This window comes from Blautia sp. MSK.18.38 (genome assembly GCF_024460535.1).
GTDB lineage: Bacteria > Bacillota > Clostridia > Lachnospirales > Lachnospiraceae > Blautia_A > Blautia_A fusiformis.
Genome location: NZ_JANFYP010000004.1, coordinates 115,344 through 173,014, shown reverse-complemented (window position 1 = coordinate 173,014; position 57,671 = coordinate 115,344). Strand labels below are relative to the sequence as shown.

Below are 57,671 nucleotides of genomic sequence, written 5' to 3'. Positions count from 1 at the left end.
TTACAGCTTCCATATCACCGGCTCTTACGGCATTGTAAAAAGAATATTCCACAGAGGGAGAGCGATGAAGAGCTTCCAGTTCTGTATCTTCCAGTTCATTAGTAATCCAGTCTTGGGAAATGGACATATTGATATCCTCCTTATATGTTGATGTTTAAGGAATGTATTGGTTTCTTATATTATGACATGAATCTGACATTTTGTTAAGATTAATAATATAATCGCAGATAAAAAAATGGTATACTTTTATCATCAAAGGTAAAGCATCGGGGATGCTACAGAAAAAGGAGGATTTATACTATGAAAAAAAGAGCGGTATCTATGATCCTTGCAGCAGCAATGGTTTGTGGAATGATGGCAGCAAATGTAAGCTGTGTATCTGCAAAAGGATCGGATGAGGGAAAAGTGATCAATATTTATTCCTGGAATGATGAGTTCCGTCAGAGACTGGAAGCTGTTTATCCGGAAGTAGAGTCCACTTCCAAAGATGGTACAGTTACAAAACTGAAAGATGGTACAGAGATCCACTGGATCGTAAATCCGAACCAGGATGGCGTATATCAGCAGAAACTGGATGAGGCACTTCTCAACCAGGCTGATGCAAGTGCAGATGATAAGGTAGACATATTCCTTTCTGAGACAGATTATGTATTCAAATATACAGACAAAGATGCAGATGTTGCAATGCCTCTTACTGATCTTGGCATTGATCCGGACAAGGATCTTGCAGATCAGTATGATTTCACGAAAACAACAGCTTCTGATGCGGATGGAGTACAGAGAGGCGCCACATGGCAGTGCTGCCCGGGTGTCCTTGTATATCGTCGTGACATTGCGAAAGATGTTTTCGGTACTGATGACCCGAAAGAAGTTGGCGAGAAGATGAAAGACTGGAATACAGCTAAAGAAACAGCAGCTCAGCTGAAAGAAAAAGGATATTATACATTTGCTTCTTATGCAGACACTTTTCGTTTATATGGAAACAGCATTGAGAATCCGTGGGTAGAGTCCGGTGATTCTGTGATCAAAGTAGATTCAAAGATCATGGACTGGGTAAAAGATTCCAAAGAGTGGCTGGATGCAGGTTATCTTAACAAAACTGTAAAAGGTCAGTGGAACGATGACTGGAACAAGGCAATGAGTTCTGAGTCCAAGGTATTCGCATTCCTCTTCCCGGCATGGGGTATCGACTTTACTCTGAAACCAAACTGGGATGGAGCAGAAGGTGACTGGGCTGTTACAAATCCTCCGCAGGAATACAACTGGGGTGGCTCTTACATTCAGGCTGCAACAGGAACAGATAATCCGGAACATGTCAAAGATATTATCCTGGCAATGACGGGAAATCAGGATAATCTTCTTAAGATTTCCAAAGAATACTCTGATTTTACAAATACAAAATCCGGTATGAAAGATGCAGCTACAAATGCAGATTTCGCATCTGATTTCCTTGGTGGACAGAACCCGTTTGAGTATTTTGCACCGGTTGCAGAGAATATCAAGATCGCACCGCTTTCCGCATATGACCAGGGTTGTGTAGAGCTGATCCAGAACGCTTTCAGTGATTACTTCCAGGGTAAAGTAGACTTTGACAAAGCAAAAGCCAACTTTGAGACAGCTATTCAGGAGCGTTATCCGGAGATCACAGAGATCCAGTGGCCGGAATAAATACCACATGAGGATAATTGTTGATGCTGCAGGATCTTTGGATCCTGCAGCTTGCTGGAAAGGAAGAGCATTATGAAGAAAAAGAGCGTTAATTACGGAAAATGGGGATACATATTTATTCTTCCGTTTTTTGTGATCTATTTTATCTTTTCGCTGATTCCGCTGTTTGATACAGTGAGATACAGCTTTTTTGAATATTTCCGTTCTGGAATCAAGCAGATTGGTCCTAATTTTATAGGACTTGCCAATTATGTCAGTCTTCTGCATTCTGACATGCTGAAATACGGACTGAATACACTGATCCTTTGGGTGATCGGATTTGTTCCGCAGATCGTTATTGCACTGGTGCTTGCTTGCTGGTTTACTGATGCCAGGCTGAAGCTTCATGGCAAGCAGTTTTTTAAGGTTGTAATTTATCTGCCGAACCTGATCATGGCATCAGCATTTGCACTTCTGTTTTTTACCATGTTTTCCACAAACGGACCTGTGAACTCCATTTTGTGTTCACTGGGCTGGATAAAGGAACCGATTGATTTTCTGGGCTCTGTTCTGGGAACAAGATCATTGGTAGGTTTCATGAATTTCCTGATGTGGTTCGGAAACACGACCATCATGCTGATGGCAGCAGTAATGGGAATCAGTATGGATGTTTTTGAAGCATCGGATCTGGACGGATGCAACAGCATTCAGCGTTTCTTCTATATTACGCTTCCACTGATTCGTCCGATTCTTTCCTATACTCTGATCACTTCCATCATCGGTGGCCTTCAGATGTTTGATGTACCGCAGATCCTCACAAACGGACAGGGTAATCCAGACAGAACATCCATGACACTGATTATGTTCCTGAACAGCCATCTGAAGAGCAAGAATTATGGTATGGCCGGAGCATTGTCTGTATACCTGTTTATTATCAGTGGAATCCTCTGCTTCTTTGTATATCGTATGACTAACGACAATGATCCGGACGGATCTAAGAAAGCAGCGAAAAAGAGAGCAAGAGCAGAAAGGAGAAAAACAAAATGATGAAAGATAAGACAGCCAGCAGGATCAGAAGTATCGTGGCACATGTGGTACTTATTATTCTTTCCTTTATGTGTCTCTTTTTCTTTTATGTACTGATCGTGAATGCGTCTCATTCTCATGCAGAGCTTCAGAAGGGATTTTCTGCTCTTCCTGGAAAATATTTCTGGAAAAACCTGATGAATGTTGCAAATGACGGAAGCTTTCCGATGTTCAGGGGAATTCTTAACAGTATTATCGTGTCCGGATGCAGTGCAGTATTATGTACATATTTTTCCTCACTGACAGCATATGGTCTTTATGCCTATGATTTCAAGGCAAGGAATGTAGCGTTTACATTTATCATGGCGATCCTCGTCATGCCGACACAGGTAACTGCAATGGGCTTCCTTCGTCTGATCACAAAGATGGGATTATATGATTCCCTGCTTCCGTTGATCATTCCGTCTGTTGCGTCACCGGCCGTATTCTATTTTATGTACAGCTATCTGCAGTCCTCACTGCCGATGTCACTGGTAGAAGCAGCCAGAATTGACGGCTCCGGAGAATTCCGTACTTTCAACAGTATTGTCCTGCCAATCATGAAGCCGGCAATCGCTGTACAGGCGATTTTTACATTTGTAGGCTCCTGGAACAATTATTTCGTTCCTGCTCTGGTTATCCAGTCTAAAAGCAAGATGACTGTTCCAATCCTGATTGCAACACTTCGTGGAGCAGATTATATGAATTTTGATATGGGTAAGATTTACATGATGATCACAGTTGCCATTGTGCCGATCATTATCGTATATCTCCTTCTTTCCAAGTTTATCATCGCAGGAGTGACACTTGGAGGCGTAAAAGAATAACAAAAGGTAGCAGGTAAGATATGACAGTTAAGAAATGGAAACACAGCGGAACAAAGAAACACAGCATGTCAGACCGTGAAATACGAAACGGTCTTCTTTCGGAAAAAGCAGCAGAGGAGGGTATTGTACTGCTGAAAAATGATAAAAAAATACTCCCTCTGAATATTTCCACGAAAATAGGTTTATACGGCGCCGGTGCGGGAAAGACAGTGAAAGGCGGAACAGGTTCCGGTGATGTGAATAACAGAAGTAACATTTCTATTTATCAGGGATTGAAAGAAAACGGTATTCAGATCGTAAGCGAGAAATGGCTGGCCAATTATGAGTCAATATACGCAGAAGCACGCCGGGCATGGAAAGAAAAAATACTGGAAGAAGCAAAGTTTGTGGAAAATCCTTTTGATGCCTATGCGGAAAATCCCTTTGCAATGCCGGAAGGCCGTGCAGTCACAGCAGAAGATACTGTCGATGCCCAGACAGCAATCTATGTGGTAAGCAGGATTTCCGGTGAGGGAAAGGATAGGCGCAGGGTCGAGGGAGATTATTATCTGAGCAGACGGGAGCGGGAGGATATCCGGTTCCTTGATGCACAGAAGATTCCTACAGTACTTATCCTGAATTCCGGCGGTCCAGTAGAACTGACAGATATTCTGGAAGAAACAGAAAATATCTGTGCTGTCCTGAATATTTCCCAGCTTGGACAAAGAGGCGGACTTGCCCTCGCCAATGTCCTTCTGGGAAAGGTAACTCCAGGCGGCAAGCTGACTGCAACATGGGCCAGAAGGTATGAGGATTATCCGTGTGCAGAGGAATACAGCTATCTTAATGGCAAGCTTGAAAGAGAAGAGTACAAGGAAGGAATTTATACAGGATATCATTATTTTGATACTTTTGGTGTAAAACCGCTGTTTCCGTTTGGATATGGACTTTCTTACACAGAAATGCAGATACGCTTCCATGGGATGAAAACATCAGGGGATGGCGTTGAAGTTGAAGCAGAGGTAACGAATACAGGAGAAACTTTTTCGGGAAAAGAGGTCGTGCAGGTCTATGTGTCTCTTCCACAGGATGAATCAGGGAAGGAATACCGTCGGCTGGCTGGCTTTGCAAAAACAAAACTTCTGAAGCCGGGGGAAAAAGAACTGCTGAAAATCAGGATCGACAGAAAGACACTGGCATATTTTTCCGAAGAGCAGCATGCCTGGATTGCTGAAAAAGGTTATTATGCTGTCTGGGTCGGAAACAGCATTGCATCGCTTACGCTGGCTGCGATGCTTGAAGTGCCGGAGAGTGTGATCCTGGATAAAACGAATATCCTTGAGAATCAGACTGATATTACTGAAGAAGTTTATGACCGCCAGAATCTTTCTGCCAGAACTCTGAAATGGAAAGAGAAGGCAGAGAATGAGAAGATTGGAAGATATATCTATTATCCTGAACCAGAGAAGAGAACAGAATGCACCTGCCAACCGGAAAATAAGATTCCTGCAAAGGATCTGCTCCCGCTGTTTTATGGGAATATTGCAGGAATCTCCAGTAATCTGGGGGCGGCAGGAATCCGTGTTCCTGGTTCTGCCGGTGAGACCACGGCTGCTCTTTATGAGCAATATGGTGTTTCCCCACTGATCATGGCCGATGGGCCGGCAGGACTGAGACTTCAGCAGAATTATGAAGTAGACAGAGAAACAGACACAGTATATGGAATCGGTGTCCTTGGATCTCTGGAAAACGGATACCTGAGAACAGATGAGACTCACGAAAACGCAGACAGATATTATCAGTTCTGTACGGCATTTCCGGTTGGAACTGCACTGGCTCAGACCTGGGATACTGCCCTTGTGGAAAAAGTTGGAATAGCAGTGGCAGAAGAAATGGAAGAATTCCACATAGATCTCTGGCTAGCACCTGGTCTTAATATTCAGAGAAACCCTCTGTGCGGCAGAAATTTTGAGTATTATTCCGAAGATCCGCTGCTTTCCGGAACCATGGCAGCAGCCATGACAAAAGGAGTGCAGAGCAGACCTGGCTGCGGTGTTACCGTTAAGCATTTTGCCTGCAACAATCAGGAAGATAATCGTATGGGCGTAGATGCACAGGTATCAGAACGTGCCCTGAGGGAAATTTACCTGCGTGGTTTTGAGATTGCAGTTAAAGAAAGCAGACCAGTGGCAATCATGTCTTCCTATAATTTACTGAATGGTGTCCATGCTGCAAACAGTGTTGATCTCTGTACAGCCATTGCCCGAAAAGAATGGGGATTTGACGGTGTGATCATGTCAGACTGGAATACAACGGTTCCGGAAGATGGAAGTATTCCGTGGAAATGCGTGACAGCAGGAAATGATATTATCATGCCTGGTAATGCAGCCGACGCAGAAAATATCCGAAAAGCTTTTGAAGACGGAAAGCTTTCGGAAGAAGTTGTCAGAATGTGTGCGGGACGTATTCTGAACCTGATACACACACTGACAGCAGAATAAAAAAAATATATAGTAGTGAAAAACTTGCCTGAATTCAATTTTCGATTTATCATTGGATTCAGGCATATTTTTTGCAGATGTCGCGCAAGGCAACCCGTTTTAGGCGGAGGATCCTGCAGGCAGTTTTTTATATGCCGTGAAAAGGAGAATACCATGAACATAAAACGAGCAAAGCAGGAGATCAGAGATTCCATAGAAGCATATCTTTCAAAGGACGAATTCGGTGAGTACCGGATCCCGGCGATCCGACAGAGACCGATCCTTCTTATGGGCCCTCCGGGAATCGGAAAGACACAGATTATGGAACAGATAGCAAGGGAATGCGGGATTGCTCTTGTTTCCTATACCATTACCCACCACACCAGGCAGAGTGCTGTGGGACTTCCTTTTATTGTAAAAAAGAATTATGGTGAGGAAGAATTTTCTGTCACGGAATATACCATGAGTGAGATCATTTCGTCCGTTTACGACAAAATGGAAAAAACAGGTCTGAAAGAAGGCATCCTGTTCATTGATGAGATCAACTGCGTATCTGAAACACTAGCGCCGATGATGCTGCAGTTCCTTCAGGGAAAAACCTTCGGAAACCAGAAGGTGCCGGAAGGCTGGGTGATCGTCACAGCAGGCAACCCGCCAGAATATAACAAATCCGTCCGGGAATTCGATGTGGTCACTCTGGACCGTATCAAGAAGATCGATGTGGAGGCAGACTTTGATGTATGGAAGGAATACGCCTATCAGCAGGGAATTCATCCGGCGGTGATCTCCTATCTGGAGCTTCGCAGAAAAAATTTCTACAGGGTGGAGAATACCGTAGACGGAAAGATCTTTGCCACAGCCAGAGGCTGGGAGGATCTTTCCCGTCTGATCCAGGTTTATGAGATCCTTGGAAAAACCGTAGACCGTGAGGTGGTCAGTCAGTACATTCAGCACAGGATGATCGCGAAGGATTTTGCAGGCTATCTGGCTCTTTATTATAAGTACAGAACGGACTATAAAGTGGAGGACATCCTGAAAGGAAAGTGGGATCCCATTACTCTGGGTAAGATCCGCACAGCCTCTCTGGACGAGCATTTGAGCATTGTAAGCCTTCTCAACGGAAAGCTCAGCGAGCTTTTTACAGAATGCTATCTTACCGATGCCTATCTCACGAAACTGTATGATTATATGGTGTACTTCAGAGAAGATCAGGACAGCCTCACAGCAAAAAATCTCATGGAAAAAGCAGAGGCGGATCTTGAAAAGGACAAAAAGAGTGAGCTTCTTACAAAACAGCAGGAGCGTATACAGAAACGTGTTGTGTCATTTTTTGAAAATGCGTCTGGATTGAAAATAACCGGATCGGAATTAATCGGATCAGATAAAACCGGATCCGACTCAGGCCCGGCAGGAGGCAGAAGTGCTGCAGCAGAATCGGAAGATCCATCGTCAAACAGGAACTATGAGTTTGTGAAAGTCCTCTTCGAATCCGAAACCGAAGCCTACGAAAACCGAACCGACGAAATATCTCTTACTCTTCAGAACGTCTTCGACTTTATGGAAGCTGCCTTTGGGGACAGCCAGGAAATGGTGGCATTTATCACAGAACTGAATGCCAACTATTATAGTCTCTGGTTCATTCGGGAGAACGGTTCTGACCAGTATTACAGGCATAATAAAGGTCTTCTTTTTGACGACCGGCAGAAAATGCTTCTGGGCCAGATGGAGGAAGTAGAAAACATTCTCAATAATGGAATAAAATAATATGTCTTACCAATTTATTATTTACTATTGATTAAATTGGTGAATTATCGTATTATATTTACTATAAAAGTCCGGAAAATAGAGTAAACAAATAGTCAAATTGCACAGACTGACTGAATGGCTGCAGAGTGACTATTTGCTGCAGAGCTGTATGGCGACTGCGGATGGTAAATATCCACTTGTCTATATTCCGGGATTTTTATGTAATGAAAGGCAACACAATAATAAAGGAAGGCGGCCGAAACGGACGACATGTTTACAAAAATTACAGAAGAACGAGCATTTGACGGAATATTAGCGCAGATCATAGAAAATATCCGGCGGGGAGAACTGAAGCCGGGGGACACTTTACCTGCGGAACGTGTTATGGCAGAATCACTGGGAGTTTCCAGACCTGCTGTCCGTGAAGTCCTGCGGGCACTGGAGCTGATGGGAATTGTCACAACGGTCCGCGGCGGAGCCAACTATATCACCGAGAATATGGATCAGTGGCTTTCTGCACCACTGGCCCTTCTTTTTCAGCTGAATAACAGCCATGTACAGCAGGTGCAGGAGCTTCGTTCTGCGCTGGAGCAGGAGGCTGCTCTTCTTGCAGCCGGGAATTGTACGGAGAAGGACGCATTAGATCTGCGTTCCATTCTGGCACAGCTGGAGAGCGCAGAGGATGAGAAAGCTCGTGCAGGTCTTGATAAGAAGCTTCATACGAAGATCGGCAGGATCGCAGGAAATCCTATGATCTATAATGTTCTGGATGCGGCAGCACAGCTGACAGAGGAGATCATTTCCGGTACTCGAGCCTATATTATGCAGAAACATAATTCCGCTCTTGAGGTGGATGACCAGCACAGAAGACTGGTGGAAGCCATTATTTCCGGAGACCGGAACCAGGCGGAGAAGCTGATGCGCGAACATATGGAAACCATTGAGAAATATATAATTGAGATCGCACAGCAGCAGGGTGAGAACAGCCTTGTATTTCATCGCTGATCCACCTGACAAAAATTAAATAAAATTTCAGTAAAAATCCCGTTAATCTGGTAAGACCACTATTGATTTTGGTAAGACCACGTGCTATAATAGGGACTGTATTGGTAATACCAAAAAAGTTTGATATTATGGCAGCATCCTGAAGGCTTCATGACGAGACAGCATAAGATGAGACAGCGTAAGTTGGGACAGCATGAGACTAGACAGCGTAAGGTAAGATAGCATGAGGCAGGACAGCATAAGACGAGACAGCACAGGATGAAGGTTACTGTACCCCTGCAGTATTATATAAAGTATGCAGCAGGCCACAGCGTGGGCGGTAACCTGCCGGAAATATCAGGAGAAAGGACTTGCGATTATGGGATATGTAAAATGGAGTTATGACACACTGAACCATTTCTGCGGAGATGTTTTTAAAGCGTTTGGCTTTTCTGAGGAAGAAGGAAGCATCATTAAAGATGTTCTTCTGACTGCTGATCTGTATGGGATCGAGAGCCACGGAATGCAGAGAATGGTTCGTTACCATAAAGGAATCGAGAAGGGGACTATTCATCCCCAGGCGAAACCGGAAGTTGTTTTTGAGACACCGATTTCTGCTGTGATAGACGGACATAACGGAATGGGCCAGCTGATCAGCCATTTTGCCATGGAAAAGGCAATTGAGAAGGCAAAGACAACTGGTGTGGGAATCGTAAGTGTACGAAATTCCAACCATTTCGGTATTGCAGGATATTATGCGAACATGGCCTGCCATGAAGGCCTTCTTGGAATGGCATGTACCAACTCCGAGGCGATCATGGTACCGACTTTTGGAAGAAAGGCTATGTTGGGCTCCAACCCGATCGCAGTCGCTATGCCTGCAGACCCGTATCCGTTTTTCTTTGACTGTTCCACAACAGTTGTAACCAGAGGTAAACTGGAAATGTATAATAAGATGGGCAAGCCTCTTCCGGATGGCTGGGCACTTGACAAAAACGGTCATGCCAGCAATAATGCACCGGATGTACTTGCAAACATCGTAGCCAAGAAGGGCGGCGGAATCATGCCTCTTGGTGGAAACGAGGAAGTCAGCGGAAGCCATAAGGGATATGGCTATGGAATGCTCTGTGAGCTGTTCAGCTCTATTCTTTCCATGGGCGTTACCTCCGACAAATGCTGTACATTCCCAGACAAGACCGGTATCTGCCATGGATTTATGGCGATCAACCCGGCGGCATTCGGAGATCCGGATGCGATCCGCAAGCATTTTTCAGAATATCTTGAGGCACTTCGGGAGAGTCCGAAGGCAGACGGTCAGGACAGGATCTATACACACGGCGAGAAAGAGGTAGCTGCTGAAAAAGACAGAAAAGAGAATGGCATTCCGGTCAACGACAATACCATGGTAGAGCTTGCTGATCTCTGCAGTTATCTGAAGCTTGATTTTGGCTCTTATTTTGAAGGCTATGAGCTTCCGAAGGACAGTAAATTCTTCAATGGTAATTATTAATTCAGGTAATCCTTTTGAAATGAAATATATCATAATTATCCAAGGAGGAAAAGAAAATGGATTATGCAAAAGAGTCATTAAGACTGCACGGAGATTGGAAAGGTAAGATCGAGGTTGTTACAAGAGTGCCGGTTGAGAATAAAGACGACCTTTCTCTTGCATATACACCAGGTGTAGCTCAGCCTTGCCTTGAGATCCAGAAAGATATCAATAAATCCTACGAGCTTACAAGAAGATGGAATATGTGTCTTGTTGTAACAGACGGTTCCGCAGTTCTTGGTCTTGGTGACATCGGACCGGAAGCCGGTATGCCTGTAATGGAAGGTAAATGTGTACTGTTCAAGGCATTCGGCGATGTAGATGCATTCCCGCTTTGCATTAAGAGCCATGATGTAGACGAGATCGTAAATACTATTTACATGATCTCCGGATCCTTCGGTGGTGTTAACCTTGAGGATATCTCCGCTCCGAGATGCTTTGAGATCGAGAAAAAACTGAAAGAGAAATGTGATATTCCGATCTTCCACGATGATCAGCACGGAACTGCAGTTATCACACTTGCAGGTCTGACAAACGCTCTGAAGGTTGTCGGAAAGAAGAAAGAGGATGTTCGTATCGTTATGAACGGTGCAGGTGCAGCTGCTATCTCTATCTGCAGACTTCTTCTGAAAGCAGGCTTCAAGGATGTTACACTCTGCGATAGAAAGGGTGCCATCTATGAGGGACGTACAGAAGGAATGAACCCGGTTAAGGAAGAGATGAGCAAGCTCACAAACCTTCAGAAGAAACAGGGATCTCTTGCAGAGATGCTGGTTGGCGCGGATGTATTTATCGGTGTTTCCGCTCCTGGAGCAGTTACAACAGAGATGGTTAAGACCATGAACAAAGATGCCATCATCTTCGCATGCGCAAACCCGACACCGGAGATTTTCCCGGATGACGCAAAAGCAGGCGGAGCAAAGGTTATCTCCACAGGAAGAAGTGACTTCCCGAACCAGATCAACAACGTTCTTGCATTCCCTGGAATCTTCCGTGGTGCATTTGATGTAAGAGCAAGTGATATCAACGATGAGATGAAGATCGCAGCTTCCAAGGCTCTTGCAGATCTGATCACAGATGAGGAGCTTTCTCCGGAGTATATCATTCCGAAGGCATTCGACAAGAGAGTCGGACCGGCTGTCGCAAAAGCAGTAGCAGAGGCAGCAAAAGCAACAGGCGTAGCACGTATCTGATCTTAAGCGCCTGATACGAACCAAAACAGCCCTTCATTAAGAAGAATATATCAGACACCCGTACTCTGTAACCCGGTACGGGTGTCTTTTTGTTTCCAGGCAGGTGGTATTACCCTTTGACAAATGTCCTCGCAGTGAGTACAATAGCAAAAGAATATGATAGGAGGTTAAGCACAGCATGAAACCATGGGAAGCTAATATACGAAAAGTAGTGCCGTATACTCCTGGCGAGCAGCCAAATGAGAGCGGCATGATCAAACTGAATACAAACGAGAATCCATATTCACCGGCTCCGGGTGTGGAGAAGGCGCTGAAGGCCCTTGATGCCGATACCCTGAGACTTTATCCGGATCCGACAGCAGGAGACTTGGTACACAGTATTGCCGCGTTCTACGGCCTGAAGGACGAGCAGGTATTTACAGGCGTTGGTTCCGATGACGTACTGGCTATGTGTTTTCTCACATTTTTTAATTCAGAGAAACCGATCCTGTTCCCGGACATCACTTATTCTTTCTATGATGTATGGGCAGATCTTTTAAGGATCCCATATGAGCGCCCGGCATTAGATGAGGAGTTCCATATCCGTAAGGAAGATTATTTCCGTGAAAACGGCGGAATCGTATTCCCTAATCCCAATGCACCGACCGGCGTGGAAATGCCTCTTTCTGAGATCGAGGAGATCGTGGCAAAGAATCCGGAGAGTATCGTGATCGTAGATGAGGCGTACGTGGATTTCGGAGCAGCATCCGCACTGCCGCTGATCGAAAAATATGATAATCTGCTTGTTGTGCAGACCTTCTCCAAGTCCAGATCCCTGGCAGGAATGCGTATCGGATATGCCTTCGGAAATCCGGAGCTGATCAAATATCTCAATGATGTGAAATATTCTTTTAACTCCTATACCATGGATCGTACTACCATCGCGGCTGGTGTGGCATCTATGGAGGATAAGGCATATTTTGAGGAATGCTGCCATAAGATCATTACAACAAGAGAGTGGACAAAGGCAGAGCTCAGGAAGCTTGGATTTTCCTTCCAGGATTCCAGATCCAACTTTATCTTTGCCACACATGAGAGCTGTCCGGCCAAAGAGCTTTTCGCAGCACTGAGAGAGAAACATATCTATGTAAGATATTTCCCGAAGGACAGGATCGACAATCATCTCCGTATCACCATCGGTACCGATGAGGAGATGAAAAAGTTGGTAGAATTCCTGACGGAATATCTGCAGAAATAACAGTTAAGGAGGTACTATGGAAGTACTGGTACAATGGTTTTCACACCACCTTGCACAGTTTATCTCTCCCGAGGGAGCTGTGTTCATCATTTCTATGATCCCGATACTGGAGCTTCGCGGCGGCCTTCTGGCAGCTTCTTTGCTGAAGATATCGGCTGCGAAGGCACTGCCGATCTGTATCGTGGGAAATATTATTCCGATTCCGTTTATCCTGCTTTTTATCCGGCAGATCTTTAAATGGATGAAAAAAACAAAGACGTTCAGAGGTCTGATCACAAAGCTGGAAAACAGAGCTATGGGAAAGAGTGACCAGATCAAGAGATATGAATTTCTGGGACTTTTGCTGTTTGTGGGAATCCCTCTTCCGGGCACAGGAGCCTGGACAGGTGCACTGATCGCCTCTCTTCTTGAGGTGGATATCAAAAAATCCTCCATTGCGATCCTGTGCGGACTTTTTATGGCAAGTGCCATTATGTATATTGTTTCTTATGGAATTGTAGGAAATGTAGTGCATTGATCGATCGCAGAGAAGGAATGTCTTTTTGATCGAGATCGGATTGAAAATAAAGAAATCCCTTACCGGATCTGTAAAATGATATGTGTTCTGTATTCCGGAAACATATCAGAGATCGGCAAGGGATTTTTTTGTGTTTTTAAATATCAGGCAGAGGTATACCGAGAAGATCCTTACATAAGTCTGCGCTTCAGCATGTCTGCGTTTAAAGCGTATTTCAGAGCTGTATCCTTGGTGATACGGCCTTTTTTATATAATTCCAGAAGGCTCTGGTCCATAGAACGCATCTGCTCCTGACCGGATGTGGAGATCACGCCTTCGATCTGGTGTACTTTATTGTCGCGGATCATATTGCGGATGGCAGGAGTCAGGCGCATGATCTCGAAAACAGGAATGTTGCGTCCGTCCACATCTGGGATCAGCTGCTGGGAGATCACAGCCTGAAGGACCATGGAAAGCTGGAGGGCGATCTGATGCTGCTGGGATGGCTCAAACACGTCCATGATGCGTTCGATGGTGTTGGCTGCTCCCAGAGTATGCAGGCTGGAAAGGACAAGATGACCGGTTTCCGCAGCGGTCATGGCAGTCTGGATGGTTTCATGATCACGCATCTCTCCAAGAAGGATCACATCCGGGCTCTGGCGTAGTGTGGCACGAAGAGAAGTCAGATAGCTTTCGGTGTCGGTACAGATCTCGCGCTGGCTGACGATACAGCGATCATGGCGGTGGAGATATTCCAGAGGATCCTCCAGAGTGATGATATGGCCTTCCCGGGTATGGTTGATCCGGTCGATCAGACAGGCCATGGTGGTGGATTTACCGCTTCCGGCAGAACCGGTAACAAGGACCATGCCACGGGTATATTCGGAGATGTTCATCACATCCTCGGGAATGGAAAGCTCTGCAGGATCCGGCAGCCGGAAGGCGATCACGCGGATCACGGCAGCCAGGGAACCACGCTGCTTGTAGGCATTGACGCGAAATCTGGAAACACCGGGAATGGAAAAAGAAAAGTCATCATCACCGGTTTCCATAAGACGGGATATATCGCGGTTTTCCGCAAGGCCGTAAATGGTGCGGAGTAAATTTTCTGTCTGATCAGGCATCAGCCTGTCACCACGGTCCAAAAGATGACCGTCGATCTTTTCTGCCAGGGGGCGGCCTGCGATGATAAAGATATCAGAGACACGCCGGTTGGCAGCTTCTGCCAAAAATTCAGGAATAGGGGTATCCATAGGTTTATTCTCCTTTAAATACATTCTGGTGGTTGTCTGGTTGCCAGGATCCGGTAAGCTCTGTGTTCCATTGTAGGATCTGATAAGTGGAAGAGCTTTTTTTCTGCGGGTAAAAAAGCTCAAGCACTACAGAAAGCTGTTGTGTCTCGGAAATTCCAACGGAGAAGGAAAGGGTGTGGCTGTGGGAATCCCAGCTGAGATCGTTCCTTGTGTCCGCAAGCTTTTGTATCATGGAAAAATATCTGGTCTCATCGGAAGCTTTTTCCCTGTATTGCTCAAGATCATCACGGATTTCTGAAACGGTTTCCGTGGCGCTTGCGCAGCCAGCGTAATAATTTTCGGTCTGTTCCATAGAATGTCTGGCCGTGTTAAGATTGGATCTGGAGCTTCCAAGAGTAAGCAGAGCAAGTACACAGAGACACAGCACAGAGAAGATAAGAAACAGGGAAGGAATGCCGACAGTTACAAAAAACGTATGCTTCTGTTTCAATGTACAGCCTCCCTTCTGTAGTCATCAACAGGAAAACGCAGGGTGATCCGGTAAAGCTCACTGCAGTTGGAAAGCTGCCGGAAAGAAAGCTCGCCGGATTTTTCTGAAGAAGAAATATCTGTTTCCAGGATCATTTCACAGGCGGCTTCTCCAGAAGAGCAGCTCTGCCAGTTACGGTCATAATACCAGATCAGGTTGGTGTTCTTTTTGATGCCCCCCGGAAGCAGGGAGAGGAACTGTTCATCGGTTCCGTCAGTGCCTTCCAGTATCTCGCCCACGGAGGTTGTGAGAGCCTGGATCTGGTTCCACTGTTCTGCCTGGAGCCGGTTTTTCCGTGCTGCCGCGAAGATCTGGATGCAGGCAGCTGAGGAAAGTGACAGAAACAAAAGGGCAAGGATCATTTCCATCAGAAAAAGGCTGGTACCGGAATTATGTCTTGATTCTTTCATGATGCCTCCTTTTTGTCAATGCGATGAAGCAGGAATTCCGAGCGGACTCCCGTGGTACTTTCTAGGGAAAAGTGGTAAAAACCATTTTCCATTTCCGAAAACCGGAAATCGGAAAGCTGTGAGATGACGGTTCCTGCATCGGAACTGGCCTGAGAGCCTTTTGCAGTGAAAAGCTCCATCAGACTGTCATTCTTCAGGTAAATATACGTGATATATTCTTTTCCTTTGATATCGTCCCGGAAACAAAGGGCAGGAATATCACCCAGAGAACCGGAAAAGATCTCATCGCCGCGGTCGTGCTGCCGGAATTTGGTAGTCAGATAAGTTGCTGCGGTCCCAAGCTCGGAATCGGAGTCAGTCTGTTTCACAGTCTGCTGGTAAATCCGGGCGGAAAATAGCAGCATCAGTATAAGGAACAGAACAAAAACACCGAAAAGAAGAAGCGAAAAAAGAGAAGAAACGGAATGTCCGGTGTTCTTCCGGTGATTCATGAGGCATTCCCTCCTTTCGCACTGCCGGACAGAGCGATCACGCTGATAGACGGCAGGAGATTGGAACCGTTAGGAACATACTCTACTACGAATTTGGTTTTGTCATAAGTGATATGATAATCCAAGAGAAGCTGGGACAGGCTTTCGGGATATGTGCCTGTGAGGGCATAGGTGCGGATGGCACCGTTTTTCAGTGCCTGTTCCAGAGCATCCTGTTCTTTGTATACGGCCTGGTCGGAGGTGCTGCTGACACCTGCCACAAACAAGGTGCAGGATAAAACCAGAAGCAGCGCCGGAAAGAGAAGAAAAAATGCTCTGAGAAATTTTGTTCTGCGGCTTTCAAAAAGTTCCATGCGGTCACCACCTTACATTGCAAAATCTGAGAGGATCCCCAGAAGCGGCATCATGACGGATAAAAGGACCAGCCCCACAAGAAGAGACAGCAGGATCACGATGGTAGGCTCCACAATGGAGACTGCCTGTGAGATCAGATCTATGGATCTTTCGGTGTACTGCCGGGAAAGCCTGCGGAAGGTTTCGTCACTGGAACCGGAATAGAAGGATATCGTGATGAGACGGCCTTCCATGCCGCCGAACAGACCGGATTCTGTAAGAGCCCTGGAAAAAGTTTCTCCGCTATCCAGGATAGAGGAAGCCTTCCGGAGTCTTTCGAGTATCACCGGCTGTGAGATCAGATCCTTTGTAAGCTCCAGGCTGGTTTCCGGGGAAAGTCCGCTTCGAAGCCCCAGGGAAAGGCCCTGGGTCAGACGACTGTAATCCATGGCAACCGGGATCTCACGGAAAAACGGGAGATGGATGACCATTTTTCGCAGCTGGCTGTGACCTTTTTCCGTAAGACTGAAAAACAGGATGCAGCCAATGAGGGCTGCGGCGAGGATCAGAAAAACAGAGGAATACCGGCTGATCACGTTGCCTGCATTCAGAAGTCCCCGGGAAACCCCGTTCATTTCCATTCCCATCTGGTTAAATACCTGTTGAAATACCGGCAGGACTTTTATCAGAAGGACCAGGATCACAACAGCCATCATGCCAAGCATGAGCAGCGGGTAAGTGACTGCAGACCGTATCTGTCCTGAGATTTCTTCCTCCTGTTCATAGTGGGAACTGAGACTTTCCATGATCTCATCCAGGCAGCCGGTTTCCTCACCGGTCCGGACATAGGCGGTCATGGATGTGGGAAAGATCCCGGATTCGTCAAGAGCCCGGGAAAGAGAACCGTTTTCTTCCACGGAACGGATCAGGGGTGTGAGGATCTGCCGGTCTGCATCGGTCTTGCTTTCGTCACAGAGGATGTGAAGTCCTTCCGCTGTGGATATGCCGGAATGCAGAAGCATTCCCATCTGCCCGCAGAAACTGGATAATTCCCGGGCTGTCAGTTTGTTTTTCATAATAAGGTCTCCTTTAGTAGGTCAGCGCGTGAACTGTACCGTATAATTGCTTTCATCACCGATATATTCCTGGATCGCTTCATCACCATCACTGTTGGCGTCAAAGGTGGGATCCATCAGCTTCCAGGTGTCTCCGTCAAAAGATACTGCCTTTGTCACCCAGCCACTGCCACGGATATAAACATCGATCCATGCATGCTTTACATCACCGGAATAGCCGATCTGAAGCTTGCAGGGAATGTCCTGGCTGCGGAGCATTGCAGTAGTCAGTGCAGCGTAATCAAAACAGATCCCCGTGCCGGTGCTTAAAGTATCATCTATATCAGGAAGATAACCGGCTTCGACAGAATCAGCTTTGTCATAATCGTAGGAAATATGACTGGTAACATATGTATAGAAGGTTTTCAGGATGTCGATATCGGTCATGTCTTCTTTGACAAGAGAGGCTGCCAGTTTGCAGGCTTCACTTTTGGAAGAAAAGTCCACGTACTGGTTTGGATACAGAAACGGAAGAAATTCATTCTGAAGCTTTATTGTGAGCGTTTCCGTGTAAAGGGCGGCATACTGGTTTCCATCAATCTGCTGATAGCAGGTGATGAGATACTCACCGGAGCCTTCGGAAAAAGGAAGTACCGTCTGTTCATCAGGTTCCAGAAAATAGGAATAGACCACACCGGAGGGAGCGGTAAGCTGAATGTTCATGCGGGAATCATCGGAATCGGATTCTGCAGTCAGATATCCCTGATCCTGATTGGAAATATCCAGGATCAGAGGGGAATTGCCCAGTGTTTTTTTGCCGGGGGCCTCCGGGGTGAGGACTCTGGCCGGAGAATATACCGGAGGTTCTTCATCGGAGGAAGGAGAATTTCCACAGCCTGCCAGCAGGATTCCGAAAAGCAGCCATACAAAAAAGAGACGGACTGGTAAAAATTTTGACATTGTTTCCGTTCTCCTGTTATATCATGCTTTCTTTTTGAACAGTATAGCAGATTCCGTGAAAAAAAGACAGGAGTAGGGCTCAAAATGCAGTGGAAAATGTTGACATTTCAGGGAAAAAAACATATACTCTATATATAAAGGCAAACCTGTTGAAAGACAGGGACGCAAAGCCATGGGTCTAAGGTCCGAAGGATGACTATGACAGCCGGTTGCCGCATTAAATTCCGATTTAATGACGTATTCAGATAACATCTATGAACAAGAATCTGTGTGTTAATGCGGCCGTTTATTTCGTTAGAATAAGCGGCTTTTTTGATGCCTAAAATCCGGTTTAGGTTGGAAACTGAAACGTCGGCTTTCAGAAAGGTGTGAATGATATGAAAAGAACAGATATCCGTAAAATTTTTACAGGCAGGAAAAAAGCTTTAGCAGGATGCCTTGCAGCTGTTATTGTACTGGCAGGTGGCTTTAATGTCTGGCAGTCGTCACAGGTTCCGGAATTTCCGAATTTTACAGATCCGGTAGTGGAGACTACCATCACAGAGGACGACACTCCACTTGCTTCAAAACCGAAGGTGACTACCAAAACGACTTCAAATACCAAGACAACCAGAAAAAAAGTTAAGCTGAAAAAAGCGGCGACCAAGACTTATACCAAGAAGCTTCCGACTACCAATAAGAAGAGTACGACCACAAAGAAAACAAACAGAAATACAACCGTAAAAACATTAAAGACAGTTAAGACTGCAACAACACAGAAATACACAAAGAAATCAAAAACAGCCGTTCAGACACGGAAAGTAACTACAACCATTCAGACGACCACAACAGTCATGGCGGCTTCAGCTACTGCCGGCAAAGCGAATGCAGCTTCCACAAAAAAAGTAGAAAGCATCAGCATGGACAGCAAATATTCAGTAAGCAATATTGCTTCCATTGCACCGAAGATGGACAGCAGGGTGCTCAAAGCCTACAAGAAGCTTGGATTTACTGTAACGATCGATCCGTCTGTTAACTACGGAGGCTGCTTTAACGCACATTCAAGAAGCATCATCCTTCGTTTTGAGAATGAGACAATCTACCATGAGCTGGGACATTTCCTTGCTTTTGTTGCGGGAAACGTAGACAGAACAAGTGATTTTGCCGCAGTTTATAACAGCGAAAAATCCAAATTTACAGGTATTAACAGAAGCTATGCAACGCAGAACAGTTCAGAATATTTTGCAGAATCAGTGCTTGAGTATGTAACAAGTCCGTCAACACTTAAGAGACAGAGACCAAAAACGTATGCAGCGATCGTGGCGGCTCTGAATAAAATTACCGATGAACGTATCCAGAGGGTCATGGATATATACGGACCGTTCTGGAGCTAAAAAAGAAGCATACAGGAATGTTGGATCTGTCCGGGAAGAGATCTCCCGGGCAGATTTTTTTCTTTTTTGTGAGAAAAGTATAAAAAAAATGTCGATAAATATTTCTTGCAATAGACTCTATAAGGTGTGTATAATGAAACATAAGCTGAAAACATGCTTTCATTCAAAAAAAGTGCAGCCATGTCAGGTTGTATCTGATTCCATAAACAACAAATATATAATTTATCAGATTTAAGAATAGAGGATTTAATATGAGAGAAAAGTATGAATCATTATCTCTGGCGGTGCTGAAGGATCTGGCAAAGGCGAGAGGGATGAAGGGAATTTCTACTCTGAGAAAACCGGCACTGATCGAGCGGATGCTGGAGGAGGACGTCAAAGAGTCCGACAGAGGAAATCCCGAAGAAGTACACAAAAGTACACCGGCAGAAAATACTGTAAAAGAAAAAAGCTATGATTCGGAAAAAACAGAATATCGTACCCGTCCGGCAGGGGAAGGACTTCAGGAGCAGCGGAAGGAATATCGTAGTGATAAGAATGAGCAGGAACACAGAAACACAAATATCCGCAGAGAGTACAACCGTGAATATAACCGGGAAGCTACAAGGGAGAACGGGAATGTCCCGTCAGAATCCACCCAGCTGGACAGTGGCGAAAAGGCTAACGGGATCCTGGAGGTCCTTCCGGATGGATATGGCTTTATCCGATGTGAGAATTATATGCCGGGTGAGAACGACATTTATGTTTCTCCTTCCCAGATCCGCCGCTTTAATTTAAAGACAGGTGATATCATCCAGGGAAATATTCGTATCAAGACCCAGGGAGAGAAGTTCAGTGCCCTTCTCTACGTATCTTCCATTAACGGTTTCCATCCGAGTGAGGGACAGAGACGGTATAATTTTGAAGATATGACACCGATCTTTCCGAATGAGAGACTTGTCATGGAGCGTGCAGGCGGTACAACGGCTATGCGTATCGTGGATCTGATCAGTCCTATCGGAAAGGGCCAGCGAGGAATGATCGTATCTCCGCCAAAGGCAGGTAAGACAACCCTTCTGAAAGATGTTGCCAAGTCTATCCTCAGGAATAACAGAGATATGCATCTGATCATTCTTCTGATCGATGAGCGCCCTGAGGAGGTTACCGATATCAGAGAGGCGATCCAGGGACCGAATGTGGAAGTGATCTATTCTACATTTGATGAACTTCCGGAACATCATAAGAGAGTTTCCGAGATGGTTGTGGAGCGTGCGCGCCGTCTTGTAGAGCATAAACAGGATGTGATCATTCTTCTGGATTCGATCACACGACTTGCCAGAGCCTATAATCTGATCATCCCGCCAAGCGGAAGAACCTTATCCGGTGGTCTTGACCCGGCGGCTCTCCATATGCCCAAAAGATTTTTTGGCGCAGCCCGTAATATGCGCGAGGGCGGAAGCCTGACGATTCTGGCAACCGCACTTGTGGATACCGGAAGCAAGATGGACGATGTTATTTATGAGGAGTTCAAGGGAACCGGTAATATGGAGCTTGTCCTGGATCGTAAATTACAGGAGAAACGGGTATTCCCGGCCATTGATATCCAGAAATCCGGAACCAGAAGAGAGGATCTGCTTCTCAGCAAGGATGAACAGGAAGCGGTTTATATTATGCGAAAAGCTCTTAACGGAATGAAAGCGGATGAGGCAGTAGAACAGATCCTGAATACCTTTGCCAGAACCAGGAACAATGCAGAACTGGTACAGACTGTAAAGAAACAGAAATTTTTATAAAGTCCTTGCATTTTAGGGAAAGCTATGTTATACTTAGCAAGCTGTTTAAAATGGAATTCGTCAATTGAATACGAATAATATTAAATATATAGAGAGGTGAAAATCATGAGAGAAGGAATCCATCCGAACTACTATCAGGCAACTGTAACCTGCAACTGCGGAAACACTTTCGTAACAGGTTCTACTAAAGAGGACATCCATGTTGAGATCTGTTCCAAATGCCATCCGTTCTACACAGGACAGCAGAAGGCTACACAGGCTCGTGGACGTATCGATAAGTTCAACAAGAAATACGGCCTGAATAAGTAATTATTGCGAATACAGGAAATGAGAAGGTTGAGGTTGGGAAATCTCAACCTTTCTTTAACTGAAAAATTTTTAATTTGCACAGGAGAGAATGAATGAGATCATCGAATATCGGCGGACAGGCGGTCATGGAAGGCATCATGATGCGCCACAAGGACAAATATTCTATCGCAGTGCGCCGCCCGGACCAGGAGATCGAGCTGAAGGTAGAGGATTATAAATGTATCTTCGGAAATCACGCATTTCTGAAGAAACCGATCATCCGTGGTGTGGTAAGCTTTGTGGATTCTCTTGTGGTAGGCACGAAATGCCTGATGTATTCTGCGGAGATCGCAGGAGACGAGGAAGATGAGGAAACAGCCAGGAAGAATGAGCAGCTTACAGAAGAAGAGCGTTCTGCAAAGAAAGCCAAAGAGGATAAGCAGTTCAAGTGGCTTCTTTACATTACGGTAGCTATCTCCATGGTGGTTTCTGTGGCTGCTTTTATGTTTCTTCCGTATGTACTGGCCAGTCTGATCCGAGGGGTAGGTGCTTCGGAATTTCTGGTCACCATAGTGGAAGCCTTTGTGAAGCTGGCACTGTTTATGGGATATATGTTCCTGATTTCCAGAATGAAGGATATCCAGAGGACATTTATGTATCACGGTGCGGAGCACAAATGTATCAACTGTGTGGAGCATGGTCTGCCTCTGACGGTAGAGAATGTGTTAAAGAGCTCCAGGTTTCATAAGCGCTGTGGAACAAGCTTTCTGTTTCTGGTCATGCTGGTAAGTATTGTGCTGCATTTTATGTTTGTGGCGGTGCCGTTTTACTGGGTGAGACTGCTGGGAAGACTTCTCATGGTACCGGTAGTTGCGGGGATTTCCTTTGAGATCATCCAGTGGGCAGGAAGAACAGACAGTAAATTTGCGGACATTATGAGTAAACCAGGTCTTGCCATGCAGAAATTCACCACAAAGGAGCCTGCTGCAGATATGGCAGAGGTAGCCATTAAAGCAGTTGAGGCTGTTTTTGATTGGAGAGCCTATCTGAAAGAGGAATTTGACTTGGACATTCCATATGAGACAGAGGAGACAGAAAATGCAGACTCTTGAGTCCCTTCTGAAAAAAGGTACAACAATACTGAAAGATAATGGATTGGAAGAAGCCGGGCTGGATGCCTGGCTCCTTCTGGAATTTAAGACCGGAAGGAATCGGGCATATTATTTTGCGCATGGAGATGAACCGGTGTCTGATGAGACCGCAGCAGAGTATCTTACGCTGATCGACAGGCGGGCAGGACATATTCCTGTACAGCAGCTGACTCATCAGGCTTTTTTTATGGGCTATGAGTTTTATGTAAACGAAAACGTGCTGATCCCGAGACAGGATACGGAGACTCTGGTGGAAGAGGCATTGAAACACCTTGGGGATGTGGAAAAACCGGAGATCCTGGATATGTGTACCGGCTCCGGCTGCATCCTGCTCAGCCTTCTTCTGGAACGGCAGGATGCCTGTGGGACCGGTGTGGATGTTTCACCGGAAGCACTGGAAGTGGCAAAAAAGAATGCAGGTATTCTAAAGGTGGAGAACCGGGCGGATTTTGTGGAAAGCGATCTGTTCTCAGCACCGTATTTTTGTGAAAAAGGTGGAAAAGATAGTGGGAAATATGATATCCTTATTTCAAATCCGCCTTATATCGCAACAGAAGAAATTGAAACACTGATGGAAGAAGTCCGCCTTCATGATCCGAGGAAGGCTCTTGACGGAATGGAAGACGGGCTTTATTTTTACAGAAAGATCACAGCAGAGGCCGGAAGGTACCTGAAACCAGGCGGATGGCTTCTGTATGAAATCGGCTGCACCCAGGGTGAGGCAGTCAGTACAATGATGAAAGCAGCCGGGTTTACCGGGGTTCAGATCATAAAGGATCTGCCGGGCCTTGACCGTGTGGTGCTTGGACAGAAACAGGAGGAAATACATGTTTGATAAACTGGATGATCTGCTGGTACGTTTTGAAGAGCTTCTCAATGAGCTGGGAGAACCGGGAGTAACCGACGATCCGGCACATTTTCAGAAGCTGATGAAGGAGCAGAGCGACCTGCAGCCAATCGTTGACGCATATAAAGAATATAAGAAAAACAAGGAAACCATAGAGGACAGTCTTTCCATGCTGGAGAGCGAAAAGGACGAAGAGATGCGTGAAATGCTGAAGGAAGAGCTTTCCGATGCAAAAAAGAGAGTGGAGGAGCTGGAGCATGAGCTGAAGATCCTTCTTCTTCCGAAGGACCCTAACGACAGCAAGAACGTTATCGTTGAGATCCGTGGAGGTGCAGGCGGTGATGAGGCAGCACTTTTTGCAGCAGAGATTTATCGTATGTATGTGAAATACGCGGAGTCCCGCCGCTGGAAAACCGAGATGCTCAGCCTCAATGAGAACGGCATCGGCGGCTTTAAGGAGGTTACCTTCATGATCAAGGGTGAGGGTGCATATTCCAGACTGAAATACGAAAGCGGTGTTCACCGTGTACAGCGAGTACCGGAGACAGAGTCCGGCGGAAGAATCCATACCTCTACCTGTACGGTAGCGATCATGCCGGAGGCAGAAGAAATTGATTTCCATCTGGATCTCAATGAGTGTAAATTCGATGTGTTCCGTGCATCCGGAAACGGTGGTCAGTGTGTCAACACCACAGACTCCGCAGTACGTCTTACTCATATCCCTACAGGAATTGTGATTTCCTGCCAGGATGAGAAGTCTCAGCTTAAGAACAAGGATAAAGCACTTCGTGTGCTCCGTTCCCGTCTGTATGAGATGGAGCTTGCCAAGCAGCATGACGCTGAGGCAGAGGCAAGGAGAAGCCAGATCGGTACAGGTGACCGCTCCGAGAAGATTCGTACCTACAACTTCCCTCAGGGACGTGTAACAGACCACAGGATCAAGCTTACCCTTCATCGTCTTGAGAATATCCTTAACGGAGATCTGGATGAGATCATTGACAGTCTGATCGCAGCAGACCAGGCAGTAAAGCTGACAAAGCTGAATGAACAGGAGTAAGCGCTGATTACAGCTACAGAGTTCAAAAAATTATAATAAATCAGGAGGAAACGAAAATGAAAAAGACAGCACTGGTGATCATGGCAGCCGGTATCGGCAGCCGTTTTGGAAAAGGAATCAAGCAGCTTGCACCGGTAGGCCCGAAGGGCGAGATCATTATGGACTATTCCATCCATGATGCACTGGAGGCAGGATTCAACAAGGTCGTATTTATCATCCGCAAAGACCTTGAAGATGAATTCAAAAAAGTGATCGGAGACCGTATCTCCAACATTACAGAAGTTGCTTATGCATTCCAGGAGATCGACGATCTTCCGGGCAATTTTACAAAACCGGCGGACCGTACCAAGCCATGGGGAACCGGACACGCTGTACTGGCAGCAAAGAAAGTCCTTTCCGAGCCATTCGCTGTTATCAATGCAGATGACTACTACGGAAAAGAAGCCTACGTAAAGGTGCATGACTACCTGGTACAGGATCATCCGCAGGATGGCCCGATGCACATCTGCATGGCAGGTTTCCGCCTTGGAAATACATTAAGTGACAACGGAAGCGTCACAAGAGGAGTGTGCCATATTGAGGATGGTAAGCTTGTGGGCGTTACAGAGACACATAACATCTTCAAGACAGCAGACGGCGCAGAGACAAGAAATGACGATGGTACAGCAGAAACACTGGATACAAAGAGCCTTGTTTCCATGAATATGTGGGGACTGACACCGGAATTTATGGAGATCCTTGAGAAAGGCTTCGTTGAGTTCCTTGGCGGGATCAAAGAGGGAGACATCAAAAAAGAGTATCTTCTTCCTGAGCTTATCGACCAGCTGATCCATTCCGGAAAAGCAGCGGTAGATGTTCTTGAGACAAAGGACGAGTGGTTCGGTGTTACCTATCAGGAGGATAAGGCATCTGTACAGGCTGCATTCAAAAAACTTACAGATGACGGCGTTTATCCGGAAGGACTGTATCAGTAATAAAGGAGAACATTATGGGTAAATATTTCGGAACAGATGGTTTTCGTGGTGAAGCAAATGTAAAACTTACAGCAGATCATGCATTTCGTGTGGGACGTTATCTCGGCTGGTATTACGGCAGAGATCACAAGGCGAAGATCGTGATCGGCAAGGATACAAGAAGAAGCAGTTACATGTTTGAGTATGCCCTTGCGGCAGGACTTACCGCATCCGGAGCAGATGCCTATCTGCTTCATGTAACCACAACTCCAAGTGTATCCTATGTGGTACGTACAGAAGATTTTGACTGCGGTATCATGATTTCCGCAAGCCATAATCCGTTTAATGATAATGGAATCAAGGTCCTTAATGAGAACGGACAGAAGATTTCCGCAGATATTGAAGCACGTATCGAGGCATATCTGGACGGCGAGATCGAGGAGCTTCCGCTGGCAACCGGAGAAGATATCGGCTGTACTGTGGATTTTGCATCCGGAAGAAACCGTTATATCGGACATTTGATCTCTATCCCATGCCATGATTTCAAAAATATCAAGGTTGGGCTGGATTGTTCCAACGGAAGCTCATCCGCCATTGCCAAGAGCGTTTTTGACGCACTTCGTGCAAAAACCTATGTGATCAACAATGAGCCAAACGGAACCAACATTAACCGTGGCTGCGGTTCCACACACATTGAAGTTCTGAGACAGTTCGTAGTAGATAAAGGCCTGGATATCGGTTTTGCATATGATGGTGACGCAGACCGCTGTATCGCCGTAGACCACCGCGGAAACATCATTGACGGTGATAAGATCATGTATGTGTGCGGCAAATATTTAAGAGAGAAAGGCCAGCTCAACGGAAATACAGTTGTAACAACCGTTATGTCCAATCTTGGTCTTTACAAGTCTCTGGAGCGTGAAGGCATCGACTATGAGCAGACTGCAGTTGGTGACAAATACGTTGCTGAGAACATGATGGAAAACAATTACAGTATCGGTGGTGAACAGTCCGGACATATCATCTTTAGCCGCTATTCCGCTACCGGTGACGGGATCCTGACTTCTCTTATGATCATGGAGGCATGTGTGGATCAGAAGGCCACACTCTGCGACCTTGCAAAGGAGATGAAGGTTTATCCGCAGCTTCTCCGGAATGTGCGTGTTTCCGACAAGAAAACCGCACTGGAGAACGAAAAGGTAAAAGCAGCCATTGAGGCAGCCGCAGAGGCACTTGGCGATGACGGACGTATCCTGGTACGTGAGAGTGGTACAGAGCCGCTGATCCGTGTTATGGTAGAAGCGGGAACGGATGATCTCTGCCATAAATATGTAGATAGTGTTGTTGATGTGATGGAAGCCGAAGGGCTTGTTGTAGAATAAGGAATTCCATGAAAAAAACAAAGACCGTATTGATTCTTGCAGCCGTTACAGGAGCCTTGCTTCTGGGCGGCTGTGGCAGTGAAAAAACAAAAATATATGAACAGGCCGGAAAGGATCTTTCCCAGGGAAGCTACAAGTATGCCCTGGAGGAGTACCAGAGCTCGATCCAGAACGGAGTGAAGCTGGCACAGTCCTATCGCGGGGCAGGTATCGCAAGCCTGCGTCTTGGCAAATATGAGGATGCGGTGAATAGCTTCACGGAAGCTCTGAACTGCGATAAAGTAAGCAAAAGCCTTCGTAAGGATATCCTGTCCTACCGGGCTACTGCAGAGCTGAAGTCTGGAAAATACGAGGATGCCATGGCAGACTGCCAGACACTTGGAGAAGATTTTTCCATGGATGCAGGCAGTTATTTCCTCACCGGAAAGGTTGCCCTTGCCATGGATTCCTACGAAGAAGCCGCATCTAACTTCAAACAGGCCTATGGAGAAGATTCCACCTATGATATGGCGATCGAGATCTATGAGGCATATCTGGATAAGGATATGGAAGCGGACGGAACCAGATATCTGGAAGCTGCTCTTTCTTCTGAGGCCAAGGATGCCCAGGACCACTGTGACAGAGGCCGTGTCTACTATTATATGGAAGACTACAGCAATGCAAAAAAAGAGCTTCTGGAAGCAACCAAGAAGGATAATACGGAAGCATTGCTTCTTCTGGGAATGGTATATCTGGCCCAGGATGATGTGGAAAATGCTCAGGCAATGTACAAGCAGTATATTTCTGCAGTGGGTGATTCCGCCAAGGGCTATAATGGTCTGGCACTGTGCGATATCCGAAGCGGAGATTATGATTCCGCCCTTGATAACATCACAAAAGGCCTTCCGACAGCTACCACAGACGAGATGCAGAGTCTTCTGTTCAATGAGATCGTAGCCTATGAAAAAAAGCTGGATTTTGCTACTGCACTGACCAAGGTCCAGGAATATATTGAGATGTTCCCTGAAGATTCCGCTGCAAAAAAAGAGCGGGCTTTCCTGAAAACCAGAACGTCTTCGGAGGGCTGATATGGAATATTTTGAGGAAATACAGGACAGGGTTATCCTGATCGGTGTCCAGGCAGATCGGGGGGATGACATGGAGGAATCCCTGGATGAGCTTGGAGAACTTGCGGCTACGGCAGGTGCGGCGGTTGCAGGCAGGATCATTCAGAATCGTGAGGCCGTACATCCGGGCACCTATATCGGAAAAGGCAAGATCGAAGAGGTAAAAGGTCTTCTCTATGCCCTGGATGCCAATGGTGTGATCTGTGACGATGAGCTTTCTCCTGCCCAGATGAATAATCTGGAGCGGGAGCTGGAGTGCAAGGTTATGGATCGTACCCTGCTGATCCTTGACATTTTTGCGAAGCGTGCCGTCACAAGTGAAGGCAAGATCCAGGTAGAGCTTGCACAGCTTCGTTACCGGTCTGCACGTCTTGTGGGACTACGTTCTTCTCTTTCGCGACTTGGAGGAGGAATCGGAACCAGAGGCCCTGGTGAGAAAAAGCTGGAGACAGACCGTCGTCTGATCCGGAACAGGATATCCGCACTGAAGCAGGAGCTTTCCCAGGTAGAAAAGCACAGAGAGCTGATCCGTTCCAGAAGAGCTGTGGGAAATCTGAAGACAGCAGCCATTGTTGGCTATACCAATGCAGGAAAGTCAACGCTTCTGAATACACTGACAGGCGCTTCGGTGCTTTCGGAGGATAAGCTGTTTGCCACACTGGATCCGACTACCCGTCTTCTGACACTGGATGACGGACAGCAGCTTCTTCTTACGGATACCGTAGGCTTTATCCGCAAGCTTCCCCACAATTTGGTGGAAGCCTTCAAGAGTACTCTGGAGGAAGCCAAATATGCAGATTATATCATTCATGTGGTAGATGCATCCAATCCTCAGGCGGAGATACAGATGCATATCGTATATGAAACCCTGAAAGAGCTTGGTGCTTTGGGAAAAAAGACGATCACACTTTTTAACAAGCAGGATCGTGTTTCCGGGGAGAGCTTTCGGGATCTCCGAGCAGACCATACGCTAAAGATTTCCGCACGGACAGGAGAGGGGCTTGAGGAATTTAAGCAGCTTCTTTCTGAGATACTGGCAGAAGGACAGATTTATATGGAACGGCTTTTTCCTTATTCGGAGGCCGGTCAGATCCAGCTGATCCGTGAGTATGGACAGCTTCTTTCGGAAGAGTATACCGAAGGAGGGATTGCTGTAAAAGCAAGAGTTCCGCGGGAAATCTATCCGAAAGTCACATAATGTTAAAATATCTACTCAGTACCATATATAGTACCGTGAACAAAACGGGCACTATATATGGTGCTTTTTATGTTGACGCAAAGAGGCGTGTCTGATACAATAAGCCTACAGCGCTTTGAACACAGATCGTGAAACGGAGTGTGTTCGTAAGCAGGCAAGTGAGGCGGAATGGAATATCCGCTTATAAATAAATGCATGAGGGAGGCATTTTCTTATGTTTCAGGTAGTAAAAAGAGACGGTGAATTAGACGAATTTAAAATGGGGAAGATCACCGCGGCAATTGATAAGGCATTTGATGCCAAAGGTAAGAATTACAGTTCGGATATGATCGATCTTCTGGGACTTCGTGTTACAGCGGATTTTCAGAATAAGATCGAGAACAACCGGATTTCTGTTGAGGATATCCAGGACAGTGTGGAGAACGTACTGATCCAGGCCGGATATTCTGATGTTGCCAAGGCGTATATCCTTTATCGTAAGCAGCGTGAGAAGATCCGCAATATGAAATCCACCATCCTTGACTATAAAGAGATCGTAAACAGCTATGTAAAGGTTGAGGACTGGCGTGTAAAGGAGAACTCAACGGTTACTTATTCTGTAGGAGGTCTGATCCTAAGCAACTCCGGAGCAGTTACCGCAAACTACTGGCTGTCTGAGATCTACGACAACGAGATCGCAGATGCACACAGAAATGCAGATATCCATATCCATGATCTGTCCATGCTGACCGGTTACTGTGCAGGCTGGTCCCTGAAGCAGCTGATCCGAGAGGGACTTGGTGGTATTGAGGGTAAGATCACTTCTGCACCTGCAAAGCATTTAAGTGTACTCTGCAACCAGATGGTGAATTTCCTGGGTATCATGCAGAACGAGTGGGCGGGCGCACAGGCATTTTCATCCTTTGATACTTATCTGGCACCTTTTGTAAAGGCAGACAACCTTTCCTATCCGGAGGTTAAGAAATGTATTGAGTCCTTTGTATATGGCGTAAATACTCCAAGCCGCTGGGGCACTCAGGCACCATTTTCCAACATTACACTGGACTGGACCGTTCCGGACGACCTTGCAGAGCTTCCGGCTATCGTAGGCGGCAAGGACATGGATTTCAAATATAAGGACTGTAAGAAAGAAATGGATATGGTCAACAAGGCATTTATCGAGACCATGATCGAGGGAGATGCCAACGGACGTGGATTCCAGTATCCGATCCCGACCTACTCCATCACAAAGGAATTCGACTGGTCTGATACCGAGAACAACCGTCTTCTCTTTGAGATGACTTCCAAGTACGGTACTCCGTATTTTTCCAATTATATCAACAGTGATATGAAGCCAAGCGACATCCGCAGCATGTGCTGCCGCCTCCGTCTGGATCTCCGTGAGCTCCGCAAAAAGAGTGGTGGATTCTTTGGCTCCGGTGAGAGCACAGGCTCTGTAGGCGTTGTTACCATCAATATGCCGCGTATCGCATATCTTTCCAGAACGCCGAAGGAATTTTATCAGCGCCTGGACCACATGATGGATATCTCCGCAAGATCTCTTCATATCAAGAGAGATGTGATCAGCAGGCTTCTGGATGAGGGACTGTATCCGTACACGAAGAGATATCTTGGAAGCTTTGACAATCATTTTTCCACCATCGGTCTTGTGGGAATGAACGAAGCGGGCTTAAATGCCTGCTGGCTGAAAAAAGACATGACAGATCCGGAAACCCAGAAGTTTACAAAAGAGGTTCTGGAGCATATGAGAAGCCGTCTTTCAGACTATCAGGAGCAGTATCCGGGAGAGCTTTTCAACCTGGAGGCAACACCGGCAGAGTCCACTGCATACCGTCTTGCCAAACACGACAGAAGCCGTTATGCGGATATCAAAACAGCAGGAAAAGAGGGCGACACTCCGTATTACACAAACAGTTCTCATCTGCCGGTTGATTACACTGCGGATATTTTTGATGCACTGGATATTCAAGACGATCTGCAGACTCTGTATACTTCAGGAACCGTATTCCATGCATTCCTTGGGGAGAAGCTTCCGGACTGGAAGGCAGCGGCAGCGTTGGTACGTAAGATCGCAGAGAATTATCGCCTGCCCTATTACACCATCTCACCGACCTATTCCGTATGTCAGGAGCATGGCTACATTAGCGGCGAGCACTTTACCTGCCCGAAATGTGGAAAGAAGGCTGAGGTTTACAGCCGTATCACAGGATATTACCGCCCTGTACAGAACTGGAATGATGGTAAGACCCAGGAGTACAAGAATCGTACCCTCTATGATATTACCCATTCCCAGCTGAAAAAGGTCCACACCAGTGTGATGACCATGAAGGGTGACGAGGTGGAGATCCAGCCTGTGGAATCTCATAAATATCTTTTTACGACCAGCACCTGTCCAAACTGCCGTATGGCAAAGAAAATGCTGGAAGGCGAAGAACTGGAGATCATCGATGCTGAGCAGAATCCCGAGCTTGTCAAGCAGTATGGGATCCGTCAGGCGCCTACACTTGTGATCACTGACGGGGCACAGGTTAAGAAGTATGTGAATGCTTCTAACATTCAGAAGTATGTGGATGAAGAGTTGGATTGAGCTCTTCGGGGCAATTGTAAATTGTAATTAAAATGGCTGGACGCATGTCTGTTTGGATGTGCGTCTGGTCTTTTTTATATAATTTTTTATTTTTTGTCTTTTTGTTTTTATATTTTTGGGGGGGATTTTCGTTTTTGTGGAAAGGTGGTTGACATTTCATGTCGGGATGGTATACTTATGCATGGGTTTAATGATTGAAAGTGTTACACTTTAATGTACGAATATATGTATATCGCTGTGATACCGCGTGGGGGGATCCGGGAATTGTTTCCCGGCGGAAATTTGCGAGGGGGAAAGCACTCAAAGTTGCGAAGCCCGTTTTTCCCCCTCGCGCTCCCCCTTTCCGGGCACGCTTTTTTGAGCGTACGTTGTGGTGTGTGATATGTTTTGTATAGGGCGATGGATTCGACGGTATCGGGAATTCAAGGCTGAGCCAATGGATGAGGGCGGACGAGAAAGCGGCCCGCATAGCGGGCCTGTTCCCTGATATGAGATTTATATTCTGTGATATTTAACTGAATCAAGTAAGTCCCCTGCAGAGTTGCGAAAAGCAATAAGCAGTGGGTGAGGACTTGCATGTATCAGGAGAAGTGCAGGCTCTTTCTGATAAACTCCGGAGCAGTTATTCAGTTATGAGCAAGTAGCGAAGCGGATTGCGAATATCCGCTTGAGCTGAATCAAGAAAGCATATCAGTTACTTATATCGGCACAACCTACAATATCCAATACCGTAGAATCCATCGCCCCGTCAGAAAAGTAACGCATTCCACAACACAGAACAGCGGCGTGGCCGGGAGGGGAGGAGCGCGAGGAGGGGACGATGGCCTTCGCAACTATGAATGCTTCCCCTCCTCGCACCTGCCGCATGCGAAATGCTCCCCCTGGAAAGGAAAAGCACAGCCGCATGCGAAATGCTCCCCCTGGAAAGGAAAAACCGCATGCGAAATGCCCATCCTGGAAAGGGAATCCACAGCCGCATGCGAAATGCTCCTCCCGGAAAGGGATTCACTTCCAATTAATTTCATGCTAGAATAAAAAAAGAATAATAAGAAAAACAATAACAAGAAAAAATAATCAGGAAAAGAGGAAATCACATCATGGTAAAACAGAATATCGTCTTCGTAGAAAACACTCCGGGAAGTCTTCAGAAAGTCACAAAGATCCTTGCTGAGAATCAGATCGACATCTACGGCTTCGGCTGTTTCGATGCACCGGAGTTCGCAAACTTCCGTATGGTATGTGATGATCCGGAAAAAGCAGACCAGATCATGGCAGAAAACGGATATATGACCCGTATTACTCAGGCTATCCTGGTAGATCTTCAGGATGAGATCGGCGGTCTTGACAAGCTTCTCAGCGTCATGGGCGACAGCAACGTAAACCTTCATTACATTTACACCTTTTTCCACAGAGGTTTGAAAGTCCCGGTAGCGATCATGCACTGTGAGGATCTCCTTGTTGCAGAGAGCGTTCTTCGTAACAATGGATTCAAGGTTCTGGATCGTCTGGTAGATCCGGATGGAGTTGAAGAAGCGTAAGGACATATTCCGGAAAAAATGACAAACAGGAATGACGTATTCACGTATTGAAGTTTTGACAGGGCAATGCTACAATAAAAGAGCGTGTCAGGAAACAGGAAAAACGTTTTCGGGCACGCTCTTATTTACATGTACAACGAGCTGTGGCGAGATTCTGATGAGTGCTGTACAGATCGGAGAAGTAGGCACAGCTGCGTTTATAACGGAATGTACATACAATGGAGGAAATCGATGAAAAGAGAAAGTTTCAGAAAAGGTATGAAGGATGGAGTTCCCATCGCTCTTGGATATTTTGCGGTATCCTTTACCTTTGGCATGATGGCTGTTGCCGGCGGCTTGCGTATCTGGCAGGCAGTTCTGATCTCCCTGACCAACCTGACATCGGCCGGTCAGTTTGCGGGACTGGACATTATTTTTGCGGGAGGCTCCATGTGGGAGATGGCAATGACTCAGCTGATCATCAACCTGAGATACTGCCTGATGTCATTTTCCCTGTCCCAGAAATTCCGGCGTGAGGAGTCCGGTATCCTGAAATACATCGCTGCTTTTGGTATCACCGATGAAATTTTCGGGATCAGTGCGGCCCAGGAGGGAAAGGTCAGCGTATTTTATAATTACGGAGCCATGTGCGTGGCAATTCCCGGATGGACTCTTGGAACTCTGGCAGGAGGAATCTCCGGAAGCCTTTTGCCGGATTTTATGCTTAGTGCGTTGAGCGTTGCCATTTACGGAATGTTCCTGGCCATCATCATCCCGCCGTCCAAAAAGAGCAGACCGGTTCTTGGGGTTGTTGTGGCATCCATGGCAGTCAGCACTGTTTTTGCGGTGACACCGGTGTTAAAACAGGTATCATCCGGATTTATGATCATTATCACAACACTTCTGGTAGCAGGCCTGGCGGCTTATTTCTGCCCGCTGGAAGAGAAAGGGGAAGCCGTTCATGAGTCATAATGTATATCTCTATATCCTGGTGATGGCAATTGTCACCTATCTCATCCGTATGCTGCCCCTTGCTCTTGCAAAAAACGAGATCAGAAGCCCGTTTATCAAGTCCTTTCTGTATTATGTGCCATATGCCTGTCTGGCAGCCATGACCTTCCCGGCCATCCTGAAGGCCACAGACAGCATCATCTCCGGTGCAGCAGGTTTCCTGGTAGCACTTATTGCTGCATATAAGGAAAAAAGCCTGATCACAGTAGCCCTGCTGGCATGTGCGGCGGTGTTTATCGTGGAGAGGGTTCTGGTATTTATTTGAAGAGGGGATATGTGGAAATATAATACGCAGGAGGGAGTTTCGAAAAGCTCCCTCCATTTTCATTTATTCACCTAAAAATCCAAGATCGATCTCTCCGTCAAACACCGTAGTTGCAGGTCCTGTCATATATACAAGGTTTTCATCTCTTTCCCAGGAGATGTTTAAGTCTCCGCCAAGAAGCTGTACAGTAACCGGTTTGCTGCCGTCAACCTTGTCATTGAGGATGGAAGCTACCGTAACTGCGCAGGCGCCTGTGCCGCAGGCAAGAGTTTCTCCGGAGCCACGTTCCCATACACGCATCTTTACGGTGTGGCGGTCGATCACCTGAACAAACTCAGTGTTGACTCTGTCCGGGAAGCATACGTGATTTTCAAAGGACGGGCCGATCTTTTCCAGGTCAAGGCTGTTCACATCGTCTACGTAGATGATGGCATGAGGATTACCCATGGAAACTGCGGTCATGTGATATTCTTTTCCGTCGACGGTGATGGGAGCGTCGATCACCTGCTCGGTTTCGGCAACCACCGGGATCTCTTTTGCAGTGAGGAGCGGGGAGCCCATGTTGACTTTTACCATGGAGGCCTTGCCGTCGCGGATGGTAAGATCCACATATTTGATACCGCTTCTTGTGGCGATGCTTAAAGAAGTTTTGTCCACAATGCCGTGGTCGTAGACATATTTGGCAACGCAGCGGATACCGTTTCCGCACATGGCACCCTGAGAGCCGTCCAGATTGTACATATCCATCTCGCAGTCTGCAATCTCAGACGGGCGGATCAGGATCAGACCATCGGAACCAATGCCAAAATGACGGTCGCTGACAAATTTTGCCACTGCGGCCGGATCCTTAACAGTCTCCTCAAAACAGTTTACATATACATAATCGTTTCCAATGCCGTGCATTTTCGTGAATTTCATAATAGTAGCCTCCTCTTGTTTCTGAATATTATACTTGTTTTTTCTGTTGGAGCACAAGCCCCCATGGAAAAAACACGCAGGTTTTTTCCATTTGTTGCCTTTAATAGTATAGTATATTGGACAATTGTTATCGAAAAGTGAATTTTCCCTGTGGAATTCCGGTAAATTAGAAGTGGATTTTCGGATTTATGGGTTTTATATGCTTGCATTTTGTCAAAAACATGGTATCATAAAACAAAGTAATATGCATGGAGATGTATAATTATGCTGTACATTACGGATTGTGCTGTTACTGTTCACTGGTAATATTCCGCGAGGTGTTTTTTGTGACCACAGGTCACAGAAAACCCGAGAATCTCGGCGCGAAATCATGCAAAAGCATGATTTCTGTGCATCGCGGAGCGTGTTGCTGGTCACGAAGTGAACAGTAACATTGGACTGACAGAAGCAGAGAGACAGTTAACGTAAAGTACATAGAATTCAGGAGGAAGAAAAAATGAAGAGAAAATTTATGGCACTTGCACTTGCAGCAGCTATGACAGTTTCTATGACATCCGCTGTTTTTGCAGCAGATGAGATCAAGAGCGCAGATGATCTGGAGGGTAAGAAGATCGGTGTTCAGCTTGGAACAACCGGTGATGCAGACGCTACAGAGGTTAAAGACGCAACAGTAGAGAGATACAACAAAGGTAATGACGCTGTTATGGCTCTGAAACAGGGTAAGATTGACTGCGTAGTGATCGACAGCGAGCCTGCCAAGAAATTTGTTGAGAAAAACGATGATCTTGAGATCGTTGAGGATATTTTTGATAAAGAGGAGTATGCAATCTGTCTTTCCAAAGATAATGCAGACCTTACCAAAGAGTTCAACGAAGCGCTGAAGGAGCTGAAGGATGACGGAACTCTGGATTCCATCAGAGATAACTACATCGGTGATGATGCAGGTAAGACACCGTATGAGACTCCTAAGGATGCAGATCACTCCAAGGGAACTCTTACCATGGCAACAAACGCAACCTTCCAGCCATACGAATACTATGACGGAGATAAGATCGTAGGTATTGATGTTGATATCGCTCAGGCTGTCTGCGACAAGCTTGGATATGAGCTGAAGGTCGAGGATATGGAGTTTGATGCGATCGTAAATTCTGTTAAATCCGGAAAAGCTGATTTCGGTGCTGCAGGAATGACAGTAACAGAGGATCGTAAAAAGAGCGTTGATTTCACTGATCCGTACACAACTGCAGAGCAGGTTGTTATTGTAAAGAAATAATTTTGCACAGAGAAATCAGAGGATTCTGAACGGATAAGCTGAGAAACAGATATTCGTTGCAGGGTTCAGTAGCGAATGATCAGGTTCCGGATATCCGGGTATGTTTTCCGGATTTCGGAACCTGTAGTTTTGGAAAGGGTGGAAATTTTGAGTCTTATTGAACAGTTTCAGTTTAACTTTCTGGACGACAATCGCTGGCAGTTCATTTTGTCCGGTCTGAAAAATACCATCATCATTACTTTTTTTGCTGTACTTCTTGGTATTTTTCTGGGATTTGTCATTGCTATTGTCCGTTCTACACATGATAAGACAGGTAAGCTTAAGATCCTTAATGTGATCTGTCGTGTTTATCTGACTGTGATCCGTGGCACCCCAACGATGGTACAGCTGCTGATCGTATTTTATGTTATTTTTGCAACCATAGATCCGGGTAAGATAGTTGTTGCCATTATCGCCTTTGGTATGAACTCTGCTGCATACGTGGCTGAGATCGTCCGTTCCGGTATCATGTCTATTGATCAGGGACAGTTTGAGGCAGGACGGAGCCTGGGTCTTAACTATACACAGACTATGATCAAGATCATTCTTCCGCAGGCGGTCAAGAACATCCTGCCGGCCCTTGGAAACGAGCTGATCGTACTTTTGAAGGAGACATCCATCAGTGGTTATATCGGACTTATGGATCTGACCCGTGGCGGAGACATTATCCGAAGCCAGACCTACAGTGCACTGTTCCCGCTGCTGGTAGTAGCTGCGATCTATCTTGTGATCGTTTGTTTTCTTACCTATCTGGTAGGAAGACTTGAAAGGAGGCTGAGAACCAATGAGCGTAAGTAATGAAGTGCTTCTGGATGTACAGGGACTTGAAAAGGCCTATGGCGGCAATCAGGTTCTCAACGGGATCACCACACAGATCCGCAGAGGTGAAGTAGTAGCCATTATCGGACCATCCGGCTGTGGTAAATCTACATTCCTCCGTTCCTTGAATCTCCTTGAGGAGCCGACCGGGGGGAAAATCCTCTTTGAGGGAACCGACATCACAGATTCCAAGGTGGATATCAACCGTCATCGTCAGAAGATCGGAATGGTATTCCAGCAGTTTAATCTTTTTCCACATAAGACAGTAAAAGAGAACATTATGCTCGCACCTGTGACTCTGAATCTTATGAGTAAGGAAGAGGCTGAAAAAACGGCACTGGAGCTTCTGGAGCGAGTAGGTCTTCCGGATAAGGCAGATTCCTATCCGGACATGCTTTCCGGCGGTCAGAAGCAGCGTATCGCCATTGCAAGATCTCTTGCCATGAACCCGGACGTGATGCTGTTTGATGAGCCTACATCTGCTCTTGATCCGGAGATGGTAGGAGAGGTCCTGGAACTGATGCAGGAGCTTGCAAGATCCGGCATGACCATGGTTGTGGTAACTCATGAGATGGGCTTTGCCCGCGAGGTGGCAACCAGAGTCCTCTTCATTGATGAAGGAAAGATCCAGGAAGAAAACTCTCCTAAGGAATTCTTTGCAAATCCAAAGAATAAGAGACTTCGAGAGTTTCTTTCAAAGACATTATAATGACATTATAAATATAAGAATATTAAAAACGGATGCTTGATCCTCCTGTGGAAATGCTGCAGGAGATAAAGCATCCGTTTTTTATAGTTACAGAATAGTGACGTAGTTATTTCACCGGCTGGTTCAGATCACTGTAGGTTACATCCTCAAAGGGGAGAGAGATGCGTTCTCTTCTAGCAGAGGAAAGGTAGATTCCTTTTACCATTTCCAGGGTTTTTCTGCCTTCCAGTCCGTCGATGGCAACGGGAAGATCCTCACGGACGGAACGATAGAAGTCACGGATCTGCAGGTGATGGCTGCTTCCCCAGTAATCAGGGCCCACATTTGTGGTCTCATAAGTGTTTCGGATCTCAGCATAGGTGCCGTCCAGCTCGTAATATCCCATGTCCTGCTTAAGACCCAGGCGTCCTTTTTCTCCGATCAGTTCAATATTGATCGGGGAATCGGCTCCGTAAATGTTGCATGCATATAGATTATAAAGACAGCCGTTTTTGAACATGATAGCAGCGTCTGCGGCATCCTCTACCTTTACAAAATGGTGGACATAATTATGGATACTTCCGTCGATCCATTCCACATCGGAATCCAGCATATATCGAACACGATCAATGCTGTGGATCGCCTGGTCGATGAGAACACCGCCGCCCTCTTTGTCCCATGTTCCCTTCCAGTTACTTCCGCTGTAATAGTCGAGCGGACGGTTCCAGGTCAGATAGGAACGTGCGGTAAGGATTTTTCCGAAATCACCCCGCTGGATCATTTCGCGGAGCTTTTCCACACTTTTTGTGTAACGTGTCTGGAAGATAACGCCCAGCTTTACATGAGTTTCTTCGGCGGTACGGATCATTCTGTCTGCATCCTGAAGACAGGTGGCAATGGGCTTTTCGGTAAGGACGTTAATGCCGGCTTTCATGGCTTTGATGGCCATGACCGGGTGCAGGAAATGCGGCAGACAGAGATGTACCACATCAATATCCTTATCCAGGATCTCATCAAAGTCCGTAGTCCAGGAACAGTTAAATTCCTCTGCAAAGGCTTTGGCAAGAGCTGGATCTTTGTCAACGGCATATACTAATTCTACTTCATCGCTGAGACGATGGAATGCATCCGCATAAGAGACGGAAATACGGCCGCAGCCTACAATAGCAGCTTTCAGTTTTTTCATGGCTTCCTCCTTATATCATCCGATAAAAAAATTCGTCGGATCCTGATTTGTAAAAGAATAGTGGATATCAAAAAAGTATTTCATGGCTCCGTTCAGGAACGAATCACTCTGGAGCTGGGAGTAACGGACAGTCACGTTATCTACCATCCTGCGGAACCCGGTTTTTTTCAGGTCTTCCCGTACTTCATTGAGAAAATATTCGCCAAGATCCGGAATCTTTCCGCCAAGAACGATCAGAGATGGATTTACGGTACTGATCAGATTACTCAGGGCGATGGACAGCTCCCATGCCATCTCCTTTACCATAGCAAGAGCGGTTGGATCGCGGAAGGTGGCAGCCTTTCCCAGATCTGAGAAGGTGATTTCTGAAAGTGCGCTTAAGGATGGAATCTGTCCGAATTCCGGGATCCTGTTTTTCAGAGACTGCTCCGAGATCATAACTTCCAGACATCCGTGATTTCCGCAGATACATTCCGGACCGTGAGGATCAATGGAATAATGGCCGAACTGGGTAAAGGAACCGCTGGCAGTTCCGAGCATACTCCCTTCTGTGAAAAGGGTGGCACCGATGCCGCGGCCGAAATTGAGAAAAGCAAAATTTTTCTCTTTTATATTACCATAGACCTTTTCTGCGTAGGAATAGCAGGCGGTATCATTGAGAAGATCAACCGGGTATCCCGGGAATGCAGTCTTCAGAGATTTAATGATCTGAGTGCTTTCCATGGAAGGCAGATTCAGGGTCGTGGAATATACTTCATTGCTGGAGGCGTCGATCATGGCGGACATTACTATGCAGATGCCAAGGATACGGTCAGGAGCACAGTGTTCCAGAATGGATTCCCGGAAACAGGAGCCGGAGCATGCGACATGATTTTCATCTTCGGAAAGCTTCCGTGATTCATGAAAGACGGAAGTACCGGCAATGTCCACAAGATAAGCTTCGACAGCATTTTCATGCCAGTTCATGACAACAACGTAGTAGCTGTTCATCCGGACCTGAAGGCAGTTCGGCTTACGTCCGATGCTGTCGGATTCTCCGATACCGCTGTCCACAATGAATCCCCGTTCGATCAGTTCATCTACAAGAGTAGATACGGTTGTTTTGCTGAGCTTCGTCTGCTTGGCAAGGTGTGCTCTGGATATTCCGGGACTGGAATAGATGGAAGTATAGAGCCGTTTCATATTCGTGTTCTTAATAACCTGCTGATTAACAAGTTTCATAGTTTCTTTTCATCTCCAATCCTTTAAAAATAAACGGTACCGAAAAATATTAGTAAAGTCTCCGCACTAAATATATCCTATCATAGATACAGAAAATAATCAATATGTGGCTGTACAAAGAAAATATTGACTATCATAGAAGAAAAAATGTAAAAATACGACAATTCTAAAATGAAGAGCAATATAACACAGGCATTTTTTGGGAAGACTGGTAAAAAAATGGAGATAAATAGTACAGTGACAGGAATAATTGATTACAAATGCGCAAAATGCACAAAAAAATACTTGAAATATTGTTTATTATACAAGAAATGCACATTGAAAGACGAAAAAACGGGAAAGAATGTTGACAGATACGGCAAAGGATGCTATCCTAAATCCAAGCTAAGAGCAGCAAAAAAGAGAGCTTGTAGCAAGAAACACAGATATTTTTGCAAAAAGCTTTTATTTTTTGGAATATTAGTTAGGCCACTGGACAAATAAAGAGAGGTAGAGAGATGAGAATAGGCGTGATTGGATGCGGCGGAATGGGAACGACTCATTACTTATCCCTGAAAGTCTTATCAGAAAAAGAGGATGATGTTGAGGTAGTTGCCCTGTCTGACTGCAGAAAAGAATTTCTGGACAAAGCGGCATCATATTTTCCGGAAGCTGCCACATATGAATACGGAATGGAACTGATCGAAAAGGAGCAGCTGGATATTGTACATATCTGTCTTCCAAGCTATCTGCATGCAGAACATGCAGTGAAGGCACTGGAAAAAGGGATGAATGTACTGGTGGAAAAACCGGTATGTCTGACCGAAGAGGATTGCCAGATGCTTCTTGAAGCAGAAAAAAGATCCGGGAAGAAGGTTATGGTAGGACAGGTAGTACGTTCCTTTGAGGAATATAAATATCTGAAGGAAGCTTACGACACAGAAAAATTCGGAAAGCTGAAATCCATTACTATGGAGCGTATCAGCGGAGATGTGAAATGGGGATTTGAGGATTGGTTCCATAATGAAGAAAAGAGTGGTTCCGTTGTGCTGGATCTTCACGTGCATGATCTTGATTTTCTGCGTTATATGCTGGGTGAGCCGGACAGCTTCCAGGTAAAAGCCAGCAGATTTGAAAGTGGCATGATCAATCATATCATCACGGAGTATGAATTCGGAGATGTTTTTGCTACAGCAGAGGGTATTTGGGATGAGTCATCGGCAATGAAGTTCCATGCAGCGTTCCGTGCACATTTTGAGGATGCTACGATAGAATTTAACGGTGCTCAGTCACCGAGCCTGACAGTATATAAGAAAGACGGAACTGTGGAGACGCCAGAGCTCAAAGCTGAATATGAAGGCGAGAGTGATGTGGCGGGAATCAATGTCTCCAATCTGGGACCATATTATACAGAGATCAAATATTTCCAGGAATGCGTCAGAGAAGATAAACCTGTAGAGGTTGCTCCTTTGATCGAAGGAGTAAGATCCGTACAGCTTGGGATTAAAGAGTGGAATGCGGCAAAAGAGTATGTAAACACACACGAAAACAAATAATGAAATTTTCACTGAAAGGCAGTGAGAAAAATAAAAAAAGCTATTCAAAAGGAGGATATGCAAATGAAAAAAAGAGTGATTTCTATTCTGTTATCAGCAGCAATGATCTCATCAATGGTAGTTGCAGGAGGGGTAACTGCACATGCTGAAGAAAATGTAACACTGAATGTATTTGATGCACATGCTTATGGTCTGGAAGAATATGACGAGATGGTAAAAGCCTTCGAGAAATCACATCCGGGTGTGACTGTTGATGTACAGCATGCAGCCAACGATTACGACACACTGCTTCAGTCCAGAGTAAACTCCGGTGATACACCAGACGTATTTGATGCTGAGGCCGGAACAAAAGCGAAAATGTACTATGATTATGCTTACGACTGGAGCAATGATACAGAAGTTCTGGACAAGTTCAATGAGGACGCTGTAAACCTTGGAAAAGATGACGAGGGAAATGTAAAATCTCTTCCATGGACCTATGAGAACATGGGCCTGATCTACAACAAGGACTGCTTTGAGAAAGCTGGTATCGACAAGCTTCCGACAAACATGGATGAGCTGGAAGAGGCATGCAAGAAGCTGAAGGATGCAGGCATCACTCCGTTTGCACTTGCTGCAAAGGAAACATGGGTATTAGGACAGGTTGCAACACATTTCATGATCGACAAAGACAAAACAGCTGCTGAGACAGTAGATGCGATCAAATCCGGTGAGACAGCATTTGCAGATATGCCTAACTGGGAGAACCTTTACAAGTTCCTTGATCTTGCTGTAGAGTATGGTCCGGACAAGCCGCTTGAGGTTGACTGGGAGACATCAGAGAATATGCTTGCAAACGGCGATGCAGCTATGATCCATATGGGTGACTGGTGCCAGTCTACACTGGATTCCTTTAATCCGGATGCAAATCTTGCATTTCTTCCATTCCCGGTAGGCGCCGGTGAAGATGATGCAACTGTATTATCCTCCTGTAACTGGACTTATATTGTAAATAAAGATTCCAAGAATCTGGATCTTGCAAAAGAGTATTGTGAGTTTATCCTTACATCCGAAGAAGGCCAGAAATGGATGGCAGAAGGTGTAGGAGCTGTTCCTGGTGCAAAGTCTGATATGGAAGTGACCGGCGCTCTTGCAAATGATGCCAAGACCTATATCGACGCTGGAAAGACAAACGGCTGGATCCACACGATTGCTCCTGGCAGCTACGCAGATGAGTGTGGTCCGTATCTCCAGTCTTACATGCTTGGAGACATGAGCGCAGATGAAGTAACACAGCTCTTCCAGGATTTCTGGACATCAGCAGAGTAACAAGGAACTCCAGGAGCCGAAGAGAAACAGATTTGTTGATTTTGGGCTGACGGAATGTAACTGACAAAAGAGGGAGACTGGCAGCAGCTTTGCCTGTTTCCCAAATATAAACCAAAGAAAAAATGAATTTCTGGAGGGGATAGGATTGAAAAACAAAAAAACAAAGGATCTGGCAATTTTTGCATTGTTTGTCTTTCCGGCAGTCGTTTTTGTACTGTTTGCCACAGATATTCCATTTGTAATGAATCTGTACTATTCGGTATTTAATTGGAATGGAATCGGCAAGAACATGGAATTTGTAGGACTTGCCAACTATGTGAAGATCTTTACTGCTGACCCGCTTTTCTGGAAAGGTGTCAGATTTACTCTTAAATTTGCAGTATTTTATGTTGTTATCGTAAACATTGTTTCTCTCACAGTCGCTGTCGTAATGGCACGTGAGAACAAAGTGAACAGTCTTGGTCGTGCTTTTTATTATATTCCTTATATCATCAGTCTGACAGCGATCAGTCTGATCTGGAAATTTATCCTGGGACCTGGCTTTGAGGCTCTTTACAGTGTTACAGGATGGGAATTCTTTAACTGGAGCTGGCTTGGAACACCGAAGCTTGCTTTTTATGTAGTTGTTGTCATGGCAGTATGGCAGAATCTTGGTTTTTACATGGTCAATTATATCGCAGGAATCATTGCAGTTCCGGGAGAGCTTCTGGAAGCGGCAAGAATCGACGGAGCAACCTCTTTCCAGGTATTCCGCAAGATCACAATTCCGATGATCATGCCTGCGATCTCGATCTGTATGCTGACATCAATGACATTTGCGTTTAAGTTATTCGATATTATCATGGTATTTACAAAGGGCGGACCTGCGAATTCAACTGTTTCCGTTGCGTATAATATTTATAAGGAAGCTTTTGTTAACAGCAAATATGGTCTTGCTACTGCCAAATCTCTTGTATTTGTAGTATTTGTTCTGATCATTACAGCAATTCAGATGAAGATTACCAAGAGTAAGGAGGTTGAGGCATAATGAAGAAGAAACCAAAGAACCTGCGGCAGGTGAATGCACTGACGATCATTATTTTTGTATGTGCGATCTTCTGGCTGATGCCGCTGGTATTGATCTTTATAAACTCATTTAAACCCTATAATGATATGCTGCAGGACTTTCTGGCTCTGCCCAAGTCATGGAGCCTGAAGATGTATATGGAGACCTGGACGAAATTCGGTTTCCCGTCTCTGATCTTTAATACATTGCTTTATACATTCTGCACTGTCATCCTGGTAGTGCTTATGGCGCCGATGGCAGCCTATAAGCTCGCAAGAACAAAAAGCAGACTTAGCAAAATATGCTTTGTTCTGATCATCATGCCGATGATGGTTCCGTTCCAGTCTTACATGATCACCTTGACAAGACTGGTTTCCAACGTGAAACTGACTGGAACAAGAACCGGATATATTCTGGTAAGTGTGGGCTTATGTATGCCTCTGGCAGTATACATGATCCATGGATTTGTAAAAAATGTTCCTATCGATCTGGAAGAGTGTGCATGTATTGACGGCGCAGGTAAGATCCGCACCTATTTCAGCATTGTACTTCCGCTTCTGAAACCGATCCTCACGACGGTCGTTGTTTTGGATGCACTGGCAACCTGGAATGATATCATCACCAACCAGCTGATCGTTGGCGGAAACACAGTGGCAATGAATATCCAGAATGCACTGTACATGCAGTTTTCCGCACAGACAGCAGACTGGGAGCATGCACTTCCCGGAATCGTAATGTCCATGATACCGAGTCTTATCTTCTTTGTTGTGATGCAGAAGCATATTGTAGGTGGTATTACTGCCGGTGCGGTAAAAGGCTGATCTTGGTGGTATAAGTAGTATAATATGAGATAATACTGGAAGGAGAACAGAACCTATGAAAGTTGGAGTTTTGATCGAATTTACAAGCAATACAGATATTGATGCAAAATTTGCGGAGCTGAAGGAAATGGGTGTGGATAGCTGCCAGCTGGTATGTTGGGATCGTCCAACACTTCAGGACGATGCTATGGCAGAGGCTATTAATAAAGGTCTGGAGAAATACGGGATCCACGCAACCGCATTCTGGTGCGGATGGGAAGGCCGCAGAGTATGGGATTTCTATGAAGGACAGCTGACACTTGGCCTGATTCCGTCTGATTACAGAGTTGAGAGACTGAAGATGCTTATGGAAGGTTCTGACTTTGCGAAAAAGATCCATGTGACAGACCTGGCAACACACGTTGGCTATATGCCGGAAAATCCATACGACCCGAAATACGAGGAAGTATTGGTTGCATGTAAGGCTATTGTGGAAAAATGTAAGGAAAATGGTCAGAACTTCCTGTTTGAAACAGGACAGGAGACTCCTGTAACATTAAAGCGTGCGATCCAGGATATTGAGAAAGCTGTCGGAAAAGGAAATGTGGGAATTAACCTTGATCCTGCAAACCTGATCATGTACGGAAAGGCAAATCCGGTAGATGCTCTGGAGGTTTTCGGTGAGTATGTCATGGGAATTCACGGAAAAGATGGAAAATATCCAACAGATGGACATCATCTGGGTGATGAGGTTCCCCTTGGCCAGGGTAAAGTAAATTATTCTGCATTTATTGCAAAGCTGAAAGAGATCGGTTATCAGGGAGATATTACCATTGAGCGTGAGATCTCCGGTGAGGAACAGAAAAAAGATATCCGTATGGCCAAGGAGCTTCTGGATAAACTGATCGCAGAATAAGAGCTGAGGAAAAAACTATGATTATTTACGCAGGAAAAGATTATCAGGATGTAAGCAGAAAAGCAGCCAATATCATGTCTGCACAGATTATCATGAAACCGGATGCAGTTCTTGGACTGGCTACCGGTTCCACGCCTGTGGGCATGTATGCACAACTGGTAGAATGGTACAAAAAAGGGGATCTGGATTTTTCCAGGGTGACAAGTGTGAATCTGGATGAGTACAAGGGACTTTCCGGCGACAATGACCAGAGCTACCGCTATTTTATGGATCATAATCTCTTTGACCATGTAAATATTGACAAAGCACGGACCTTTGTGCCTGACGGACTGGAAGAGGATAGCGATAAGGCATGTGCACAGTATAACGAAATCATCCGGCAAACCGGAGGTGTGGATATGCAGCTGCTTGGTATCGGCGGGAACGGACACATCGGCTTCAATGAACCAGGAGATGCCTTTGAAAAAGAAACCCATTGTGTGGATCTGACAGAAAGTACCATCAGGGCCAATTCAAGGTTTTTTGAAAGCATGGATGAGGTCCCGAAACAGGCCTACACTATGGGAATCGGGAATATCATGGCTGCAAAAAAGATCCTTCTTGTGGCAACGGGAACATCCAAGGCAGAAGCCCTGTATAATTCCCTGTACGGACCGATCACACCGAAGGTTCCGGCATCTATCCTGCAGCTTCACCCGGATCTCACGGTTGTGGCAGATGAAGATGCACTGAGTATGATCCGCGAAAAAATAAAATAAAAATCCGGAATACAACTGCCGGATCAAAAAAGGATGGCTTCCGATTCCTACCTGTGCAGGAACGGAAGCCATCCTTTTTCTTTCCGCTGCTCAGTGGATTTCTTCACCGGCAGTTTTTTGTGCGGCTTTTATTTCGTTGTAACAGTATTTGATGATAGATTTTCTGGTTATGATCCCGATGAAGGAGCCCTGGTCATCTACCACCGGTACGAAGTTCTGATTAATGGCGCGATCCAGGAGATCTTCCATATTGGAATCTGCATGGACCGGTTTGTAGGTGGCACGGCGTGGAATCGCCATGATCGGGATTCCCTCTGTTTCCTTGATGTCGTGGATATCTGCACGGCGCATGCCCCAGAGGAGATCTCCCTCTGAGATGGTGCCGAGATATTTGCCGTCCATGGTGAGGATAGGAATGCAGGAGTACTTGCGGTGCTCCATTTTTTCGAGGGTCTGGCGAAGAGTTTCATCCTCAAAGATGTAGGCTACTTCGCTTTTGGGAATCAGAAAAAACAGAATGTTCACGTTATTACCTCATTTCCGCGAAAATTATAAATAAATCTGTAGGCTGTTTTAGAGAAGCTGAAGTCCGTGTGTCTCTGCAGCATCTGTGATCTCCTTCGGCCAGAGAGAGACATGTACTTCTCCGATGTGTGCTTTACGAAGGAAGAACATACAGATCCTGGACTGTCCGATACCACCACCGATGGTGTACGGAAGCTCTTTGTTCAGGATGGCCTTCTGGAATGGAAGCTCTCTTCGGTCATCACAGCCTGCTTCGGTAAGCTGGCGGTCAAGTGCGTCCTCGTCAACACGGATTCCCATTGAGGAAAGCTCAAGGGCAATGTCAAGTACCGGATAGTATACGAGGATATCACCGTTCAGTTCCCAGTCATCATAGTCCGGGGCACGTCCGTCGTGGCGCTCGCCGTTGGTGAGGGTTTTGCCGACTTTCATAAGGAAGACAGCGCCCTTTTCACGGGTGATCCGATATTCACGTTCCTTCGGTGTGCAGTCCGGATACATGTCAAGAAGTTCCTGAGTTGTGATAAAGAAGATATCCTTCGGAAGGATCTCCTCGATGTAGTCATACTGTACAGCCATGTATTTCTCAGTTTTACGAAGGACACTGTAAATGGTGCGTACGGTTTCCTTGAGAGTCTCTATGGAACGCTCTTCTTTGGAGATGATCTTTTCCCAGTCCCACTGGTCTACGTAAACAGAGTGGATATTGTCCAGATCTTCATCCCGGCGGATGGCTACCATATCTGTGTAAAGACCCTCTCCGTGAGAAAATCCGTATTTTTTCAGTGCGTAGCGTTTCCATTTGGCAAGGGAGTGTACGATCTCGGCGTTGCTTCCTTCGATAGCCTTGATATCAAAGCTTACCGGGCGCTCTACACCATTAAGGTTGTCGTTAAGGCCGGATTCCGGTGCTACAAATGTTGGAGCGGATACTCGAAGAAGGTTCAGCTTCTGTGAGAGTGTCTGCTGGAAGAAATCTTTTACTGTTTTGATCGCAATCTGTGTGTCATGGAGGTTCAGGTCTGCATGATAGGTTGCGGGGATTGTGATTGTATTCATTATCGGCTCCTCCTGATGATTTTTAGGCTTATTGCTCTGTGGGGTATTATAGCAGAAAATGGGTGGAGTGGCAATATAATGAGAGGGGAAGTCTTTTGGGGTATCGTAGAAAAATGCTGGGTATTAAATGCCTGGTGTGATATACTGAAAAAAGAATGCTTATGTTTACGACGGAAATATAAATATCCGTTTTGACGGATAGAATGGAGGGAGCTTATGGCAGGTCAAAGGTGTCAGGTTTGTGGGGGTAAGGTTGTAAATGGCAGGTGTTCATTATGTGGGATGCCTTACAGAAATGATGAGGTGTTATATCATTTGAATGAGCCCCGGGAGATACATTATAAACATGCTTCCGCCAAAGTGCGGGATATGATGCGGCAGTATGGACAGGATGCTGATCAAACAACACAACATAACGGAAACGTAAACCGGAATACGAACGCAAACCGGAATACAAATATAAATCGGAATACGAATGCAAGCCGCAATACCGATTTGAATCGGAATCTAACCAGAAGCCGGAATGCAGGTGCAGCAGCCGGACGTAAGACTGCAGCGGCAGTTAATACCAGGAATAAAACAACGGTGGGCAGAAATCGTGCAGAAGTTTTAGAACAGGGAAAAAAAACAGCAAAAAAAAGATCAGAAAAGCAGCGGGGCAGGCTGGATCATATGGTTTATAGTGACACTGGCCATTCTGCTTCCAAAATTATGGGATTTTCTTGCAGACTGGATCGGAACAAATTTGTGAGAATATTTCTGCAGTGAGATCAGGCAGTGCTAAGTGTCTGTATTTTCGTGTATACAGAAATATCCCTTTTCTTTTCTCCTCAGCTGTGTTATACTCATGCCTAGCACAACATATAGATGAAAAACAATATATAGAAGATATAGGTACTATATATAGTATTTTGCACAGCGACTTATATATAGCACAGGGAGGGATGAGCAATGTTATATGTGATCAAGAAAGACGGGACAAGAGAGGAGTTTAATCCGCAGAAGATCGTGGCTGCCGTGAACAAATCCGCAGAGCGTATTCTTTATACTTTTTCAGACGAGGAGAAGGATTTTATCTGCCGTTTTGCCCAGGAGCATGCGGATTCCCTTGGAAAGAATGAGATCGAGATCCAGGAGATGCACAACATCGTAGAGGGGGCTCTGGAGCGTGTGAATCCGGCAGTTGCCAAGAGCTACCGTGATTATCGGAATTACAAGCTGGATTTTATCCATATGATGGATGATGTCTATACCAAGAGTCAGGCGATCCGTTATATCGGTGATAAAAGTAATGCCAATACAGACAGCGCCCTTGTTGCCACGAAACGAAGCCTGATCTTTAATGAGCTGAACAAGGAACTCTATCGGAAGTTTTTTATGAACCGTAATGAGCTTCAGGCATGTAAGGACGGCTACATTTATATTCATGACCAGTCTGCACGTCTGGATACCATGAATTGCTGTCTGTTCGATGTGGCAGCTGTTTTAAGTGGCGGTTTTGAGATGGGCAATGTCTGGTATAACGAGCCGAAGACTCTGGATACAGCCTTTGATGTTATGGGGGATATCATTCTCAGTACAGCAGCACAGCAGTATGGTGGCTTTACAGTGCCGGAGGTTGATAAGATCCTGGCACCGTATGCGAAGAAGAGCTATGATAAATATATTTCTGAATTTATGAAATACTCGGATGAGAGCTGGAGTGGCCGTGAGGAGAGAGCTATTGAGTATGCTCTTGATAAGGTCCGCAGGGATTATGACCAGGGCTGGCAGGGAATTGAGTACAAGCTGAATACCGTCGGTTCTTCCAGAGGTGATTATCCGTTTGTTACGGTGACACTTGGTCTCGGAACCGAGCAGTTTGAGAAGATGTGTACGATTTCCCTTCTTGAGGTCCATCAGGGAGGACAGGGTAAGGCCGGACACAAGAAACCGGTACTTTTCCCGAAAATCGTATTCCTTTATGACAAAGAGATCCATGGTCCCGGAAAGTGCTGTGAGGATATTTTTGAGGCTGGTGTGGAGTGTTCCTCCAAAACCATGTATCCGGACTGGCTGTCTATGTCCGGCGCAGGCTATATTTCCAGTATGTACAGGAAATACAAGAAGGTCATCAGCCCGATGGGATGCCGTGCTTTCTTAAGTCCGTGGTATGAGCGTGGCGGTATGGAGCCGGCGGATGAGAATGATACGCCTGTTTTTGTGGGACGTTTTAACATTGGTGCGGTAAGCCTTCATCTTCCGATGATCCTTGCAAAGGCTAGAGCGGAGAGCAGAGATTTCTATGAGGTTCTGGATTTCTATCTGGAAATGATCCGTAACCTGCATATCCGCACTTACGAATATCTGGGACAGATGCGTGCATCCACCAACCCGCTTGCATACTGTGAAGGCGGTTTCTACGGCGGACATCTGAAACCGAATGAAAAGATTGGCAAGATCCTGAAGCCTATGACAGCTTCCTTCGGTATCACAGCGTTAAATGAGCTTCAGGAGCTTTACAATGGCAAATCCATTGCCGAGGATGGGGCGTTTGCTCTGGAGGTTCTGAAATATATCAATGACAAGGTAAATCAGTACAAGAAGGAAGATGGTTATCTTTATGCGATCTACGGAACACCGGCAGAGAGTCTTTGTGGACTGCAGGTAGAGCAGTTCCGTAAGATGTATGGAATCATTGAGGGCGTTTCTGACAGACCATATGTGAGCAACAGCTTCCACTGCCATGTAACAGAGGATGTAACTCCGATCGAGAAACAGGATCTGGAGGGACGTTTCTGGGAACTCTGCAATGGAGGTAAGATTCAGTATGTACGTTATCCGATCGGCTACAATAAGGAAGCTATCCGTACACTGATCCGCAGAGCCATGGATCTGGGATATTATGAGGGAGTGAACCTTTCTCTTGCATACTGTGACGATTGTGGTCATGAGGAACTGGAGATGGATGTATGCCCTGTCTGCGGTTCCAGAAACCTGACCAAGATCGACCGTATGAACGGATATCTTTCCTACAGCCGTGTCCATGGAGATACCCGCCTGAATGCGGCGAAGATGGCTGAGATCGCTGAGCGAAAATCTATGTAAATACTGGCTGCCCGATCAACTGTGGAACAGTGATCGGATGTGGAGCCAGACAGTAAAAAAAATATCCCGCAGAGCTGCCGGTAAGACCAGCAGCCGTCTGCGGGATATTTTTATGTAAAGTGAAGTTTTATAGTTCACTTTGTATTCTGAGTCCGTAAAATGATCATTTAATGATAGTTCCGGTCTTCTCACGGTAGCCGTCTTTTGCATGGGCCATGTCTGTGATGATGGTACGGCGTCCGGTTCCCTTCTCCACGAAGGAAACACCTGCTTCGATCTTAGGAAGCATGGAGCCTGCCGCAAACTGTTTGCCGGCAATATATTTCTTGGCATCTTCTGTGGAAATAGTATCCAGATAAGATTCGTGATCCGTATTATGGTCAAGGCTTACTTTCTCGACGCTTGTAAGGATCATCAGAGTATCAGCGTTCAGTTCTTCTGCAAGAAGTCCTGCTGCCAGGTCTTTCTCGATGATGGCGCTGGCACCATTCAGCTGAGTTCCCTGCTCAAGAACCGGGATTCCGCCGCCGCCTGCGGCAATGACGATCTGCTCTGCTGCAGAGAGGACCTTTACGGTTTCAATCTCTACGATCTTCTGTGGCTTCGGTGCTGCAAGGATACGTCTGTACTGGCCCTCGCCCACCTTTGTGACAAAGTTTCCTTTTTCTTCTTCAGCCTCGGCCTCTTCTGCGTTAAGAACACGTCCAATGATCTTCTCCGGCTCTGCAAATGCTTCATCGTATGGATCGATGACAACCTGTGTCAGAACTGTGCTGACCGGTTTGTAGATCCCTCTGGAGATAAGCTCAGCACGGATGGCGTTCTGAAGGTCATAGCCGATATAACCCTGGCTCATGGCGGAACATACGGACATTGGTGCAAATGTATAATCAGGATGTGCCTTACCGAATTCATTCATTGCGGTGTGGATCATCCCTACCTGCGGACCGTTGCTGTGGGAGATCACTACGCGGGTTCCCTCCTCTACCAGATCTGCGATTACCTTCGCTGCGAGTTTTGTAGCTGTTTTTTGCTCTGGAAGTGTGGTGCCAAGTGCCCGGTGGCCTAATGCAACTACTACGGTTTTTTCGCTCATAGGAAATACCTCGTTTCTCTTAAAAATTGGAATGAAATCAGTTACTGTATTCAGTAACGAGTACATCGAAAACGATGCACGAGTATTATATTTTATTATAAAAGACCTATGTGGGAAATGCAATAGAAAATCGAGTGTTTTCCGAGACAGGAAAAACCGCCTGATCCAGTCAGACGGTTTGATTCCTACTATTTTTTGAGGGGGGAGATAGAGAGTGGTTTTTCATCTATCCAACACCTATTATATAGAGAAAATATGTTTAAAATATGTCGTTAATCTAAAAGAAATGGAAAATTTATAAAGAAAGTTTAAACAAACTTTATAATTTTTATATCCGGTTGCGCATGGTCTGAAAATGTGATACATTGAAAAAGTCTTGATCCTGCATTCTGCGGGATCTGTTCACGCATCGTTTCGATGCAGAAATCCATTTTATTTTATCGAAAAAAATATTGATCATGCACCATTTGTCGGGGAGGGATGCCTTTGTCTGTGGAAAAGTAAGCTTCTGTAAAAAAAAACATGTGTATAAGAAATGCCAGATCAGGCAGAAATGAGGAAGAGCCATGAAAAACAGAATATGGAAACAGATGAAGAAAGCCGGAATTGTGACAGTGCTGGCAGGAGCCATGCTGGGAGGAACAATAGAACCGGAGCTGACTCTGGGAGCAGATTTTTTGCCGGGACAGGCACCGTTTATCGATCAGAGTGTGTTCTGGAAAGACATAAAATCCGGACAGGCGGAGCTTGGGATCCGGATTCGCGGCCTGAATGAATGGCTGTCCGGGAGAAGGTTTTCGGAGGATAAGGAGAAAAATGAGAAGTGGGACGATGAACTTCATAAGATTGAAGATCCATCGGTGGAGCAGGAAGAAGAGATAGAACAGGAGCTGCCAGAGAATGACTTGCAGCAGGAAGAAGAGCCGGAGCAGGAGCTGCCGGAGGATGACTTGCAGCAGGAAGAAGAGCCAGAGCAGGAGCTGCCAGAGGATGACTTGCAGCAGGAAGAGAAGGCAGAACAGGAATTGCCGGTGGATAAGGTTGTGGAAGGAATCGGAATAGAAATGGAGGAAGGATATGAGCACGTGGAGCAGCTGGCATCCGGGGAAACAGTACAGCCGGAGGATGAAGAGCAGGAGAAAACGGGTCCGCTCACACCGGAAGGAACGTCGACCGGAGGGGAAAATGTAGGGAATGAAGAGGAAGGTGAGTTTGAGGAGACGCAAAAGCTGACGCTGGTCACGTATATTTCGGAGTATTTTGTTCCGGAAACGGATTCTGTCCCGAAAAATATGGCTGCACAGCAGATTTCTGTAAGGAGCCAGAGCGGTGAAGCTACAGAGATCACAAAGCTGGAAAGCGTGCTGAACGTGGAGCAGAACGGGCAGGATGAGATCTTTTTCCGTATCCCGCTGATTCTGCGGCAGGAATACCGTTTTCCGGCAGAGAAAAGCAGTTATCCTGTGACTCAGGAGGAACCGCTTCAGAAGGACTGTACCGGTGCGGGAACCTTTCTCATGACAGAAGAAAACGGGGAAGAGCTGGTGATCGCAGAGGGAATCTCTCCTATGCTGGACGTGGAGGCTGCTGAGGCTGATATGGAATTGTCGGTAATTGCACAGAATAAAAAAATGAAAGCAGGGCAGACCATCCGTTATCAGGTAGAGATAGCCAATACCGGAAAGCTGGATCTTGCAGATATCCGTCTGACCAGCAGCCTTTCCTGCCCTAAGATCCGGCAGCTGTGGGAAGATGCAGAAGGTCTTCTAACAGAAGGGGCTGTGGCGGAATTTGCAGAATTAAAAGCCGGAGAGAGCAGGAGCTTTTATGTACAGGCGCCGCTTCTGGATGAACAGGAAAAAGATCTGGAGCACCAGGTGGAAGCAGAGGCCAGGGTGAAGGACAGAGCGGATGAAGTGATCCGGAAGAACGCCTCCACTATAAATGGTCTGGAGGCACTGAAGGCGGATCTTTCTGTAAAGAAAACTGCAGACAAAGAAACCGCTGCACCGGGTGAGACTGTGACCTATCAGATCTGTATCGTGAATACCGGTGAAAAAACGCTTCATTCGGTTGTGGGAACGGAGCGCTTTCAGACAGCAGGGATCCATGCACAGTTTCTGGAGCAGGAAGGTGTAACGCTCAACAGCAGCCGTACAAAGGCAATGATCCAACAGATCCCGCCGGGAGAGGCAGTTTCTCTTCAGGCTGTGGTGAAGATCCCGGGAAAAACAGCGGATCAGAAGCTTTTTAACCAGGTGACGGTCACAAGCCAGGAAACCGGAGAGCGATTGATGGAGGCCTCCGCTTCTGTCATGGTAAAAGGAGAGGTGGCTATTACGCCGGAAGAAGGGCTGCCTTTGCAGGGAGATGACCAGGGTCCGGCTTCCGGTCAGATACAGATGGCAAGAACTGCGTCCACACATCCGAAGACCGGAGATGATACCAGGAGGGATTTGTGGACGCTTCTGGCAGTGACAGCTTTGGTGACTGTGCTGGGCGGCATCTGGCTCCGGAAAAAATATGCGGATATTTATGGAAAAAGCTGATGTTACTGAGAACGGAGTGAACAGTAACAAGCTGATATTTTACAAGGCGGCCGTACCTCAAAGAAACGTTGAAAACAGGGGGGAGGTGTGCTATTCTATATGGTATGTACAGAAAATAAGAACAGTATATTTCCCGCCTCCGGTGTGCTGCCCGTCAGACCGGAAAAAGGGAAGATGGAGGAGAAAAATGAATCTTTTATCCTTATTGGAGCATCTTGAATACAAATGCCTTCAGGGAAGTACAGAGCAGGAGGTTTCTTCTGTTGTATATGATTCCCGTAAAGTAGAAGAAGGGAGCCTTTTTATCTGCATCAGAGGTGCGGTCGTGGATGGACATAAATTTATACCTGATGTTGTGGCAAAGGGTGCGAAGACACTCATCGTGGAAGAAGCGGTGGAGGCACCAGAGGATGTGACAGTGATCCAGGTAGAGGATACCCGTTACGCCATGGCCTTTATTTCAGCAGCATGGTTCGGACATCCGGCAGAAAAGCTCAAAACCATCGGTATCACCGGAACCAAAGGAAAAACAACTACAACCTATATGGTGAAATCAATCCTTGAGAATGCCGGATATAAGGTTGGCCTGATCGGAACCATCGAGGCTGTTATCGGGGAGAAGCATATCCCGGCAGCCAACACGACACCGGAATCCTATATGGTACAGAAATATTTTCATGATATGGTAGAAGCAGGCTGCGATGCGGTCGTTATGGAGGTTTCCTCACAGGGACTGATGCTTCACAGAACCCAGGGATTTGTGTTTGATTTTGGAATTTTCACAAATATTGAACCAGATCATATCGGACCGAATGAGCATAAGGACTTTGATGATTATCTGCATTGCAAATCCATGCTTCTCAGACAGTGTAAGGTTGGTATCGTAAATCGTGACGATGAACACTTTGACCGCATTATCGAAGGCCACACCTGTAAACTTGAAACCTATGGATTTTCCGAAAAAGCAGATCTCCGTGCAGAGGACGCCAGACTCGTTGGAAGAAAGGGCTATCTGGGAATTTCCTATCATGTTAAGGGACTTATGGATTTTCCTGTGGAGATCGATATTCCAGGTAAGTTCAGCATTTACAATTCTCTGACTGCCATTGCCATCTGCCGCCATTTTAAGGTATCCGAGGAGAATATCATCAAAGCTCTGAAGGTGGCCAGGGTCAAAGGCCGTATTGAGATGATCAAGGTATCTGACGAATTCACATTGATGATCGATTACGCACATAATGCCATGGCGCTGGAGAGCCTTCTCGGAACACTGAAGGAATATGATCCGCACAGACTGGTATGCCTGTTTGGCTGTGGCGGAAACCGTTCCAAGCTGCGCCGTTATGAGATGGGTGAGGTTTCAGGAAAGATGGCAGATCTGACCATCATTACTTCAGATAATCCGCGAGATGAGGATCCACAGGCCATCATCGATGATATCAAGATCGGAATGGCAAAAACAGATGGAAAATATGTAGAGATCCCGGATCGTAAAGAGGCGATCGCCTACGCGATCCATCACGGTGAGCCGGGAGATATCATCGTCCTTGCCGGAAAGGGCCATGAGGATTATCAGGAGATCAAGGGTAAGAAATATCCCATGGATGAGCGTGTACTGATCCGGGAGATCCTGGAAGAAGATCAGAAAGCGTAAATGGATGATCTATGCAGATGTGATCATTGATATTTCTCATGAAAAGCTGGACCGGGATTTTCAGTATCGTGTACCTGAGGAGCTGGTGCAGGCAATAAAACCCGGAGTTGTGGTCACAGTGCCCTTCGGAAAGGGAAATACCCTTCGGAAAGGCTATGTGACCGGGATCTCCGGAACGGCAAAATATGATGCGTCAAAGCTCAAGGAGATCCGGGGAGTGTCCACAGACAGTGAGACAACGGAATCCCGGCTGATCGCACTTGCGGCCTGGATGAAGGAGACCTATGGCTCCACCATGATCCAGGCACTGAAAACAGTTCTGCCTGTAAAAGACAAGGTCCGTGCAAAAGAGAAAAGACTGATCCTTTTTACAGGGAAAAAGGAAGAGGGGCAGGCACTTCTTGGCAAGCTGGAAGGCAGCCGCTTTAAAGCACGTGAGCGGTTCCTTCGGGCA

The 57,671-nt window shown here is 46.0% G+C and carries 52 protein-coding genes and 1 riboswitch (2 of these 53 cut by a window edge); of the genes, 38 read left to right on the top strand and 14 right to left on the bottom strand.

Going from position 1 to position 57,671, the window contains the following annotated elements; genetic code table 11:
• Positions 1–127, bottom strand: the beginning of a protein-coding gene (locus NE638_RS04470; RefSeq protein WP_110102967.1) for a helix-turn-helix domain-containing protein. It extends 614 nt beyond the left edge of the window; the window shows 127 of its 741 coding nt (coding positions 1–127); it begins with the start codon at positions 125–127; the stop codon falls past the left edge of the window.
• A gap of 173 nt (positions 128–300) precedes the next feature.
• Between NE638_RS04470 and NE638_RS04465 the strand changes: the two genes are divergently transcribed.
• From NE638_RS04465 to NE638_RS04420, 10 genes are all read left to right on the top strand, one after another.
• Positions 301–1,668 carry an ABC transporter substrate-binding protein gene (locus NE638_RS04465; protein WP_173745819.1) on the top strand — a complete coding sequence of 456 codons (1,368 nt, stop codon included), beginning with the start codon at positions 301–303 and terminating at the stop codon, positions 1,666–1,668.
• A 72-nt stretch (positions 1,669–1,740) separates the two neighbouring features.
• Positions 1,741–2,694 (top strand): carbohydrate ABC transporter permease, encoded by a 954-nt coding sequence (locus NE638_RS04460; protein WP_173745818.1) that lies wholly within the window; start codon positions 1,741–1,743, stop codon positions 2,692–2,694.
• Positions 2,694–3,539, top strand: coding sequence for a carbohydrate ABC transporter permease (locus tag NE638_RS04455; protein WP_044961860.1), 846 nt, complete (start codon positions 2,694–2,696; stop codon positions 3,537–3,539). Before NE638_RS04460 ends, NE638_RS04455 begins: the two co-directional genes overlap by 1 nt.
• Before the next feature lie 20 nt (positions 3,540–3,559).
• On the top strand, positions 3,560–6,019 hold the full coding sequence (locus NE638_RS04450) for a glycoside hydrolase family 3 protein (RefSeq protein ID WP_173745817.1): 2,460 nt from the start codon (positions 3,560–3,562) through the stop codon (positions 6,017–6,019).
• Between the two features lie 153 nt (positions 6,020–6,172).
• Positions 6,173–7,762: an ATP-binding protein gene (locus NE638_RS04445; protein ID WP_173745816.1), complete on the top strand. Its 1,590-nt coding sequence runs from the start codon at positions 6,173–6,175 to the stop codon at positions 7,760–7,762.
• A gap of 252 nt (positions 7,763–8,014) precedes the next feature.
• Positions 8,015–8,749: a FadR/GntR family transcriptional regulator gene (locus NE638_RS04440; protein ID WP_118070577.1), complete on the top strand. Its 735-nt coding sequence runs from the start codon at positions 8,015–8,017 to the stop codon at positions 8,747–8,749.
• Positions 8,750–9,044: 295 nt separating this feature from the next.
• Complete coding sequence (locus tag NE638_RS04435; protein WP_015526166.1) at positions 9,045–10,238, top strand: Ldh family oxidoreductase; 1,194 nt, start codon at positions 9,045–9,047, stop codon at positions 10,236–10,238.
• Positions 10,239–10,294: 56 nt separating this feature from the next.
• Positions 10,295–11,470, top strand: coding sequence for an NAD(P)-dependent malic enzyme (locus NE638_RS04430; protein ID WP_015526165.1), 1,176 nt, complete (start codon positions 10,295–10,297; stop codon positions 11,468–11,470).
• Positions 11,471–11,648: 178 nt separating this feature from the next.
• Positions 11,649–12,707 carry a histidinol-phosphate transaminase gene (gene hisC, locus NE638_RS04425; protein ID WP_022426847.1) on the top strand — a complete coding sequence of 353 codons (1,059 nt, stop codon included), beginning with the start codon at positions 11,649–11,651 and terminating at the stop codon, positions 12,705–12,707.
• A gap of 16 nt (positions 12,708–12,723) precedes the next feature.
• The gene (locus NE638_RS04420; RefSeq protein ID WP_059086725.1) at positions 12,724–13,224 is read left to right on the top strand and encodes a COG2426 family protein; all 501 of its coding nucleotides are present in this window, start codon (positions 12,724–12,726) and stop codon (positions 13,222–13,224) included.
• A 170-nt stretch (positions 13,225–13,394) separates the two neighbouring features.
• Here the strand turns inward: NE638_RS04420 and NE638_RS04415 are convergent, their stop codons facing one another.
• Genes NE638_RS04415 through NE638_RS04385 form a run of 7 tightly spaced genes read right to left on the bottom strand, consistent with a single transcriptional unit; the run spans position 13,395 to position 18,234 of the window.
• A complete protein-coding gene (locus NE638_RS04415; protein WP_173740594.1) occupies positions 13,395–14,456 on the bottom strand; it encodes a type IV pilus twitching motility protein PilT in 1,062 nt (353 codons plus the stop codon).
• Between the two features lie 4 nt (positions 14,457–14,460).
• Positions 14,461–14,946, bottom strand: a complete 486-nt coding sequence (locus NE638_RS04410) for a hypothetical protein (RefSeq protein WP_173745815.1) — start codon at positions 14,944–14,946, stop codon at positions 14,461–14,463.
• Complete coding sequence (locus NE638_RS04405) at positions 14,943–15,395, bottom strand: hypothetical protein (protein WP_015526159.1); 453 nt, start codon at positions 15,393–15,395, stop codon at positions 14,943–14,945. The genes NE638_RS04410 and NE638_RS04405 overlap by 4 nt, the downstream gene beginning before the upstream one ends.
• Positions 15,392–15,886, bottom strand: a complete 495-nt coding sequence (locus NE638_RS04400) for a DUF4860 domain-containing protein (protein ID WP_173745814.1) — start codon at positions 15,884–15,886, stop codon at positions 15,392–15,394. Before NE638_RS04400 ends, NE638_RS04405 begins: the two co-directional genes overlap by 4 nt.
• Positions 15,883–16,239, bottom strand: a complete 357-nt coding sequence (locus NE638_RS04395) for a hypothetical protein (RefSeq protein WP_173740596.1) — start codon at positions 16,237–16,239, stop codon at positions 15,883–15,885. The genes NE638_RS04400 and NE638_RS04395 overlap by 4 nt, the downstream gene beginning before the upstream one ends.
• A gap of 12 nt (positions 16,240–16,251) precedes the next feature.
• The gene (locus NE638_RS04390) at positions 16,252–17,295 is read right to left on the bottom strand and encodes a type II secretion system F family protein (RefSeq protein ID WP_015526156.1); all 1,044 of its coding nucleotides are present in this window, start codon (positions 17,293–17,295) and stop codon (positions 16,252–16,254) included.
• A 21-nt stretch (positions 17,296–17,316) separates the two neighbouring features.
• Positions 17,317–18,234: a transglutaminase-like domain-containing protein gene (locus NE638_RS04385; protein ID WP_173745813.1), complete on the bottom strand. Its 918-nt coding sequence runs from the start codon at positions 18,232–18,234 to the stop codon at positions 17,317–17,319.
• 129 nt (positions 18,235–18,363) lie between these two features.
• Positions 18,364–18,451, top strand: a riboswitch (cyclic di-GMP riboswitch).
• A gap of 160 nt (positions 18,452–18,611) precedes the next feature.
• Between NE638_RS04385 and NE638_RS04380 the strand changes: the two genes are divergently transcribed.
• The 14 genes from NE638_RS04380 (at position 18,612) to NE638_RS04315 (ending at position 34,741) form a co-directional block, all read left to right on the top strand.
• Complete coding sequence (locus NE638_RS04380; RefSeq protein ID WP_227588573.1) at positions 18,612–19,607, top strand: anthrax toxin lethal factor-related metalloendopeptidase; 996 nt, start codon at positions 18,612–18,614, stop codon at positions 19,605–19,607.
• A 251-nt stretch (positions 19,608–19,858) separates the two neighbouring features.
• On the top strand, positions 19,859–21,379 hold the full coding sequence (gene rho / locus NE638_RS04375; RefSeq protein ID WP_173741329.1) for a transcription termination factor Rho: 1,521 nt from the start codon (positions 19,859–19,861) through the stop codon (positions 21,377–21,379).
• A 105-nt stretch (positions 21,380–21,484) separates the two neighbouring features.
• On the top strand, positions 21,485–21,688 hold the full coding sequence (gene rpmE / locus NE638_RS04370; protein WP_015526151.1) for a 50S ribosomal protein L31: 204 nt from the start codon (positions 21,485–21,487) through the stop codon (positions 21,686–21,688).
• Between the two features lie 92 nt (positions 21,689–21,780).
• Complete coding sequence (locus NE638_RS04365; protein WP_092073390.1) at positions 21,781–22,779, top strand: DUF1385 domain-containing protein; 999 nt, start codon at positions 21,781–21,783, stop codon at positions 22,777–22,779.
• Positions 22,766–23,653 carry a peptide chain release factor N(5)-glutamine methyltransferase gene (gene prmC, locus NE638_RS04360; protein ID WP_173741330.1) on the top strand — a complete coding sequence of 296 codons (888 nt, stop codon included), beginning with the start codon at positions 22,766–22,768 and terminating at the stop codon, positions 23,651–23,653. Before NE638_RS04365 ends, prmC begins: the two co-directional genes overlap by 14 nt.
• A complete protein-coding gene (prfA, locus tag NE638_RS04355) occupies positions 23,646–24,722 on the top strand; it encodes a peptide chain release factor 1 (protein WP_015526148.1) in 1,077 nt (358 codons plus the stop codon). Before prmC ends, prfA begins: the two co-directional genes overlap by 8 nt.
• Before the next feature lie 56 nt (positions 24,723–24,778).
• Positions 24,779–25,696: a nucleotidyltransferase family protein gene (locus tag NE638_RS04350; protein WP_015526147.1), complete on the top strand. Its 918-nt coding sequence runs from the start codon at positions 24,779–24,781 to the stop codon at positions 25,694–25,696.
• Positions 25,697–25,710: 14 nt separating this feature from the next.
• On the top strand, positions 25,711–27,057 hold the full coding sequence (gene glmM, locus NE638_RS04345) for a phosphoglucosamine mutase (protein ID WP_015526146.1): 1,347 nt from the start codon (positions 25,711–25,713) through the stop codon (positions 27,055–27,057).
• An 8-nt stretch (positions 27,058–27,065) separates the two neighbouring features.
• On the top strand, positions 27,066–28,124 hold the full coding sequence (locus tag NE638_RS04340) for a tetratricopeptide repeat protein (RefSeq protein WP_022426860.1): 1,059 nt from the start codon (positions 27,066–27,068) through the stop codon (positions 28,122–28,124).
• A gap of 1 nt (position 28,125) precedes the next feature.
• Positions 28,126–29,361 carry a GTPase HflX gene (gene hflX, locus NE638_RS04335; RefSeq protein ID WP_118608153.1) on the top strand — a complete coding sequence of 412 codons (1,236 nt, stop codon included), beginning with the start codon at positions 28,126–28,128 and terminating at the stop codon, positions 29,359–29,361.
• 214 nt (positions 29,362–29,575) lie between these two features.
• Positions 29,576–31,948, top strand: a complete 2,373-nt coding sequence (locus NE638_RS04330) for a ribonucleoside triphosphate reductase (protein ID WP_173745812.1) — start codon at positions 29,576–29,578, stop codon at positions 31,946–31,948.
• Positions 31,949–33,045: 1,097 nt separating this feature from the next.
• Positions 33,046–33,486 carry a hypothetical protein gene (locus NE638_RS04325; RefSeq protein ID WP_021651595.1) on the top strand — a complete coding sequence of 147 codons (441 nt, stop codon included), beginning with the start codon at positions 33,046–33,048 and terminating at the stop codon, positions 33,484–33,486.
• Positions 33,487–33,717: 231 nt separating this feature from the next.
• Positions 33,718–34,437, top strand: a complete 720-nt coding sequence (locus NE638_RS04320) for an AzlC family ABC transporter permease (protein ID WP_015526136.1) — start codon at positions 33,718–33,720, stop codon at positions 34,435–34,437.
• Positions 34,427–34,741 carry an AzlD domain-containing protein gene (locus NE638_RS04315; RefSeq protein ID WP_015526135.1) on the top strand — a complete coding sequence of 105 codons (315 nt, stop codon included), beginning with the start codon at positions 34,427–34,429 and terminating at the stop codon, positions 34,739–34,741. Before NE638_RS04320 ends, NE638_RS04315 begins: the two co-directional genes overlap by 11 nt.
• Positions 34,742–34,804: 63 nt before the next feature.
• On the opposite strand, the gene dapF is transcribed toward NE638_RS04315, so the two are convergent.
• Positions 34,805–35,659, bottom strand: a complete 855-nt coding sequence (dapF, locus tag NE638_RS04310; RefSeq protein ID WP_173745811.1) for a diaminopimelate epimerase — start codon at positions 35,657–35,659, stop codon at positions 34,805–34,807.
• A gap of 496 nt (positions 35,660–36,155) precedes the next feature.
• Here dapF and NE638_RS04305 point away from each other — a divergent pair, with 496 nt between their 5' ends.
• The 3 genes from NE638_RS04305 (at position 36,156) to NE638_RS04295 (ending at position 38,499) form a co-directional block, all read left to right on the top strand.
• Positions 36,156–36,932, top strand: coding sequence for a transporter substrate-binding domain-containing protein (locus tag NE638_RS04305; RefSeq protein ID WP_015526132.1), 777 nt, complete (start codon positions 36,156–36,158; stop codon positions 36,930–36,932).
• A gap of 144 nt (positions 36,933–37,076) precedes the next feature.
• Positions 37,077–37,769: an amino acid ABC transporter permease gene (locus NE638_RS04300; protein WP_059086976.1), complete on the top strand. Its 693-nt coding sequence runs from the start codon at positions 37,077–37,079 to the stop codon at positions 37,767–37,769.
• Entirely contained in the window at positions 37,756–38,499 is a 744-nt protein-coding gene (locus NE638_RS04295) for an amino acid ABC transporter ATP-binding protein (RefSeq protein ID WP_021651603.1), read from the top strand. The genes NE638_RS04300 and NE638_RS04295 overlap by 14 nt, the downstream gene beginning before the upstream one ends.
• Before the next feature lie 106 nt (positions 38,500–38,605).
• Here NE638_RS04295 and NE638_RS04290 read toward each other — a convergent pair whose 3' ends face one another.
• Positions 38,606–39,664: a Gfo/Idh/MocA family protein gene (locus tag NE638_RS04290; protein WP_147603293.1), complete on the bottom strand. Its 1,059-nt coding sequence runs from the start codon at positions 39,662–39,664 to the stop codon at positions 38,606–38,608.
• Positions 39,665–39,679: 15 nt separating this feature from the next.
• Positions 39,680–40,885 (bottom strand): ROK family transcriptional regulator, encoded by a 1,206-nt coding sequence (locus NE638_RS04285; protein ID WP_173745810.1) that lies wholly within the window; start codon positions 40,883–40,885, stop codon positions 39,680–39,682.
• A gap of 171 nt (positions 40,886–41,056) precedes the next feature.
• Between NE638_RS04285 and NE638_RS04280 the strand changes: the two genes are divergently transcribed.
• The 7 genes from NE638_RS04280 to nagB all read left to right on the top strand — a co-directional run bounded on the left by NE638_RS04280 (position 41,057) and on the right by nagB (position 47,247).
• The gene (locus NE638_RS04280) at positions 41,057–41,368 is read left to right on the top strand and encodes a hypothetical protein (protein ID WP_173745809.1); all 312 of its coding nucleotides are present in this window, start codon (positions 41,057–41,059) and stop codon (positions 41,366–41,368) included.
• A 14-nt stretch (positions 41,369–41,382) separates the two neighbouring features.
• Positions 41,383–42,420: a Gfo/Idh/MocA family protein gene (locus NE638_RS04275; protein ID WP_022426869.1), complete on the top strand. Its 1,038-nt coding sequence runs from the start codon at positions 41,383–41,385 to the stop codon at positions 42,418–42,420.
• 63 nt (positions 42,421–42,483) lie between these two features.
• Entirely contained in the window at positions 42,484–43,728 is a 1,245-nt protein-coding gene (locus tag NE638_RS04270) for an ABC transporter substrate-binding protein (RefSeq protein WP_022426870.1), read from the top strand.
• Between the two features lie 145 nt (positions 43,729–43,873).
• Positions 43,874–44,755, top strand: a complete 882-nt coding sequence (locus NE638_RS04265) for a carbohydrate ABC transporter permease (protein WP_022426871.1) — start codon at positions 43,874–43,876, stop codon at positions 44,753–44,755.
• Positions 44,755–45,594 (top strand): carbohydrate ABC transporter permease, encoded by an 840-nt coding sequence (locus tag NE638_RS04260; RefSeq protein ID WP_022426872.1) that lies wholly within the window; start codon positions 44,755–44,757, stop codon positions 45,592–45,594. The genes NE638_RS04265 and NE638_RS04260 overlap by 1 nt, the downstream gene beginning before the upstream one ends.
• 55 nt (positions 45,595–45,649) lie before the next feature.
• Positions 45,650–46,489: a sugar phosphate isomerase/epimerase family protein gene (locus NE638_RS04255; protein WP_022426873.1), complete on the top strand. Its 840-nt coding sequence runs from the start codon at positions 45,650–45,652 to the stop codon at positions 46,487–46,489.
• Between the two features lie 17 nt (positions 46,490–46,506).
• The gene (nagB, locus tag NE638_RS04250) at positions 46,507–47,247 is read left to right on the top strand and encodes a glucosamine-6-phosphate deaminase (RefSeq protein WP_022426874.1); all 741 of its coding nucleotides are present in this window, start codon (positions 46,507–46,509) and stop codon (positions 47,245–47,247) included.
• Positions 47,248–47,337: 90 nt separating this feature from the next.
• Here nagB and NE638_RS04245 read toward each other — a convergent pair whose 3' ends face one another.
• Both NE638_RS04245 and asnA read right to left on the bottom strand, forming a co-directional pair.
• Positions 47,338–47,772 carry a CBS domain-containing protein gene (locus NE638_RS04245; RefSeq protein WP_021651604.1) on the bottom strand — a complete coding sequence of 145 codons (435 nt, stop codon included), beginning with the start codon at positions 47,770–47,772 and terminating at the stop codon, positions 47,338–47,340.
• 48 nt (positions 47,773–47,820) lie between these two features.
• Positions 47,821–48,831: an aspartate--ammonia ligase gene (gene asnA, locus NE638_RS04240; protein ID WP_173733428.1), complete on the bottom strand. Its 1,011-nt coding sequence runs from the start codon at positions 48,829–48,831 to the stop codon at positions 47,821–47,823.
• A gap of 951 nt (positions 48,832–49,782) precedes the next feature.
• Between asnA and nrdD the strand changes: the two genes are divergently transcribed.
• Entirely contained in the window at positions 49,783–51,918 is a 2,136-nt protein-coding gene (nrdD, locus tag NE638_RS04235; RefSeq protein ID WP_129974736.1) for an anaerobic ribonucleoside-triphosphate reductase, read from the top strand.
• Positions 51,919–52,081: 163 nt separating this feature from the next.
• Here nrdD and arcC read toward each other — a convergent pair whose 3' ends face one another.
• Complete coding sequence (gene arcC, locus NE638_RS04230) at positions 52,082–53,014, bottom strand: carbamate kinase (protein ID WP_015526125.1); 933 nt, start codon at positions 53,012–53,014, stop codon at positions 52,082–52,084.
• 566 nt (positions 53,015–53,580) lie between these two features.
• On the opposite strand from arcC, the gene NE638_RS04225 reads away from it, so the two are divergent.
• From NE638_RS04225 to priA, 3 genes are all read left to right on the top strand, one after another.
• Positions 53,581–55,563, top strand: a complete 1,983-nt coding sequence (locus NE638_RS04225) for a DUF11 domain-containing protein (protein ID WP_021651611.1) — start codon at positions 53,581–53,583, stop codon at positions 55,561–55,563.
• Between the two features lie 187 nt (positions 55,564–55,750).
• Positions 55,751–57,217 (top strand): UDP-N-acetylmuramoyl-L-alanyl-D-glutamate--2,6-diaminopimelate ligase, encoded by a 1,467-nt coding sequence (locus NE638_RS04220; protein WP_044961562.1) that lies wholly within the window; start codon positions 55,751–55,753, stop codon positions 57,215–57,217.
• Between the two features lie 4 nt (positions 57,218–57,221).
• On the top strand, positions 57,222–57,671 hold the 5' end (the start) of the coding sequence (gene priA / locus NE638_RS04215) for a replication restart helicase PriA (protein WP_114002105.1). It continues 1,770 nt past the right edge of the window; 450 of the gene's 2,220 nt are visible here — the first part of the coding sequence; it begins with the start codon at positions 57,222–57,224; the stop codon falls past the right edge of the window.

Bases quoted from the DNA above. Each gene is read 5' to 3' on its own strand.
- NE638_RS04460 (WP_173745818.1), top strand. From the start codon at position 1,741: ATGAAGAAAAAGAGCGTTAATTACGGAAAATGGGGATACATATTTATT.
- NE638_RS04450 (WP_173745817.1), top strand. From the start codon at position 3,560: ATGACAGTTAAGAAATGGAAACACAGCGGAACAAAGAAACACAGCATG.
- nrdD (WP_129974736.1), top strand. From the start codon at position 49,783: ATGTTATATGTGATCAAGAAAGACGGGACAAGAGAGGAGTTTAATCCG.
- asnA (WP_173733428.1), bottom strand. From the start codon at position 48,831: ATGAATACAATCACAATCCCCGCAACCTATCATGCAGACCTGAACCTC.
- NE638_RS04290 (WP_147603293.1), bottom strand. From the start codon at position 39,664: ATGAAAAAACTGAAAGCTGCTATTGTAGGCTGCGGCCGTATTTCCGTC.
- glmM (WP_015526146.1), top strand. From the start codon at position 25,711: ATGGGTAAATATTTCGGAACAGATGGTTTTCGTGGTGAAGCAAATGTA.
- arcC (WP_015526125.1), bottom strand. From the start codon at position 53,014: ATGAGCGAAAAAACCGTAGTAGTTGCATTAGGCCACCGGGCACTTGGC.
- NE638_RS04285 (WP_173745810.1), bottom strand. From the start codon at position 40,885: ATGAAACTTGTTAATCAGCAGGTTATTAAGAACACGAATATGAAACGG.
- NE638_RS04255 (WP_022426873.1), top strand. From the start codon at position 45,650: ATGAAAGTTGGAGTTTTGATCGAATTTACAAGCAATACAGATATTGAT.
- NE638_RS04465 (WP_173745819.1), top strand. From the start codon at position 301: ATGAAAAAAAGAGCGGTATCTATGATCCTTGCAGCAGCAATGGTTTGT.
- NE638_RS04400 (WP_173745814.1), bottom strand. From the start codon at position 15,886: ATGAATCACCGGAAGAACACCGGACATTCCGTTTCTTCTCTTTTTTCG.
- NE638_RS04280 (WP_173745809.1), top strand. From the start codon at position 41,057: ATGAAGAGCAATATAACACAGGCATTTTTTGGGAAGACTGGTAAAAAA.
- dapF (WP_173745811.1), bottom strand. From the start codon at position 35,659: ATGAAATTCACGAAAATGCACGGCATTGGAAACGATTATGTATATGTA.
- NE638_RS04395 (WP_173740596.1), bottom strand. From the start codon at position 16,239: ATGGAACTTTTTGAAAGCCGCAGAACAAAATTTCTCAGAGCATTTTTT.
- NE638_RS04390 (WP_015526156.1), bottom strand. From the start codon at position 17,295: ATGAAAAACAAACTGACAGCCCGGGAATTATCCAGTTTCTGCGGGCAG.
- NE638_RS04415 (WP_173740594.1), bottom strand. From the start codon at position 14,456: ATGGATACCCCTATTCCTGAATTTTTGGCAGAAGCTGCCAACCGGCGT.
- NE638_RS04405 (WP_015526159.1), bottom strand. From the start codon at position 15,395: ATGAAAGAATCAAGACATAATTCCGGTACCAGCCTTTTTCTGATGGAA.
- NE638_RS04455 (WP_044961860.1), top strand. From the start codon at position 2,694: ATGAAAGATAAGACAGCCAGCAGGATCAGAAGTATCGTGGCACATGTG.
- hisC (WP_022426847.1), top strand. From the start codon at position 11,649: ATGAAACCATGGGAAGCTAATATACGAAAAGTAGTGCCGTATACTCCT.
- NE638_RS04435 (WP_015526166.1), top strand. From the start codon at position 9,045: ATGCAGCAGGCCACAGCGTGGGCGGTAACCTGCCGGAAATATCAGGAG.
- NE638_RS04350 (WP_015526147.1), top strand. From the start codon at position 24,779: ATGAAAAAGACAGCACTGGTGATCATGGCAGCCGGTATCGGCAGCCGT.
- NE638_RS04320 (WP_015526136.1), top strand. From the start codon at position 33,718: ATGAAAAGAGAAAGTTTCAGAAAAGGTATGAAGGATGGAGTTCCCATC.
- NE638_RS04315 (WP_015526135.1), top strand. From the start codon at position 34,427: ATGAGTCATAATGTATATCTCTATATCCTGGTGATGGCAATTGTCACC.
- NE638_RS04385 (WP_173745813.1), bottom strand. From the start codon at position 18,234: ATGTCAAAATTTTTACCAGTCCGTCTCTTTTTTGTATGGCTGCTTTTC.
- rho (WP_173741329.1), top strand. From the start codon at position 19,859: ATGAGAGAAAAGTATGAATCATTATCTCTGGCGGTGCTGAAGGATCTG.
- nagB (WP_022426874.1), top strand. From the start codon at position 46,507: ATGATTATTTACGCAGGAAAAGATTATCAGGATGTAAGCAGAAAAGCA.
- rpmE (WP_015526151.1), top strand. From the start codon at position 21,485: ATGAGAGAAGGAATCCATCCGAACTACTATCAGGCAACTGTAACCTGC.
- hflX (WP_118608153.1), top strand. From the start codon at position 28,126: ATGGAATATTTTGAGGAAATACAGGACAGGGTTATCCTGATCGGTGTC.
- NE638_RS04305 (WP_015526132.1), top strand. From the start codon at position 36,156: ATGAAGAGAAAATTTATGGCACTTGCACTTGCAGCAGCTATGACAGTT.
- NE638_RS04225 (WP_021651611.1), top strand. From the start codon at position 53,581: ATGAAAAACAGAATATGGAAACAGATGAAGAAAGCCGGAATTGTGACA.
- NE638_RS04340 (WP_022426860.1), top strand. From the start codon at position 27,066: ATGAAAAAAACAAAGACCGTATTGATTCTTGCAGCCGTTACAGGAGCC.
- NE638_RS04275 (WP_022426869.1), top strand. From the start codon at position 41,383: ATGAGAATAGGCGTGATTGGATGCGGCGGAATGGGAACGACTCATTAC.
- NE638_RS04220 (WP_044961562.1), top strand. From the start codon at position 55,751: ATGAATCTTTTATCCTTATTGGAGCATCTTGAATACAAATGCCTTCAG.
- NE638_RS04365 (WP_092073390.1), top strand. From the start codon at position 21,781: ATGAGATCATCGAATATCGGCGGACAGGCGGTCATGGAAGGCATCATG.
- NE638_RS04295 (WP_021651603.1), top strand. From the start codon at position 37,756: ATGAGCGTAAGTAATGAAGTGCTTCTGGATGTACAGGGACTTGAAAAG.
- NE638_RS04430 (WP_015526165.1), top strand. From the start codon at position 10,295: ATGGATTATGCAAAAGAGTCATTAAGACTGCACGGAGATTGGAAAGGT.
- NE638_RS04380 (WP_227588573.1), top strand. From the start codon at position 18,612: ATGAAAAGAACAGATATCCGTAAAATTTTTACAGGCAGGAAAAAAGCT.
- NE638_RS04440 (WP_118070577.1), top strand. From the start codon at position 8,015: ATGTTTACAAAAATTACAGAAGAACGAGCATTTGACGGAATATTAGCG.
- NE638_RS04445 (WP_173745816.1), top strand. From the start codon at position 6,173: ATGAACATAAAACGAGCAAAGCAGGAGATCAGAGATTCCATAGAAGCA.
- NE638_RS04260 (WP_022426872.1), top strand. From the start codon at position 44,755: ATGAAGAAGAAACCAAAGAACCTGCGGCAGGTGAATGCACTGACGATC.
- NE638_RS04330 (WP_173745812.1), top strand. From the start codon at position 29,576: ATGTTTCAGGTAGTAAAAAGAGACGGTGAATTAGACGAATTTAAAATG.
- prfA (WP_015526148.1), top strand. From the start codon at position 23,646: ATGTTTGATAAACTGGATGATCTGCTGGTACGTTTTGAAGAGCTTCTC.
- NE638_RS04325 (WP_021651595.1), top strand. From the start codon at position 33,046: ATGGTAAAACAGAATATCGTCTTCGTAGAAAACACTCCGGGAAGTCTT.
- NE638_RS04270 (WP_022426870.1), top strand. From the start codon at position 42,484: ATGAAAAAAAGAGTGATTTCTATTCTGTTATCAGCAGCAATGATCTCA.
- NE638_RS04420 (WP_059086725.1), top strand. From the start codon at position 12,724: ATGGAAGTACTGGTACAATGGTTTTCACACCACCTTGCACAGTTTATC.
- prmC (WP_173741330.1), top strand. From the start codon at position 22,766: ATGCAGACTCTTGAGTCCCTTCTGAAAAAAGGTACAACAATACTGAAA.